The organism is Sporosarcina sp. SAFN-015 (assembly GCF_051966875.1).
Classification (GTDB): domain Bacteria; phylum Bacillota; class Bacilli; order Bacillales_A; family Planococcaceae; genus Sporosarcina.
Genome location: NZ_JBQCKP010000008.1, coordinates 113,729 through 171,399, shown reverse-complemented (window position 1 = coordinate 171,399; position 57,671 = coordinate 113,729). Strand labels below are relative to the sequence as shown.

General features: G+C 41.2%; 51 protein-coding genes and 1 tRNA gene (2 of these 52 running past the window's edge). 12 read left to right on the top strand and 40 right to left on the bottom strand.

Annotated features, from left to right (window positions below; genetic code table 11):
* From ACTHPA_RS14715 to ACTHPA_RS14650, 14 genes are all read right to left on the bottom strand, one after another.
* A protein-coding gene (locus ACTHPA_RS14715; RefSeq protein ID WP_440501223.1) for a VWA domain-containing protein crosses the window boundary here: on the bottom strand, positions 1–18 show its start. It extends 2,580 nt beyond the left edge of the window; only the first 18 of its 2,598 coding nucleotides appear in the window; it begins with the start codon at positions 16–18; its stop codon lies beyond the left edge, outside the window.
* On the bottom strand, positions 2–1,768 hold the full coding sequence (locus ACTHPA_RS14710) for a vWA domain-containing protein (RefSeq protein WP_440501222.1): 1,767 nt from the start codon (positions 1,766–1,768) through the stop codon (positions 2–4). Before ACTHPA_RS14710 ends, ACTHPA_RS14715 begins: the two co-directional genes overlap by 17 nt.
* A 14-nt stretch (positions 1,769–1,782) precedes the next feature.
* A complete protein-coding gene (locus ACTHPA_RS14705) occupies positions 1,783–2,655 on the bottom strand; it encodes a DUF58 domain-containing protein (RefSeq protein WP_440501220.1) in 873 nt (290 codons plus the stop codon).
* Positions 2,655–3,647, bottom strand: coding sequence for an AAA family ATPase (locus tag ACTHPA_RS14700; RefSeq protein ID WP_440501219.1), 993 nt, complete (start codon positions 3,645–3,647; stop codon positions 2,655–2,657). The genes ACTHPA_RS14705 and ACTHPA_RS14700 overlap by 1 nt, the downstream gene beginning before the upstream one ends.
* Before the next feature lie 22 nt (positions 3,648–3,669).
* Complete coding sequence (locus ACTHPA_RS14695) at positions 3,670–5,127, bottom strand: hypothetical protein (RefSeq protein ID WP_440501218.1); 1,458 nt, start codon at positions 5,125–5,127, stop codon at positions 3,670–3,672.
* Between the two features lie 13 nt (positions 5,128–5,140).
* The gene (locus ACTHPA_RS14690; protein WP_440501260.1) at positions 5,141–5,992 is read right to left on the bottom strand and encodes an ABC transporter permease; all 852 of its coding nucleotides are present in this window, start codon (positions 5,990–5,992) and stop codon (positions 5,141–5,143) included.
* Entirely contained in the window at positions 5,989–6,918 is a 930-nt protein-coding gene (locus ACTHPA_RS14685; protein ID WP_440501217.1) for an ATP-binding cassette domain-containing protein, read from the bottom strand. The genes ACTHPA_RS14690 and ACTHPA_RS14685 overlap by 4 nt, the downstream gene beginning before the upstream one ends.
* Complete coding sequence (locus ACTHPA_RS14680; protein ID WP_440501216.1) at positions 6,915–9,329, bottom strand: hypothetical protein; 2,415 nt, start codon at positions 9,327–9,329, stop codon at positions 6,915–6,917. Before ACTHPA_RS14680 ends, ACTHPA_RS14685 begins: the two co-directional genes overlap by 4 nt.
* A 79-nt stretch (positions 9,330–9,408) precedes the next feature.
* A complete protein-coding gene (locus ACTHPA_RS14675) occupies positions 9,409–10,299 on the bottom strand; it encodes a LysR family transcriptional regulator (RefSeq protein ID WP_440501215.1) in 891 nt (296 codons plus the stop codon).
* Positions 10,286–11,773, bottom strand: a complete 1,488-nt coding sequence (locus tag ACTHPA_RS14670) for an MDR family MFS transporter (RefSeq protein ID WP_440501214.1) — start codon at positions 11,771–11,773, stop codon at positions 10,286–10,288. The genes ACTHPA_RS14675 and ACTHPA_RS14670 overlap by 14 nt, the downstream gene beginning before the upstream one ends.
* A gap of 92 nt (positions 11,774–11,865) precedes the next feature.
* Complete coding sequence (gene cbpB / locus ACTHPA_RS14665; RefSeq protein ID WP_440501213.1) at positions 11,866–12,303, bottom strand: cyclic-di-AMP-binding protein CbpB; 438 nt, start codon at positions 12,301–12,303, stop codon at positions 11,866–11,868.
* Between the two features lie 119 nt (positions 12,304–12,422).
* Entirely contained in the window at positions 12,423–12,659 is a 237-nt protein-coding gene (locus tag ACTHPA_RS14660) for a hypothetical protein (protein WP_440501212.1), read from the bottom strand.
* Positions 12,660–12,727: 68 nt separating this feature from the next.
* Positions 12,728–13,486, bottom strand: a complete 759-nt coding sequence (gene fadH, locus ACTHPA_RS14655; protein ID WP_440501211.1) for a 2,4-dienoyl-CoA reductase — start codon at positions 13,484–13,486, stop codon at positions 12,728–12,730.
* A gap of 131 nt (positions 13,487–13,617) precedes the next feature.
* Complete coding sequence (locus ACTHPA_RS14650; RefSeq protein ID WP_440501209.1) at positions 13,618–15,324, bottom strand: putative bifunctional diguanylate cyclase/phosphodiesterase; 1,707 nt, start codon at positions 15,322–15,324, stop codon at positions 13,618–13,620.
* A 221-nt stretch (positions 15,325–15,545) separates the two neighbouring features.
* Between ACTHPA_RS14650 and ACTHPA_RS14645 the strand changes: the two genes are divergently transcribed.
* A complete protein-coding gene (locus ACTHPA_RS14645; protein ID WP_440501207.1) occupies positions 15,546–16,007 on the top strand; it encodes a YkyB family protein in 462 nt (153 codons plus the stop codon).
* 69 nt (positions 16,008–16,076) lie between these two features.
* Here ACTHPA_RS14645 and ACTHPA_RS14640 read toward each other — a convergent pair whose 3' ends face one another.
* The 5 genes from ACTHPA_RS14640 to ACTHPA_RS14620 all read right to left on the bottom strand — a co-directional run bounded on the left by ACTHPA_RS14640 (position 16,077) and on the right by ACTHPA_RS14620 (position 20,621).
* The gene (locus ACTHPA_RS14640; RefSeq protein WP_440501259.1) at positions 16,077–16,982 is read right to left on the bottom strand and encodes an NAD(P)-dependent oxidoreductase; all 906 of its coding nucleotides are present in this window, start codon (positions 16,980–16,982) and stop codon (positions 16,077–16,079) included.
* 115 nt (positions 16,983–17,097) lie between these two features.
* Positions 17,098–18,339 (bottom strand): hypothetical protein, encoded by a 1,242-nt coding sequence (locus ACTHPA_RS14635; RefSeq protein ID WP_440501206.1) that lies wholly within the window; start codon positions 18,337–18,339, stop codon positions 17,098–17,100.
* Positions 18,282–19,490, bottom strand: coding sequence for a DUF58 domain-containing protein (locus ACTHPA_RS14630; protein ID WP_440501204.1), 1,209 nt, complete (start codon positions 19,488–19,490; stop codon positions 18,282–18,284). Before ACTHPA_RS14630 ends, ACTHPA_RS14635 begins: the two co-directional genes overlap by 58 nt.
* The gene (locus ACTHPA_RS14625; RefSeq protein ID WP_440501202.1) at positions 19,490–20,425 is read right to left on the bottom strand and encodes an AAA family ATPase; all 936 of its coding nucleotides are present in this window, start codon (positions 20,423–20,425) and stop codon (positions 19,490–19,492) included. Before ACTHPA_RS14625 ends, ACTHPA_RS14630 begins: the two co-directional genes overlap by 1 nt.
* Positions 20,412–20,621: an aspartyl-phosphate phosphatase Spo0E family protein gene (locus ACTHPA_RS14620; RefSeq protein WP_440501200.1), complete on the bottom strand. Its 210-nt coding sequence runs from the start codon at positions 20,619–20,621 to the stop codon at positions 20,412–20,414. The genes ACTHPA_RS14625 and ACTHPA_RS14620 overlap by 14 nt, the downstream gene beginning before the upstream one ends.
* Before the next feature lie 185 nt (positions 20,622–20,806).
* Between ACTHPA_RS14620 and ACTHPA_RS14615 the strand changes: the two genes are divergently transcribed.
* On the top strand, positions 20,807–20,995 hold the full coding sequence (locus ACTHPA_RS14615) for a YkvS family protein (RefSeq protein ID WP_060210187.1): 189 nt from the start codon (positions 20,807–20,809) through the stop codon (positions 20,993–20,995).
* A 124-nt stretch (positions 20,996–21,119) separates the two neighbouring features.
* The gene (locus ACTHPA_RS14610) at positions 21,120–21,770 is read left to right on the top strand and encodes a hypothetical protein (protein ID WP_440501199.1); all 651 of its coding nucleotides are present in this window, start codon (positions 21,120–21,122) and stop codon (positions 21,768–21,770) included.
* Positions 21,771–21,858: 88 nt separating this feature from the next.
* Here the strand turns inward: ACTHPA_RS14610 and ACTHPA_RS14605 are convergent, their stop codons facing one another.
* Positions 21,859–22,299: a MarR family winged helix-turn-helix transcriptional regulator gene (locus tag ACTHPA_RS14605; RefSeq protein WP_440501198.1), complete on the bottom strand. Its 441-nt coding sequence runs from the start codon at positions 22,297–22,299 to the stop codon at positions 21,859–21,861.
* An 89-nt stretch (positions 22,300–22,388) separates the two neighbouring features.
* The gene (locus tag ACTHPA_RS14600) at positions 22,389–23,810 is read right to left on the bottom strand and encodes an ATP-binding protein (protein ID WP_440501197.1); all 1,422 of its coding nucleotides are present in this window, start codon (positions 23,808–23,810) and stop codon (positions 22,389–22,391) included.
* Between the two features lie 205 nt (positions 23,811–24,015).
* Here ACTHPA_RS14600 and ACTHPA_RS14595 point away from each other — a divergent pair, with 205 nt between their 5' ends.
* Positions 24,016–25,767: a B12-binding domain-containing radical SAM protein gene (locus tag ACTHPA_RS14595; RefSeq protein ID WP_440501196.1), complete on the top strand. Its 1,752-nt coding sequence runs from the start codon at positions 24,016–24,018 to the stop codon at positions 25,765–25,767.
* A 47-nt stretch (positions 25,768–25,814) separates the two neighbouring features.
* Here ACTHPA_RS14595 and ACTHPA_RS14590 read toward each other — a convergent pair whose 3' ends face one another.
* The 7 genes from ACTHPA_RS14590 to ACTHPA_RS14560 all read right to left on the bottom strand — a co-directional run bounded on the left by ACTHPA_RS14590 (position 25,815) and on the right by ACTHPA_RS14560 (position 37,420).
* A complete protein-coding gene (locus ACTHPA_RS14590; RefSeq protein WP_440501195.1) occupies positions 25,815–27,164 on the bottom strand; it encodes a TrkH family potassium uptake protein in 1,350 nt (449 codons plus the stop codon).
* A gap of 125 nt (positions 27,165–27,289) precedes the next feature.
* The gene (locus tag ACTHPA_RS14585) at positions 27,290–28,042 is read right to left on the bottom strand and encodes a TerC family protein (protein ID WP_440501194.1); all 753 of its coding nucleotides are present in this window, start codon (positions 28,040–28,042) and stop codon (positions 27,290–27,292) included.
* A gap of 357 nt (positions 28,043–28,399) precedes the next feature.
* The gene (locus ACTHPA_RS14580) at positions 28,400–29,491 is read right to left on the bottom strand and encodes an SDR family oxidoreductase (protein ID WP_440501193.1); all 1,092 of its coding nucleotides are present in this window, start codon (positions 29,489–29,491) and stop codon (positions 28,400–28,402) included.
* A 124-nt stretch (positions 29,492–29,615) separates the two neighbouring features.
* A complete protein-coding gene (locus tag ACTHPA_RS14575) occupies positions 29,616–32,681 on the bottom strand; it encodes an efflux RND transporter permease subunit (RefSeq protein ID WP_440501192.1) in 3,066 nt (1,021 codons plus the stop codon).
* A gap of 431 nt (positions 32,682–33,112) precedes the next feature.
* A complete protein-coding gene (locus tag ACTHPA_RS14570; protein ID WP_440501191.1) occupies positions 33,113–34,687 on the bottom strand; it encodes a peptide chain release factor 3 in 1,575 nt (524 codons plus the stop codon).
* Between the two features lie 137 nt (positions 34,688–34,824).
* Positions 34,825–36,315, bottom strand: coding sequence for a UDP-N-acetylmuramoyl-L-alanyl-D-glutamate--2,6-diaminopimelate ligase (locus ACTHPA_RS14565; protein ID WP_440501190.1), 1,491 nt, complete (start codon positions 36,313–36,315; stop codon positions 34,825–34,827).
* A 52-nt stretch (positions 36,316–36,367) separates the two neighbouring features.
* Positions 36,368–37,420, bottom strand: coding sequence for a M42 family metallopeptidase (locus tag ACTHPA_RS14560; protein WP_440501189.1), 1,053 nt, complete (start codon positions 37,418–37,420; stop codon positions 36,368–36,370).
* Between the two features lie 95 nt (positions 37,421–37,515).
* Here ACTHPA_RS14560 and ACTHPA_RS14555 point away from each other — a divergent pair, with 95 nt between their 5' ends.
* Complete coding sequence (locus ACTHPA_RS14555) at positions 37,516–39,126, top strand: two-component system sensor histidine kinase NtrB (protein WP_440501187.1); 1,611 nt, start codon at positions 37,516–37,518, stop codon at positions 39,124–39,126.
* Between the two features lie 58 nt (positions 39,127–39,184).
* Here ACTHPA_RS14555 and ACTHPA_RS14550 read toward each other — a convergent pair whose 3' ends face one another.
* Complete coding sequence (locus tag ACTHPA_RS14550) at positions 39,185–40,570, bottom strand: aldehyde dehydrogenase (RefSeq protein WP_440501186.1); 1,386 nt, start codon at positions 40,568–40,570, stop codon at positions 39,185–39,187.
* 319 nt (positions 40,571–40,889) lie between these two features.
* Between ACTHPA_RS14550 and ACTHPA_RS14545 the strand changes: the two genes are divergently transcribed.
* A complete protein-coding gene (locus ACTHPA_RS14545; protein WP_440501184.1) occupies positions 40,890–41,048 on the top strand; it encodes a hypothetical protein in 159 nt (52 codons plus the stop codon).
* 37 nt (positions 41,049–41,085) lie between these two features.
* On the opposite strand, the gene ACTHPA_RS14540 is transcribed toward ACTHPA_RS14545, so the two are convergent.
* Positions 41,086–41,931, bottom strand: a complete 846-nt coding sequence (locus ACTHPA_RS14540; RefSeq protein WP_440501183.1) for a DNA-3-methyladenine glycosylase family protein — start codon at positions 41,929–41,931, stop codon at positions 41,086–41,088.
* Positions 41,932–42,061: 130 nt separating this feature from the next.
* On the opposite strand from ACTHPA_RS14540, the gene ACTHPA_RS14535 reads away from it, so the two are divergent.
* Positions 42,062–42,134 (top strand) — tRNA-Val (locus tag ACTHPA_RS14535).
* 147 nt (positions 42,135–42,281) lie between these two features.
* Here the strand turns inward: ACTHPA_RS14535 and ACTHPA_RS14530 are convergent.
* Positions 42,282–43,664: a VWA domain-containing protein gene (locus ACTHPA_RS14530; RefSeq protein WP_440501181.1), complete on the bottom strand. Its 1,383-nt coding sequence runs from the start codon at positions 43,662–43,664 to the stop codon at positions 42,282–42,284.
* A 35-nt stretch (positions 43,665–43,699) separates the two neighbouring features.
* Entirely contained in the window at positions 43,700–44,854 is a 1,155-nt protein-coding gene (locus tag ACTHPA_RS14525) for an AAA family ATPase (protein WP_440501179.1), read from the bottom strand.
* A gap of 203 nt (positions 44,855–45,057) precedes the next feature.
* On the opposite strand from ACTHPA_RS14525, the gene ACTHPA_RS14520 reads away from it, so the two are divergent.
* Positions 45,058–47,118 (top strand): catalase, encoded by a 2,061-nt coding sequence (locus tag ACTHPA_RS14520; protein ID WP_440501178.1) that lies wholly within the window; start codon positions 45,058–45,060, stop codon positions 47,116–47,118.
* A gap of 217 nt (positions 47,119–47,335) precedes the next feature.
* Positions 47,336–47,569: a hypothetical protein gene (locus ACTHPA_RS14515; RefSeq protein WP_440501177.1), complete on the top strand. Its 234-nt coding sequence runs from the start codon at positions 47,336–47,338 to the stop codon at positions 47,567–47,569.
* 45 nt (positions 47,570–47,614) lie between these two features.
* Here ACTHPA_RS14515 and qoxD read toward each other — a convergent pair whose 3' ends face one another.
* From qoxD to qoxA, 4 genes are all read right to left on the bottom strand, one after another.
* Entirely contained in the window at positions 47,615–47,896 is a 282-nt protein-coding gene (qoxD, locus tag ACTHPA_RS14510) for a cytochrome aa3 quinol oxidase subunit IV (protein WP_252503785.1), read from the bottom strand.
* Between the two features lies 1 nt (position 47,897).
* Positions 47,898–48,494 (bottom strand): cytochrome aa3 quinol oxidase subunit III, encoded by a 597-nt coding sequence (qoxC, locus tag ACTHPA_RS14505; RefSeq protein WP_440501176.1) that lies wholly within the window; start codon positions 48,492–48,494, stop codon positions 47,898–47,900.
* On the bottom strand, positions 48,481–50,439 hold the full coding sequence (qoxB, locus tag ACTHPA_RS14500) for a cytochrome aa3 quinol oxidase subunit I (protein ID WP_440501175.1): 1,959 nt from the start codon (positions 50,437–50,439) through the stop codon (positions 48,481–48,483). Before qoxB ends, qoxC begins: the two co-directional genes overlap by 14 nt.
* A gap of 69 nt (positions 50,440–50,508) precedes the next feature.
* Positions 50,509–51,423: a cytochrome aa3 quinol oxidase subunit II gene (gene qoxA / locus ACTHPA_RS14495; protein ID WP_440501174.1), complete on the bottom strand. Its 915-nt coding sequence runs from the start codon at positions 51,421–51,423 to the stop codon at positions 50,509–50,511.
* A gap of 621 nt (positions 51,424–52,044) precedes the next feature.
* Between qoxA and ACTHPA_RS14490 the strand changes: the two genes are divergently transcribed.
* Together ACTHPA_RS14490 and ACTHPA_RS14485 are read left to right on the top strand one after the other, a co-directional pair.
* Complete coding sequence (locus ACTHPA_RS14490) at positions 52,045–52,161, top strand: YjcZ family sporulation protein (RefSeq protein ID WP_440501173.1); 117 nt, start codon at positions 52,045–52,047, stop codon at positions 52,159–52,161.
* Between the two features lie 331 nt (positions 52,162–52,492).
* The gene (locus tag ACTHPA_RS14485; protein ID WP_440501171.1) at positions 52,493–52,780 is read left to right on the top strand and encodes a phospholipase; all 288 of its coding nucleotides are present in this window, start codon (positions 52,493–52,495) and stop codon (positions 52,778–52,780) included.
* Positions 52,781–52,976: 196 nt separating this feature from the next.
* Here the strand turns inward: ACTHPA_RS14485 and arsC are convergent, their stop codons facing one another.
* From arsC to ACTHPA_RS14470, 3 genes are all read right to left on the bottom strand, one after another.
* The gene (arsC, locus tag ACTHPA_RS14480; protein ID WP_440501170.1) at positions 52,977–53,396 is read right to left on the bottom strand and encodes an arsenate reductase (thioredoxin); all 420 of its coding nucleotides are present in this window, start codon (positions 53,394–53,396) and stop codon (positions 52,977–52,979) included.
* A gap of 25 nt (positions 53,397–53,421) precedes the next feature.
* Positions 53,422–54,717, bottom strand: a complete 1,296-nt coding sequence (locus ACTHPA_RS14475) for an arsenic transporter (RefSeq protein ID WP_440501168.1) — start codon at positions 54,715–54,717, stop codon at positions 53,422–53,424.
* A 114-nt stretch (positions 54,718–54,831) separates the two neighbouring features.
* Positions 54,832–55,305, bottom strand: coding sequence for a GyrI-like domain-containing protein (locus tag ACTHPA_RS14470; RefSeq protein ID WP_440501167.1), 474 nt, complete (start codon positions 55,303–55,305; stop codon positions 54,832–54,834).
* Between the two features lie 91 nt (positions 55,306–55,396).
* Here ACTHPA_RS14470 and ACTHPA_RS14465 point away from each other — a divergent pair, with 91 nt between their 5' ends.
* Positions 55,397–55,852, top strand: coding sequence for a GNAT family N-acetyltransferase (locus tag ACTHPA_RS14465; RefSeq protein ID WP_440501166.1), 456 nt, complete (start codon positions 55,397–55,399; stop codon positions 55,850–55,852).
* Positions 55,853–55,888: 36 nt separating this feature from the next.
* Here ACTHPA_RS14465 and ACTHPA_RS14460 read toward each other — a convergent pair whose 3' ends face one another.
* Positions 55,889–57,671 carry the 3' portion of a S9 family peptidase gene (locus ACTHPA_RS14460; RefSeq protein WP_440501165.1) on the bottom strand. 23 nt of this gene lie beyond the right edge of the window, so 1,783 of the gene's 1,806 nt are visible here — the last part of the coding sequence; its start codon lies off the right edge, out of view — the gene reads right to left on this strand; its stop codon occupies positions 55,889–55,891.

Genomic DNA, 57,671 nt, shown 5'->3' with positions numbered 1-57,671 from the left:
CTCAATTCGGATATCCACGACGTCTTTGCACCTCCCACTCTATTAATAAAAGAAGGAGCACCGGCAAAAGGAAAAGCCATCCAATCATTTGTTTACCTTCTTCTTTTTCAGTTCCTTCAGCAAAGTCCACTCCAAGTTTATAACTGGATCCATAGGAAATTGACTTCTCATCGTGTTCAAGCTCGACGGAAAAATACCTTTCCTTTCCCCCATCCATCAGCTTATAGATCCCTGGTTTAGACGGCGCGACAAAATTTCCGCCTGCTGGATACGTAGCGACATACTCATCATCAATCGTAAAAATTTCAATTCCTTCCGTTCCATTTCCCGTCAATAACGCTTTTCTCTCATTTGGCATGAAAATTCCAGCGATATCACTACTTGATCGCAACATTTCCATCGAACTCCAAAAGAATAACGGAAACGACGGATGCAAAGGCCAATCTGTCAGGCCAATATCCGTCAAGATGATAATATCGCCTCTCGGTGATTTCTGGATGAACGGTTTGCCGTCGATAGAAGCTAAAGTCGAATACCCTTCGAATGGTGGATAGAGAGCGCTCACATAAACATCATCTATTGAAGCAATCGTGAATAATGCATCATTTGATGATTCCACTGGACCCGAAATCGGCTCTGCCGTTGAATCATTTCTGCCGATCAACAGAACTGGCTCTGTTCCATTCTTCAAAAAGGAAGTTTCATTCGTCACGATCATTGCATGGTCTCTTGCTGACGTAATTTCATTCACAGACCCAGAACTAACGGTGAGACCGATCGCTTCAAATGCTTTTTTGACTAGCTCATGCAATTGACTGTCTACGATGACTTCCGATGATTCACTACCAATGACGATAAATGCTTCGTTGTCTGCAGCATAGTCATCTTCCGCCTCGATATGAACATGGAAAGCCGGAAGTAACGGTAAATCCTTGAATGAAAGGAGAGCGTCCGCATCTTCTTCAACTGAAAAATCTTGTTCAGCCAATTTATCTCCCGTCAATCCATTATTGACAATCACCTTCCCCGATTGTTTCAATAATGTTTGATTTGAAAGCTTAACAATCGCCTCTGTACCATCTACAGTATGTATGGCACCAATTTTTTCAATTGCAATATTGTCTAAAGGAACTTCATTGTTATGAACAGTCCAAGTAATCCCATTTTCACTTTCCATAAATATGGACCGATCGAGGAAATCTGTAAATATATGAACATCCGCTCCTGTTTGTGATGTAATTGATTTCACTATATCGAGCGACCTTCCAATATGCTCATGCTCATAATTCAATTCCAGCCCGTCAATCGAAGCTAAAACAAGCCGCTCATCGGTCTCTTGACGAAGCAACAAAGCAGGCTCTTTCCCAGTCGTTATGATAGAGAACGATTCACCAGCACGTTCTTCTGCAATCGATCGCATCTTCGTTTTACTTTTTTCCAATAATGATTGATCGCTATCATTGGCAGACATGCTTGCGGAAACATCTACGATAAAAACTGTATGACCATCCGCAACAATATCTTTCGGCAAAAACGGTTGAAGCAAGATGAATAACAATAGCAACAGTGCCGCCATCTGCAAATAAAATAAAGCGTTCCGCTGCAAATTTTTCAAGTACGGAGAAACTTTTGTCTCCCGCATTGATTGTTCCCAAAACAGTGTGGAAGATATTGTAGTCGTTACAAACTTCTTCCGAAAGAAATAATAAAGAAGGACGGCCAACGGGAAAATTGCCGTCCACACATTACTAATTTGATCAAACCCCACTTAGCCGCCCCCTTTCAGCGCAACCATCCTGCATGCCTCATCTTTTTTGTAAAACAATCCATTGCACCTTCTGATACTTCTGTACGCATTAGCTGGATTCCGTATTTTCTCGCCAATGCTGATAATCCCGCTTCATGTTTCAATTTCTTTTCTTTATATTCTTTGACGATTCGTTGACTCATCGAAACTTCAACGACCGATCCTTTTTCCACATCGACAAGGCGCACATCACCTTCGTATTCTGGAAACTCTTCTATCGGGGAGTGAACTGTCAAAATTCGTACATCCTTACATACACCGGGCAACCTTCTGAACAGCCGCTCCCATTTGTCTATCTGCTCCAAGCCATCTGTAATAATGAATAAGACTGTCATTGCCTTCGGAACATGCTTAATGAGTTGATCTGCAAATTCACCTTCGAAAATCGGTTCTTGTAATTGCGATACGAATTTTGAAAACGATGCCCGATGCAATGCCCCTTTTTTCCGAAAGAAATAATTCTGGTCAGCAGACCATGTCGAAAACGAAACAGTGTCGCCACTTCTTAACGCGATATGTCCTAACCCGATCGCCAGTTGACGTGCAAAATTCCATTTTCCATCCGTCCCCATCGATTTAGTGGAATCAAGCAGTATATGTACCCGCATTTCTTGTTCATCTAAAAACTGCTTGATGAATGGTTTATCGGTGCGCGCAAACACATTCCAGTCAATATGACGCAAATCATCGCCTGGGTGATATTCTCTGAAATCCGAAAAATCTAAAGAAGTTCCCGTTTTACTGGAACGATGCATCCCTTTATGATGTCCTAGCTTTCTCGCTCTCGATATGATGGATAACCCGCCTAAACGTTTGGATAATCGATCAGGGAAAAGTTCTTCTCTCATTACACTTGCGCTCCTTGGCGGATATCCTCCAATAATCGATCGATAAGTTTATCGACATCAATTCCTTCCGCTTCCCCCTCATAATTGATAAGGATACGGTGTCTTAAAGCCGGTTTGGCGACAGTTTTAATATCGGCAATTGATACGTGGAAACGGCCTGCCATTAACGCTCTTGCCTTTGCCAATCGAATGATGGACTGTAATCCACGAGGTCCGCTTCCGTACTGGACATATTGGCTCCAATCGTCTTCGCTGTCAGTTCGGTGATGTGTCGCCGATACTAGATCGACGGCATAATCCATCATCTCGTCTGCAATGACAATTGTCTTCGCCATTTCCTGGGCCAAAATAATCGATTCTGTATCCATCACTTTTCGAATAGATACAGTTTTCGGTCCGGTTGTTCGTAGCATTATTTCCTTTAACTCTTCCTTTACGGGATAAGGAAGTAGAATCTTACATAAGAACCGGTCCATTTGCGCTTCTGGCAATGGATATGTCCCTTCCATTTCAATCGGATTCTGTGTCGCAAGAACAAAGAATGGTCTGGACATTTTCCGGGTTTCACCAAGGACGGTTACGGTTTTCTCACCCATCGCTTCAAGCAAAGCACTTTGAGTTTTCGGAGTGGCACGGTTAATCTCATCGGCCAGCACCATTTGACTAAATATCGGTCCTTCTTTAAATACAAAACGTTGAACTCCGTCTGGATTCCGTTCTAAAATGCTTGTTCCTGTAATGTCTGCAGGCATGAGATCCGGTGTGAATTGAATACGGGAAAATGACAAATCCAACACTTCAGATATTGTGCGGATCAGCATTGTCTTTCCTAAGCCAGGCAACCCCTCCAATAAGGCATGCCCTTCTGCCAATATAGAATATAGCGAAAACTCGACAGCTTCCTGCTGACCTACAATGAACTTACCGATTTCTTCTCTCACTTCTGCAAGCGTACTGCTCATTTCTTCAAATTGTTCAGGTGAAAACGACATTTGTACATCTCCCATCCATTAATCATTCAATTGATGAAAAGTAATCAGAAAGGACTCGTTGTAAGTCCGCAGGAAGATTCATTTTATCTGACCCTTTTAAATAGGCGTCCTTATAACTTCCGACCACTTCTTGATATGGCCGCAATGTTCCACGTTCAACAAGGCCATCACGCTCATTCTCTTCAACGAATTCCCCTTCCCCTAGCTCACCGCCTACAACAGAAGGGTCATTGTAACTTCCTATTCTATCGAAGGGAATGGAAAGTAAGTCGCGTCCACCTTTCCCTGTTCCCGTGCCAGACCCTTGTCCTTGACCTTGTCCTTGGCCCTGTCCTTGACCTTGACCCTGTCCCTGTCCTTGACCCTGTCCTTGACCTTGGCCTTGGCCTTGACCTTGACCTTGGCCTTGACCCTGACCTTGGCCTTGGCCTTGGCCTTGACCTTGGCCTTGACCCTCGCCTTGACCTTCGCCCTGACCCTCACCTTGACCCTGGCCTTCGCCTTGACCTTCGCCCTGACCTTCGCCCTGGCTCCCTCCATTGTTGCCGCCGGATTGAGACTGTCCCTTGCCAGGCTTTGCGTTAGAACCCGTTTGATCAGTGTTTGCCGTGGACGGAGTTCCAGCACTTGCCAAAGCGGGAAGCGATGGGGCTTTACCTATTTTATTCAATGCACTTTGCGCTTTCCCCGCTTGTTGTGCGAGCTGGTCAACAAGCGATTTTAGTTCCTCAAGCTCCAATTCCTCTTTTTCACTTAAGCCTTCTTCAGAGCCTTCCTTTTTTTCAGTCAATCTCTGTTCCTTCAGCTTAAACTCTTTTTGCTTCTTCACTAATTCTCTTAACGTTTCATCTGTCGTTTCAGTCTCTTTCAGTTTCTCCGCCAGCTTTGCCAATTCTTTTTTCTGTTCAGGATTTTTTTCCTTCTTTCCTAAATCGGCCACTTCCTTTTTCAATTCCTCGATGATTACCTTTTCCTTAGCGACAGCTTGTGCTTCCTGCTGTGCTTCTGAAGGAAACATGAGCAGAAGGACGAATGTGGCGAGAAAAATTAGAAAACCTGAAAGCGTTTTTCCGTTAATATATCTTTTTTCTCGTTTCTTGAATTGCGGATAAGCTATGTCCACCGCCTTTTCCGCTCTTCGCACAATCGCCTGACCAAAATCCGAATGTCGAACGCGATCATCCAATGCGGTTACAAGTAAATTGTCAGGTACATAATGATCCAGCTTCCAAACAGCCTCTTCTCGGCTGACATTCTTAATGAACAGCACGATGATCGTTGCAACGATAGCTGTTATAGCAATCCCGAATGTTATCCATTCATAATGAGGTAATATGAACAGTCTGGAAGCAGCTAGGAACAATGAAGACAACAAGGCAGTCATGAAAAGTCCTGCTTGCAGCATACGGACAGATCGCTCGAAGCGCAATGAACTTAGGGCCCTTCCAACATATCGATGTAATGCTGATTTCTCTTCCATCCGTTTCACCTCATCACTTTAATCTTTTCATATTGACACGAAGTTTTTTAACTGCGATGAACAGCGCTACTGCAGTTAGAACCCCATAAAAAATCAAGTATCCAGCCCAGATCGGAAAATCGATATTTGTCATGTCTGAGATCGATCTGTTGAGCTCGGGCGACAAAAAAGTTGCGAATAATACCGCCGGATTGATCGAGGCTAAAAACTGCCCGATATATGACGGCGAAGTTACCGGAGTCCCCATATAGTTAAAAGCTTTCACTTGCATGACAATAATAAACAGAAAACCAGTTACTACCGAAAGGAAAAGCATCATACCGTATGTTGCAATCATTGAGACAACCGTTCTTCGAATTAATGTCGAAAACATGACGCCAATGCTACCGATTGCAAGCAATGTTACAAATAAGAAAAGGAATATTTTAACGAAATCACCAGGCGATATTCCTCCGAATAAAAAGACTAAGCTGTACACAGGAAGCCCCGCTACTATGAGCAGCAAAAGAAAAGCTACTGACGAAAGCATCTTTCCGGAAATGATTTGGAAAGAGCTTTGCGACGTCGTCAATAGAATAGGCAACGTCTGTTTCTCCCTTTCCGAGCTGATCGAACCCGCCGTCAAACCAGGGGCTGTAAACAATACGAGCCCTAGTTGGATATAGGAAAGAAATGCGAATAGGACAAAGCTTTGGCTCGGTCTGAAGTAAGAAGTTCCCGTCATATTCACCGTCAAAAAAATATACCCGAATACGAAAATACACATCGCCAACAGAAAGAAGAGGATGCCATTGAACCCTTTAAATGATCTGAATCTCAACTTCAACTCTTTAAAAAGAACCGGATTATTAAAATTCATCTTCAGTCGGCTCCTTTCGTAATTTCCATAAAGACGTCTTCCAAATTCGTAATATGTTCCATAAAGGAAACAATCGACAAGTCAGACAAGACTGCCCGTTTCAACATTTCAATCTGCTCCGTTTCCTCGCCTCTATAAACGAAGGAAATCCCTTCCCCGTCTTCAAGCTTTTCAATCGAATTGACAAAAGGCTGCTCTTCAAAAAACGCAATAGCCTCCTCAGTTTTACCCGCTAATCGGACTGTTATTGTCTTTTCACCTTGCAGTTTCTTTTGGATATCTGCAACCGAGCCATGCGCGATCAATTTGCCATTGTCAATAACTCCGATTTCATCACACATCTCAGCCAGTTCAGGCAAAATATGCGAAGATATTAATATCGTCTTCCCCATTCCTTTCAACGTCTTTAAAATATCACGCATCTCAATCCGCGCTCTTGGGTCCAGCCCTGATGCCGGTTCGTCCAATATGAGGACTTTCGGATCGTGAATAAGACATCTGGCCAAGCATAATCTTTGTTTCATGCCTCGTGACAATAAGTCGACATACGAATATCTTTTATGAGACAAGTTCACTAACTCCAGCAGCTGCGGAATTAGTTTCTTTCTTTCCTCTTCAGGAATTCCGTAGCTAGCACCATAAAAATCGAGATATTCATCAGCTTTAAGCTGATCGTAAACCCCGAAAAAGTCAGGCATATAACCAATCAGTTTCCGGATTTCTGCTGGCTTTTCCCGCACGCTTACACCATCGATGAGTACGTCACCAGAAGTAGGCTGCAATAATGTCGAAACAATTAGGAACGTCGTGGATTTACCAGCACCGTTTGCACCTACAAACCCAAATACAGTTCCTTCATTCAACGTTAAGTTCAGATCATCGAGTGCTGTGAATTGGCCGTACTTCTTCGTTAAACCTATAATTTCAATCATTTCTTCACCTCGCCATGCAGCTTGATTTCAGGAGGTTGACCTTCATTGCCATGTTGTTTATTGAGAAACTCCAATTTAAAAGTCACTTTTCCATCTTCGGTTATATAGTCATCAATTGAATCCAACGTCAATTTCCTTTCGGATTCAAGTGAATCATAGCTCTGCGTTTTGACATTCCAAATCTGCAAAGTGTATAGCTGCTTTTGAATTTTTGAAATATCCATCGATTTCCATACCGATACTTTTTGTATTAGATCTTCCGGCACTTGCCACCTTTGGACATACGTGTCCTCGTCAAAATAATACATATTCGCCGCATACCCAATTTGGTGCGCCTGTATATTATTTACTTCTGAGATAAGGCTCATCGACATCATTTCCGGATCTACAGTAAAGCTATCGCTAAATTCGACTTTCGGTGCGAACGACTGCGATAGCATCGTTAAGGAATCTATTACAGCTTTTGATTTTTCAAGTTCTATCGGCACGAGTTTTGTATCCGCATACCCAATGAGGGCAGGCATGGAAGTGTTGCTCATAAACTCACCAGAAAACGTTATTAGACTGTCTTTTCTCATTTGTAACAGATCATCCGTATTCGTTGGCATATTCCCCATATACATTGTGTTTGAAGACCTTTTCCTAATTAAAGTCGATGTCTTCAACTTTTCATTTACCTTCAACGTTTCTCCAGGACCTACATCTCCAACTTTGATTCGACTCGTCCCCGACCAAATCGCAAGTTCTTTCACTGGGAATGGAAAGTTATTTGTAATTTCACCTGTCAATTGTTTGTCTTTAACGGTCAATGAAATATCGAAATTTCCGATTGCGTCTAAAGTTGTTTGCCCATAGACAGTCGCAACATCCCAATAGCCGATGTCTCGTAAATGCAAGTTCGAACCTGTTGCACTTCTCTCAAGTACAGCACGTTTATGAGAATTGACGCCCATTGAGGATGGACCGAATAATCCCATGGAGTAAGGGGTGTATGTTGACATTGTCGTTTCTTTTGGTGCTGAAAAGACAAAGTCTCCTGCCTTATTCGTCAAAATCGATTCAACGAAATATCCGTTCAACCTTCCGTCTTGTTCAACTTCAAATACAGATGTTTGCTGAATTTGTGCTTGGCCGATGCGATCACGTGCGCCATAAGCGAATATGAAGATTGATACTGCAACAGAAATGGCAGGAATGATCCACCATGCATGTTCCCGCTTATCTTTTCGTTTTAGGATAATATATAAGACCGGGATGATAATAATGATGTAAAATATGATTACACCAAATAGAAATGGTGCGGATACTTTAAAAGAAGGGAAAAGTTCATTTGAATTTCCGATTGACCACCGTAACGATTCCATAGGATCATTGTAATAAGGCATCATGCCGTTTGCGATCATCGATTGAGTTGCCGTATCGAGTATGTTTTTCCATACCGCTGGTGCTCCATGCATTTTGGAAAATGGTTCATCCCCTACGGAAAAAGCAGTTTGCAAAACGAGCCCTTTGCCAAGCTGTTTAGAAGCAGCAAGGATATCCGCATCTTTCGAAAAAATAACTTTCGAATCAGGATTTAAAGCAGCTTTTGCAATTGTAATTTCTTGATTGAAATCTTCCCTAGACGTCCATTCATTTAATACTTCAGGATTAAGAGCTTTCTTTCCATCCAATGCTAACGGTAAATGTTCTGCAAATGCACCCGACTCTGCCATCAAATGATCGGAGCCACCAAAAACGATAATGCCTCCCGAGCGCACCCAGTTGACTAAAGCTTGCTGCGTAGCTGGCGACATATCGGCAATCGGATATTCGTCAATGATTATTATATCCGTCGGTCCCCACCCTGCTGCTTCCTCCAAATCCAGCGAAGCAATTTTTGAAACATCAATCAATTGAGTACTCGGATAATTCGTCAGGCGAAACCCTTTCAACGCAGACAATCGATCGATGTTGTCTGTGAATGCGGTGATGATTTTTGTATCGTCGTGATACATGGCGACGGTAATTTGCTGAGTCCCCTTATGATCGATTTCCTTGCCTTTTTTCCATCCACCTTCATAAAAGAAGATAGATTTGTTGTTCATGCCATACATATTGTAATCGAACATTTTAGGATTGATGAACGTCACAGTTTTTGATTCGCCCGCACCAATGTCGAGCGGAAAAACTTCCCCGATACCAGACTCATAAGACTGCTGTGTATCAATGACCATGTCGCCGCTAAAAGCGGAAGTTCCGTTATTTTCGATTTCAACTATGATAGGTGCACCTTTTCCAAATTTTGCTTTCCCGTCAAAGCCTGCAGTCACCTTTACTTTCAATTCAGGTGCGGCTGAAGCTTCTATTGTCGGCAGGAATAAGCAAAATACAAACATGGCGATTAGTAACCCCCACTGTTTTTTCCACATAATTGATTCCCCCAATTGGACATCGCCAATATTCTGTACCTTTCTTAATTAGTACGTAGCAAAATTAGGAAAGTTCCCGTCACTTCAATTCTTTTCTTAATTTTTCGGCATGCATGTTAAGTACTTCAGTAAAAGCACTCACTTGCTTGAGTTCAAAAGTAGAGTCATAGCCGATCAGCCATGTATCCCTCGTCAATTCGAATTCTTCTTCACTATTCAGCAAAGGAATTTTATTCACCTTCTCATCTCCTGCCAAAGTGATTGAAGGTAATATCGCATAACCAATTCCATTCAAAGCGAGTTGTTTGCACGTTTCAATCTGGTCAACTGTAATTTGCCTCTTCGGATATTGTGAAAAATGGCGTTGCCACCATCGTTGAATTTCCATGTAGTAATTGGAATCACTTTTAAATTGAATAAACGGTCGCTCAGTTTCCACTAATTCATCAATTGAAGTAATTTCCTGGTCGACTAAATAAAGACGGTCTCTAAATAGATATGATTTCCTGCTTTTCCAATCCACCTGGCCACGAACAATTCCAATATGCGCCTCTCCTTCATAAAGCGCTTTCACAATTTCCGAACTCCAACCTGTCATCAATGAAATTTTCGCATCCGGGTACATGCTTACAAATTCCTTCAATACTTGCGGCAGCCAAGTCTGTCCGACGATGGAAGCGCAAGCGATTTTAAGTGTACCGTGTACTTTATCCGCAAGAGATGCTATCATCTCGGCAGTTTCCTCTTTTTTCAGGATTGTCTCTTTTGCGAAAGCAATGACAAGCTCGCCTGCAGGAGTTGGCTCCAACCCTTTTTGAGAACGGATGAACAACATCGTTCCCCATTCCTTTTCAATCGTTTGAAGGCGTTGTGACAAAGCTGGCTGTGATAAAAAAAGCCGTTCAGCCGCCTTGCGCATATTGCCTTCCTCCGCTAATGCTTTAATGATCTCTAATTCAGTTGTCGTCATGACTAACCACCTTTCCTCTAGGTATCCGCAAGATAAGTAGTAAGCTGATGACTGCAAAAACAAGTACAGCCACATACACCCATTGCAAAGAACCATCGAGCGCGTGTTGTAAGGTATTCACATTCGAAGCAGGTAAAGTAGACCTCGCTTCTTCCGTCAATAAAAGATTTATATCATTCACTTTATAATCAAGATTTCGCTCCCGGAAAGAAGATAGTAATGATCCGTTCAAAACTGCTCCAAAAATTGCCGCCCCTATTGTATTTCCGAAGTTTCTCATGAACATGTTTGCAGCAGTCGCCGAACCCCTTTGTTCGCGGCTGACGGCGCCTTGAATGGTTACGATGAATGATGTGCTCGTCAATCCCATTCCGATTCCGACGAAAAAGCTTGAAAATGCAGCCCATAATGGACCAGAGTCACCTGTCATCCATACGAACATGAGTGAACCAAACACTAAGGAGATGCCTCCAGCAAACGACACAGCAAATGTTCCGAACTTGATCAACAAATGCCCGGCAACAGAAGAAGCGATCGGCCAACCGATTGACATCGCTGTCAATGTAAAACCAGCAATCATTGCAGTCTGTTCCATTACACCTGTTACGTAAGTGGGTAAATATGAGGAAACGCCGATAAGAATGACACCGGTTGTCAATGAAACGAGATTGGCATAAAGAATTACAGGGTTTTTCCAAATGTGGAAAGGCATCATTGGATCTTCTGCTTTCTTTTCCACCCAAATGAATAGCGTAAAGAGCGCTGCGCCTAAAATAAGGAGAAGGAGACTAATCGCTGAAGAACGACTAAAGGATTGTCCACCTTCAACGAGCCAAAATAGGATGATAGATAAAGAAGTCGTCAATAAGACTGCACCTTTAATATCGATTGCCGCTTTTCTGTCAGATGCAGGTTCATGTAGGAAGAAATAAATACCGACCATCGCTAACAAACCTAGTGGTACATTAACCCAAAACACGTATTTCCAATTCCAATATTGAACAATGAGCCCGCCGATTACAGGGCCGGATACTGCTGAAATGCCCCAGACGCTCGATAAATATCCTTGTATTTTAGCCCGCTCTTCTGTGGAGTAAATATCACCAACAATCGTTGTCGCTATTGGCATAACTGCTCCTGCACCCAAACCTTGGATCAAACGAAATACAATAAGCTGTTCCATCGTTGAAGCAAACCCGCAAAGAATGGAACCGAATAGAAAAATGGATAAGCCAATAAAAAATATAGGTTTTCGCCCGTAGAGATCTGCCAACTTGCCATATATCAGAACAGTAACCGTACTCATAAGCAAATATGCAGAGAAAATCCAGCTATATCTTGAAAACCCACCAAGCTCACCAGCAATCGCCGGCATTGCCGTCGACACGATTGTCGCTTCAACTGCTCCGACAAACATCGCTAGCATGACTGATATTAGGACAAGTGGACGATTTGTTTTTTTATGTAGTTTCATTCATATTTCCCCTCCCACAAAAAAAGCCAAGAAATAACAAAAGGCCCCTATTGGAGCCTTCTATTCAAGGTAAAAACCTTGTGATAACATCATCATTTCATGTAAAGATATTTTTTGAATTCTTTTAGTATGACTCTTCTCGTCAGTATACCCGCAAATGTGCCGTCTTCTTCAGTGACACATAGGAAAGTGTGATTAATAAGCAAATCTAATCCTTTTTGAAATCTATCGGTTGTTTTAATAGCAGGGATATCAGTTTGCATAATGTGATCGACTTTCAAATCTGCTAGCTTTTCATACTCGATCCGTTCCAATCCTAAGATGGAATCTGTAATCATACCAATCCCTAGCAGTCCCCTTAAATGGTTCTTTACATCAATGACAGGTATTGCAGAATAACCGGTTTTCGTCAGAACGAGAAGGGCGTGTTCCGCGTTATTGCCGACTTGCACACATGCCACTTTTTCAGCAGGAATAAGATAATCTGCAATCGGCACCTGAAGAAAATCCCTGTTATTTACAGAAATCATTGAAAATCTCTCCTTCTGATCATAAGCTGTCATAACAATTCTACAATCCTATCATACCATAAGAGGCAGTGAACATCCCATTGAAATATGTAAAATGAGCAGTAGTAGAAAACCTCTTCCTAATTGGAAGAGGCCCAGTAAAAGAAAATGACAAACAAGATGAATAGCGACACTACACCGATAACCCAGATGATTGGGTTTAAGGAAAATGGATGGTCTTCGACTGCTTCCGGTATTTTATCATCCATTTCACCGAATGATGTGGCGGCAATTGCATCCCATTTTCTAACTGCTTTCCATCCGATTACACCGCAGATAACAAAAACAATCGCTATCGGAATAATCCATATAGCCATTTGGGATCATACCCTCCCTTTGCACGAATTGAAACTAGGATGTGCAAGTTCGGGAATAAAATACTTAATTAAAACGGATACTGATTTAGCCATTGGCCGCCATCTAGTGTGACGATTTCGCCGTTCATGTAGGAGGCTTTGTCTGACATGATGAATGCGGCAAGTTCTGCGATTTCTTCTGGCTTTCCTACTCGGCCAAGCGGGACAGAATTAATCGTCCGTTTCACGGCTTCTTCGGATTGGAATAAACGTTCTGCCCCACCTGTTCGCTCAATCGGACCTGGTGCTATTCCATTTACCCTGAATCCATATTTGCGTCCCCATTCGACAGCAAGAGTACGCGTCAATGACATGACGCCTGCTTTTGCTGCAGCTGAGTGAACGACACCAGGGCCTGCATCCCAGGCATAAGTTGCTAGCATGTTCAATATAGCGCCTTTTTGTTCTTTTTTAATCCAATAGTTGCCTACTGCACTTGTACAGAAGAAAGTTCCATTTAGAACGATATCAATGACAGCCTTCCAGCCATTTGGAGAGAGTTCTTCTGCATGAACAAGAAAATTTCCTGCAGCATTGTTAACGAGCCCGTCGATTTTGCCGAACTTTTCGTCTGCAAATTCAACCATTCCTTGTACATTCTCGATATTACGCACATCCATCTGATAAGTATGTGCACGTTCCCCAATTTCTTCCCTTGCAACTTCTAAGCGGTCAGCATCACGTCCGGTTATAATGACATGAGCGCCTTCATCGGCAAATTTCTTTGCCATGGACTTCCCCATCCCGCTTGATCCGCCAGTTACGATGATTACTTTGTCTGTATACATGACAATCCCCCATTTCCAAGTGAATGAATATTCACTCATAATTGTATCATATTTATCTTCGCTAAACGACTACTTAAAAGACTTCCTTTACTGAAGCTCATTCGCCTCGGTGAAGGAAGTCTTATCATCTACTATGCAAAATACTTTTCCACGATTTCGGAAGCCGGAATCGCTTTGCTGAATAAAAAGCCTTGCGCCTTATGGCAATCCGCTTCTTTTAAAATCTTCGCTTGTAAATCCTTTTCCACGCCTTCCGCGATTACTTGCATGCCGAGACTGTGGGCAAGATTAATAATTGTCTTGGCGATTGCCTCATTCTTTTCATCAAGTTCAATGTCTTTGATGAACAAGCGGTCTATTTTAATAATATCAATCGGATATTGTTTTAAATAGCTAAGTGAGGAATATCCCGTTCCAAAGTCATCGACGGAAATCGTCACTCCGATTTCCTTTAATTTTTGCAGCGTTGAAAGCGTGTCCTTCATGTTCATCAAAGCAGACTCTGTTATTTCAACTTCAAAAGAGGACGGCTGGATTCCATTATTCTCGATGATTTGTTTCGCTTTCTCTGCAAATTCACCAGTTTGGAATTGCTTTGGAGAGATATTCACCGCAATACGGACAGGCCGGAACTGCTTGTTTTGCCATTCCTTCAGCTGTGCACATACTACTTCCAACACCCAATCCCCAATAGAATGAATGAGCCCTGATTCCTCTGCTATCGGTATGAATTGAGCTGGTGAGACAAAACCAAACTTCCTATTATTCCATCGTAAAAGTGCCTCAAAACTATCGATTTCACCTGTTTTCAAATTTACTTGTGGCTGATAATGTAGTTCGAGTTCATTGAATTCGATTGCCCTGCGCAAGTGGGCTTCCATTAACGCTGTATCAGTGAAGCCTGTATTCATTTCTTCACGATAAAATCGATAATGGGAACGACCGCGTTCTTTTACGAATCGAACCGCTTGCTCTGCTTTTTGAAGTAATTCTTCCAAGTTCTCGCCATCATCCGGATAGACCGAAATACCGATTGAAGAGGAAATGAAATACTCTTGATGCTTGAAGTAGAACGGCTTTGTAAAGTCACTCAAAATTTTCTGTGTAAGTTTCTCAGTTATCTCAATCGATTGGTTTTGCAGTAAGATGATATACTCATCTCCACCATTTCGATATAATTTCCCCTCTTTTGGGCAAACAATCTTTATTCGCTCTGCCACCATTTTCAAGATTTCGTCGGCACCATTTCGACCAACCGAATCATTAATTGTGTTGAACCGGTCCAAATCTAAATGGATTAACGATAGCTTTGCATCACTTCGGGAAGCATACTCAGCGTCAGCTTCAAAGTGTTCCTTCAATGCCCTGCGATTCCATAAACCTGTCAATTGGTCATGATAGGACAGAAATAATAGTTTCTCGTTGTTTTTTAGATGAAATGAAGTATCTCTTAATATTAAATGGATCTCCCGTATTTCTCCTCGGACAGTAACCGGAATCGTTTTGATGTAGGCGGATAAGTATTGCCCTCTCTTATGGAAAAACTTAATCCCTTCCATTTCAATAGATTCCCCGAGATATGCACGGGATAGGAATTTTTGGAATTCAACAGTTTTGTCTTCGCTGATCAAATCAATAACAGCACGACCTGACAATTCTTTCAATCGGTAACCGAAAGCTTTATGGACGGCAATATTCGCATACGAAATTCTACCATTCCGATTGATTGTTATGATTGGGTCCAAATTATGATCTATGACAGACATATACTTATGTTCGTATTCCAATCTTGCTTTCCGCTCCATCATCAATTCATCGTGTAGTCTGTTATTGTCCATGAATGCCTCCATGCATGTCGCTGCTCCTATGTACAATAATTTTGTTTATAGATGCCGAAACAGATTTTTCTACTTTATTTTACAAGTATACCTTTAATTTCGACAAAAAAATAGCCGTTTGCAAATATTTCGATTTTCTTCGAGTGAATTGCTTTGAAAAAGTTTTGAGAACCAGTATGATAAACGTAAGGAAAATCCAATACGAGAAGAGGGGGAATCAATTGAAAAAAGAAGATGAAGTACGACAACTTGCCATTGCCATATATACAGTGAACAGGCATGCGAAGACAGCAACGAATAATCGTGAGCTTTATACATTAAAAAACAAAGCCATCCAGCAGCTTCTACAGTCGGGAGATGCAAAAAAAATCGGCTTGCATTTCGTTGAAAATCCTCAGCTTAGCCAGCAAAGCTCCACTGTACTCGTGAAGTGCAGCGATTTCCTCTTTCATACCTTACCGGAAAAAGGCGACTTCACGTCCCTTCCTCATTTAGGCATACAAGACCAAACTTTCCGCAATCCGCAAGAGCGAATGAATTTGAATACAGCTAAAGATTTGTTGTCTGATTTTGTCGGAGTACAAAAAGTGTCGACAAGTCCAAAGAAAAAAGCATTTGTCCCGAAGCGACGAAAAGTATCCAACACACAATCTTTCCGTTCATCCTATTTGGACGGAAAATAACACGACATAAAAACGGGCTAATTCATCCAATCAACTACTGATTGGATGGATTAGTCCGTTTATCTTCAGTTATGCTCGTTTGTATTGCTTATATAATACTTGCGTTCCTTTGTCTCCATAACCTTCTTCGACAAGCTCATTATACATTTTTTTCGCCAATTGTAATCCAGGTAATGATAAATTCATTTGTTCAGCTTCTGCCAAAGCAATATTCATATCCTTTAAGAAATGTTTAACGTAAAAACCAGGTTCAAAATCCCCTTTGATCATTCTAGGGGCCAGGTTTGATAACGACCAAGATCCTGCGGCGCCAGAGGAAATGGATTCGAGAACGGTGTCAGCATCGAGACCCGCCTCTTTTCCATATGCTAAAGCTTCGCAGACGCCAATCATATTAGTCGCAATAGCAATTTGATTGCACATTTTTGCATGTTGGCCGGCACCAGCATCGCCTTGGTAGACAATTTGTCTTCCGAACACTTGCAATAACGGAAGAACTTCTTGGAAAGTCTGCTCAATCCCGCCGCACATAATCGAAAGTGTTCCGTTTTGCGCTCCAACATCCCCACCTGAAACGGGAGCATCGATTGAGGAAATTCCCTTCTCTTCAGCATCAGCAGCAATCCGGATTGCCAGAGCTGGACTTGATGTCGTCATGTCAATGAAAATCATTCCTTGTCGTGCATTTGCAAAAATCCCATTCTCTGAATAATAGACTTCCTCTACATCGGACGGGTAACCAACCATCGTCAATACGATGTCCGCATGGGCAGTTGCTTGTCCAGCTGTTTCAGCCCAGTTTGCCCCTTGTTCTACGAGAGATGCCGCTTTCTCTTTTGTCCGTGTGAATACAGCCACTTCATAATCTGCTTTCAATAAATGTTTAACGATACTACTGCCCATAACACCTGTTCCAATGAATGCAATTTTCTTTTTACCCATTTTAACCCCTCCAAGTTCACTCTCACTATCCATTATAAATGTTTTGAACAAAAAAAGGAGGACAGATCCTATAATAGGGTCCGTCCTCAAAAGGGGGAAATGAGAATGTTGCTGTGTTCAATTATAATGTCCCCCGTTTGAAAACATCTTAAACCTCTTTTTTTGAAAAAGTTTTTTTAATTTCTTCAAGCTCTTGAATAAACATAGAATGTTCAACTTCTGAAGGAGTTCGCGAACCATATCGTACATCATTATATAATGCTAAAACCAAATCTTTCTGCTTCCAGCCCATCCGTGAGAACCATTCTTTTACAGTTTCCCCGTGCATTCGACTATAATTATACGTTTGTGCTTCCTTCTCGAATTGCTCAAATGACTTCCTTACTTCATCTCGTGCAGACGAATAATCATACAACAACTGACTTTGCTCTTTAAGTTTCTCCTTTTTTCCTTTAAACGCGAAAGAGTAGTTTTCCATTTTATCAACTTCTCGCTTCTTCCCTTTTTTCCTAATAAGGAAAAATGCGATGATGACCAAGATGATAACTGCAACTGCCAAAGTAGTGTATTCGAAAATAGAAGAAGTATTACCATACGTAGTTAACTCATCTTTCATTTCAAAGTCAACATATCCACTTTCTTGTTCTGCAATCTTTTCTTCAAGACGTTCAGCGCCTGTATTGAGAAAATCTATTATGGGCTCCATCGCTTTTCCGAAGATCGTAAAGACACCACCAAATAGAAAGATGAATACACCTATTATTGCTCTCCTAACAGAATCTAGTGCAAAAAATACAACAACAAACATGAGACTACCGAGCCCGACAATATATCCGAAAATCCTTCCTGCTTCTCTCACCTGAAAATTGCCCAACTGCCTACTGTTCACGGTAATTGATACCATGCGGATGAAAAAGTAAAGGAATGAGGTAAGCAAATACAAGTATATCTGTTGTTGCATCAGTGTCTCGGGATTGTTATAAGAGAAAAAGAGACGTGCCAAGAAATACAGGACAACGAACACAATCGTGTTGACGGATAAGAAAGGCCATCCGTGAATACGCGACCCATTGAAATTCGCCTGGATTCTCCATAGGACATAGACGAAGAAAAGGAGAACATTCATGAATGGCGCGTTCATAAGCAGCAAGGGTGCCGTAATGACGATTGCTAATCCTACACCGAATCCTAAGGAATAGTCTCGATTGTAAAATACGAAAAAGGAGATGACTCCTCCGATGATTGAGATGATCAGCCAAATATATGGCATAGCAGTTCCAACTTCCCCTAAAAAGAAAATGAATAAATAGGATAGAAGGAACATTTCGACAATTATACGTTCAGAGAGGTTAAATCGGTTTCGGTCTTGTTCGTATTTTGTTTCTCCCAAATCCTTTCATTCCTTTCATGGGAATTATCCAAAATGACTTCATAACGTTTTACCCATTGTTTTGCGAGAGCCTTAACCCTGTCATTTTCATGAGTGATCAATACAACTGTCTGCGAAAGTTGTCCCGAGATTTCCATATGTTGCAGCATGTCCTCGAAACGTAATTTGGCATGCTTATCCGAAATTTTCGCTAGCATGACCATCAATTTTTGGAATTGTACTTTACCCGATCCGCTCGGCAACAGCAAATAAGGTTGTGCCCCGAAACTTCGAATGTTAATAGCAACGGAGTACGGAATATTATTTTTCATGCAGTAATCCGCATATGAAACAAGTTGTTCCACTTTTTTTTCAAAGTCTAAAAACCCTCTATCTTTTTCAATCGTATTCAGCATTAGAACGACGCTTTGCGAGCTGACCGGAAGAAATTCTTTTGTTTGCAACTTCTGCATCCTCGCACTTGCAGTCCAATGAATTTGGTCGAACCGATCCGTCGGTACATAATCTCTCGTGCCGATGGGTTGGAATGCATCCATGAATAGCGATTGTTTTTGTTCAGTTTCCCCCGGTTTGTAAGGCGAAGATTTTAATTCCCTACCTAGAGGAGTCACTCTTGGATAAACTAAGCTTTGATAATAAATCGGTTCATCCAACTCCATATTGACAAATCCGTCTCCAAAAAGGTGAGGAATTTCAAGCATTACTCTTGTCACTCTCGACAATCCCCGTTTTTTACCTTCAAGAGGAATTCGTATTTCCACTTTTTTATTACTCCCAATTGCAAAAGGTACAGTTAAATCATATATACCACTATAATGTTTTTTGTGATCAGATCTTGGCGCAACCGCATCTTCAAGCGATAGTGTGAGAGTCCCATTCCATATCGGAACAGGGCCATTTTGGAAGTCCATGACAAGTTCTTCGCCTTCCCCAATCAAAATCCTTTTCTGTTTCGCACGGAATTTAATTGAAAGGTCCTTTCCCACTTTTGAAAAGTAGATGTTTTGAAAGGCAAGCATCGCAAAAACCGCAGCAAAACAAGCGGCAAGCCATACTTGTAAGTAAACGAATGCATATATGAAAAAAACTGCGGTGATCGCCATTCCCTGATGTATTGATCGAAAGCCATGTTCATAACGTATCCACTTCATTAGACCGTCGCCTCAAGTGGCGCTGTGATGGAATTCGTGATCTCATCCAGCACTTCGTCGATCGTTTTCGTCAGTACCCCTTCCGTCGAAAGTTCCATTCTGTGCAAAGCTGCTGGAGGAAGAATGTTTTTGACGTCATCCGGAGTGACATAATCTCTTCCTTCAATATAAGCTTTCGTCCGGGAAGCCTGTAATATTGCAAGAGCTGCACGGGAACTTAATCCTAGCTCCAAAAAAGGATGCTCTCTTGTCGCTCTGACAATTTTTAATATATATTTCTCAATATCCGCATGGACTTTCACTTCAGCAGCTTCAGCAGCCCATCTACCGACAGTTTGCGCATCGATAATCGAATCGATAATAATCTGGCCAGGGTTTTTGCCGTATTGCCGTAATATTTCATGCTCTTCTTCAAACGACGGATAATCAATATTCAACTTAAACAAGAAACGGTCCAACTGAGCCGCAGGTAATGGGAATGTCCCTTGCTGCGATTCAATCGGGTTTTGCGTCGCGATAACCATGAACGGTGTCGGCAAGGATATCGTTTCCCCATCAATCGTCACTTGCCTCTCCTCCATCGACTCCAACAAACTTGATTGCGTCCTCGGAGTCGCCCTGTTTATTTCATCTGCCAATAATATGTTTGTCGATACAGGACCGGCCTTCAGGATGAATTCCTGTGATTGCGGGTTGAAATAGCGAATCCCAGTTACATCTGACGGCAACACATCCGGTGTAAATTGCACACGTTTGAACTCACCTTTGAATGCATTCGCAAAGCTTTTAGCCATCATCGTTTTTCCGGACCCAGGAACACTTTCAAGCAATACATGTCCTTGTTGCAATAAGGCGATGAGCATCAAGTCGAATTCTTTCTCTCTACCAATAACCGCTCCATTCAACTCATTTCGAAAGTCATTAATTGTTACCATAGAAACCCCTTCCTCTCTTTTCATCTAGCCATTCCATATATTCAGGCATCCGTTCACGAGAATTATATTCATTGATTAAGCTATCGAGCAGTTGACTAATTTTTAAAGTTTCAGTTGAAGATATGCCTTTTTGCCCAGCTACAATTATCAATTCTTTGCGCGTCGATTCAATCTTGGCTTCCAAATTCTGATTCATGCGCAATACCTCCCGAGAGTAGATATACCTAAATTACAATTATACATGATTCTATACAAAAAAAGTAATTCAATTTACGACATTTTCCGACAAATGAAAACGCTTTTTTTAGACTGAAACACTTTACGTAGAAGACTTTTTCAGGCAAACTATAAAAGATAATCTGTTTAAGGAGCTGTTTGATTATGAAGATCGCAGAAGTTGGCAATATTATAGAGTTTAAAGATGGTTTACAAGGAATTGTAGAGAAAGTGAATGAGAACTCCGTAATCGTCGATTTAACATATATGGAAAACTTCGATGAACTGGAACTCGAGGAAAAGACTGTCGTTAACCATAAACGCTATACGATCATCCATGGCAGTGACGAATGAAACGTTTTTGACCTTCAATCGTCCAATACATTGAACCCGATTTAGTGGAGTATGGGATACCGCTGAATAGTAATTGGACCAATCGGGTATGTAATAGCGTGATTAATGAATAGGAGGGTTTTCAATGAAATTTAATTGGAAAATCGTTTGCACTGGGTTTGCGGCTGCGTTTCTCCTTGCAGCTTGCGGTACCGACAATGCAGATTCTAAAAAAGGAACTACTCCGGATAATGAAGAGCAAGCCGTCGATGAGACAAACGGAAGCTCGACAGATGGCACTTCAACTGATACTGGAACAGAGGCCGGTTCAAATAACGAAGATGCCAATGAAGCCGCAGACAATATGGCAGACGCTGTATTGACGAAAAGTGACGCACAGCAATTTGCGATAGAAGTTTTGCCTGGATATACGTTGACAAGTGAGGAGCCTGGTCGTGATAGCTTGTATGCTGACGATAATCCTAATGCATTCATGCGGATTGAAACGCAACCCGCCGAGGATGGAACATATGATTATTTAGTGGACAACATGCAAGAAGTGCTGAAAGCGGCAAGCAATGGTGAAGAAGAACCTGAAAAATTGACAGATGTTTATACGGACGTTGCGGATAAAGGAATCAAGAATGCCAAGGCGTTCAAGGTAGATACGGAATCAGGCCCTGTGACTGGGATTGTTTTCGAAAAAGATGGCATGATTGTGAGACTTACTCTGTTTGACAATGCAGAAGAAGAATACAATGATGACTTCTTGAATATGGGACAGACAGTACAATAATCGGATGCCAACCGTAGTCAAAACGTGTGGTTTTACAAATAACAACGCCGAACAGGTTATGCCTGTTCGGCGTTCTCTATGCATGAAATTATGATAAGTTCTTTATAGATAGTCCCAATTTCCTCATCAATTCAATTGCTGTTTCCTGTTCCGTCTCCGTAAGGGCTGACATTAATTCATTGATTTTCTTTTCGTGTGAAGGAAAAATTTCTTCGATCAAATCCTTGCCTGCAGTTGTGATGGACATATATGTGATCCTTTTATCTTCCGTGCAATACACGCGTTCAATAAGACCTTTTTTTTCAAGCTTATCTACTACATATGTCATGGAACCGCTGCTAAGCAATATTTTCTGACCAATTTTTTGAATCGGCTGCCTTCCTTTATGATATAAAAGCTCTAAGACAGCAAATTCAGTAGGGTTCAGCTTATAAGATTCTATCAGTTTATTCGCCTCTTCCAGAACAACTTTACTTGCTCTTGAAAGGACGATGAATAATTTCAAAGCACGTTTTGTATCGTTTTCCATTGTTCGGATCCACCTTTTATTTTCCTGTCAGCGACTCGACTCGACACTATTATATATACAAATGGTTGAATGTGTCAAAACGAATTGTTTCAAGAGACGATGGACTGTTGGCTTTTCAAAGGACTTTCTTTAACTTTAGGAAAGTTCAATATGAATTTCGTGCCGACACCGACTTGACTTTCTACCGCTATCGTTCCACCATGATCTTCAACTGTTTTTAGGACGAAAGGAAGTCCTAATCCCGTTCCGCCGGGTTTCGAGCTGAAAAACGGCATGAACACTTGATTCACTTGATGGCGCGTCATCCCTTTTCCTGTATCCGTTATGGCTAGTATTAATTTCCCGTCAGCCTCTGAAAGATGAATGAAAAGTTTGCCACCAATTTGCATTGACTCTAATGCATTTTTAAATAAGTTCAAAAGGACTTGCTTTATTTTATCCGAATCGCCGAAGATAAGTGGATTACTGTTCAACTCCGTCTGCTGAATAACTTCAATTCCTTCCATAACCGCTTTCGGAGATAGTATTGAAACCATGTCTCCAACCAATACTTCTAATGAAAATGCAGATTTCTTTTTTTTCGAAGGCTTTGAAAGGACTAGCATCTCCCCAAGAATAGATTCCATTCTTTCGATTTCATCCTCGATGACAGAAATATATCGAATCGAATCCTCAGTTGCCGACACTTTGAGCAATTGCGTAAAGCCTTTTAACGTTGTAATCGGGTTTCTTATTTCATGCGCTATACTTGCCGCAATTTGTCCGACTGCGGATAATGAGCCTGAATGGGCCAACTGAACTTGAAGGTTTTCTTTTTCGGTAGCATCCGACAATTGAACGATAAACATATTAGTATCACTATCATAGTAGGTTATAATATGATAATATCTTATATCGTCCGGTGATCTTTGATACGTTGTTACAGATTGAATGCAACCTTGGTCCTTAACCTTTTCAAAATAAGTCTGAAGCGGTTCACAGTTGTCCGGATTTACAACGGCCATCACAGTTTCAATGTTTTGACCGATAAGTTCATCTCTCGTTTGATTGATAAACACAGTATGCATCTCATTTACATCAATTATTTCTCCATGCGGATCTACGAGCAGCATGAAATTAGATGATTGTTTGAATGCATTATAATAAGTTTTAAGGGATGGTATCTTGTTCATTCCAGGCACATCGAACATAGCTATAATCTTTTCGATTTCCGGTATATAGATTAAATGCATCTGAACTGAACTATTTACTTTTTCAATGAGATTTATTTTAATGATTTCCATCATCATATGTTCAGATTTTCCTGCTCGCTCAGAAAATCTTGTCCAGTCATGCATGGAAGCCGGATCGATGATTTCATTAATATTCTTTTTCTTTTCACTATCAAAATGCATTTTAAATGGTACATTCTCGGAATAGATGTCTCCATTAACATGCAAAATTATACTTGGTCGAAAGTTGTCATCCATTAGAAACGACACACTTTTCCTTATTTTATCGAAATCACTCAATTTGATACCTCCTGTGCCTATTACCAAACAGTATGTGAAACGACAAGATTTCATGCAAACTTTAATTTTTCAACCTAACTTTAATTGAATAAAGCATCTCCAATTCTGATTATTTCATATTATCAGTCGTAATAAAATAGTATCAAAAGACTAAAATACAAAATAGAATACTTAGTAAATAGTATTATAACAGAGGAGACTACATATGAGTATAGTCCTAACAACATTAAACGCTAAATATATTCACACGAATCTCGCTATTCGGTACTTGAAATCATATGCAATGCCCGAATATGAGCCGATTTTAGCAGAATATACGATTAAAGACCCAGTACTAAATATTGTATCAGATATTTATCAAAAAAGACCAAGTATTGTCGGATTTAGTTTGTACATATGGAATATTGAGGAGTCCATTAAAGTAATACGCATCTTAAAGAAAACAAACCCGGAATTGGTAATCGTCGCCGGTGGGCCTGAAGTGACCTACGACTTTGATAAATGGCTGGAAAAAGTTCCGGAGATTGATTTCATTGTCATTGGCGAAGGAGAGCGGACATTTAAACAACTTCTCGATTATCATTCAGGAAAGATCGGTTTACATGAAGTGCAAGGGGTCGCCTATTTGGAGGATGGAAAATTGAAGTCGACAGCTCCCGGAACTAAGCTTGATCTGCGTGAGCTACCATCGCCTTTCAGATTTCCTGAGGATGTCCCCCATCTCGGCAATCGGGTAACTTATATAGAAACGAGCAGAGGCTGTCCGTTCTCCTGTCAATTCTGTCTGTCTTCCATCGAAGTCGGCGTTCGTTATTTCAATCGCGAAACTGTTAAGGACGACATTCGATACTTAATGAAAAACGGAGCGAAGACGATAAAATTCGTCGACCGGACATTTAATATTAGTCGGAGCTACGCTATGGAAATGTTCCAATTCCTTATTGATGAGCACTTGCCCGGCACCGTCTTCCAATTTGAGATAACAGGTGATATTATGCGTCCAGAAGTCATCAACTTCCTGAACGAGAATGCACCTGTCGGCCTTTTCCGTTTTGAAATCGGAGTACAATCGACGAACGATTTGACGAATGAACTTGTAAAACGAAGACAGAACTTCGAAAAACTGTCCAGGACTGTCAATATGGTGAAAGAAGGCGGGAAGATTGCGCAGCATCTTGATTTGATTGCAGGGCTTCCTGAAGAGGATTACAATTCATTTAGAGATACATTCAATGATGTGTTTGCAATGCGCCCTGAAGAGTTGCAATTAGGATTCCTCAAGCTGCTGAGAGGGACAGGTTTACGAATTCAAGCTGAACAATACGGATATACGTATATCGATCAAGCTCCATATGAAATCTTATCCAATAATGTACTTACATTTGATGATATATTAAGAATCAAACAAACTGAGGATGTGCTTGAAAAGTACTGGAATGACAATCGTATGCCGCGGACAGTCGAGTATTTAGTTTCAAAAGTGTTTGATACTCCGTTCGACTTCTTCCAACAGTTTGGAACGTTTTGGGAAACGAGAGGTTGGTCAAGGATCGGCCATCAGCTTCAAGACTTGTATACAAGGCTTGAAGAGTTCTTGCTCGAATATGGAAAAGTGGATATGAATATCGTTAGAAGCTTAATGAAAGTCGACTATTTGGCTCATCATACATTCCAGCCACGACATATTTGGTGGAAGGATGAGATTGAGCCGGAGACATTGCTAGATATTGAGCGGTTGATTTTGGACGATAAAGAGTTGCTTGGCAAAATGACAACGCCAACACGACTCACCGAAAGAAATATTCGGAAACATACATTCATCACCCCAATCGGAGTACGACCAACGGAAGAATATGAACATGAGTTTACAGAAGAAAATGGCTACCTCGTCACTTTCTTCTGTAAAGGGCAAGCGCCACAATTCCATTTTCTACAAACCGAAAAAAGTATGGCATGATAAACAAGAAAGCATCCTCCCTATTTGAATAAAGGGAGGATGCTTTTTCATCCGATAATAACACGTTCTTTAGGATATGCGTAAGGTTTTTTATTCGTTTTTCCTCCTAACGTATAAAGGAACGAAATGAGACCGACACGCCCTATGAACATGAGAACCATAATAATTAATTTACCAATCACCGATAAATCCGATGTAATTCCAAGCGACATGCCGCACGTACCGAACGCGGAGGTGATTTCAAACAGAAGTGCAACAACAGGAACATCTTTTTCAGTAATAAGTAAAATAAGCAATGCAGTCATGACCATTACAGCTGCAAGCAAGATGACTGCGTACGAACGGTATACGTCAATAAGCTTAATTTCACGCCTGAAGATATTGATGACATTGTTACCACGTGCAAAGTTGATAAGGAAGAGGAGCGCGATGGCAAAAGTCGTCGTCCGTATCCCCCCTCCTACCGAACTCGGCGAAGCACCGATGAACATTAAGGAGGAAATGAAAATATCCGTGGCATCGCTAAATTGTGTAATATCGTAAGTTGTCAATCCAGCGGATCGCGAAGACACTGAATGGAAAAGAGATGCGAAGATCTTTTCATGCCATGCGAGTCCTTTGAAGGAGTTGAATGATTCCAGTATGAAAATGAGCAAAGCTCCCCAAAGAAGCAATAGCCCAAATGTGACAGTAGTAATTTTCGTAAACAGGGAAAATCGGAAATTCGGCACTTTTTTTGAGAAGAAGCTCTTCACTTCAATAAGCACCGGGAAACCGATTGCGCCAAGAACAATAAGGATCATGATGACGGTTTGCACAAAGTAATCATTGAAATACGGGTGCATGGATGATCCGGTAATATCAAAACCGGCATTCGTCGTCGCGGAAACTGACATGAACATACCGTTTAACAATGCTTCACTAAATGAATCATAATAATTCATGATATACATTGTTAAGATGATTCCACCTGTAATCTCTATTAAAAAGATGATCCGGACAATTTGCTTAATGAGTCCGACGACTCCAGCTAGTGAATATTGGTTATGATCAACCATGATCAGTTGACGTTCGCGCAAGCCGATCCGCTTTTTAACTAATAACCAGAAGAATGTTCCGATCGACATGATGCCAATCCCGCCCAATTGCAGAACGAGCATGAGCATACATAACCCGAAAACTGAATAGGTGCCACCAATACTAATAGGTGTTAAACCAGTGACACTGACAGCACTTACTGCGGTGAATAGGCTATCTATAAAGCTGACTTCGACGCCAGGTAAATAGACGCCAGGTAAATTCAACAAAAGAAAGGAAAATCCGATCGCCAAAAAATAATAAAAGACGATAACTTGCGCAGGTGTAAAACGATGTAGATTTTCCCTAGTGAATTTCATATGATCAGAACCTTTCTACAAAGAGGGAATCATCTTTTCATTTTAGTGAATTTCTAAAGAAAAAGAAAGAAAACAACCCAAAAAAATTTCGACCGGTACAATTATCATGTACCGGTCGATTCTTATTACGCTTGTTTTCGATTTTTAGCAACAGCTGTCAAATAACCGCCGACAGCAATGACTAATAGAACGACCCAGAAGATTGACTTCCAAAGCGTCGAATGAGGAAATGCCTCATCGATGATTTGCAATTTTGGATGTGACAACGTAAGCACTACCAATTTAACCCCTACCCAGCCAACGATTAAGAATGCAGCTGTTTCAAGGGATGGGAATTTTTCAAGCAATACGACGAACTGTCTTGCAGCAAATCGAATAATGACGAGACCAATGATCCCACCTAGTAGCATTACGACGAATTGGCCGCCATTAATACCGCCAATATGGAAATCTCCCAATTCCGGCAAAGTTACCGCCAATGCGACTGCAGCTAACATTGAATCAAGGGCAAAAGCGATATCTGCCAGCTCGACTTTTAAAACTGTCATCCAAAAGCCGGATTGCTTGCGCTGTTTCTTCACATCATCATGCCCATCTTTCCCTCTATCCAATAAGGCTTTGATCGATATGAATAATAGATACGCCGCTCCTAGCGCTTGTATTTGCCATATATTCACCAAGAACGTAATCATAAACAGTGCAGCAAAACGGAAGACAAATGCTCCGAGCAACCCATAAAACAATGCCTTTTTCTGTTGCACTTTCGGTAGATGTTTTACCATGACCGCCATGACTACGGCATTATCTGCTGCCAATAATCCTTCAAGTGCAATCAATACAACAAGTACCCATGCGTATTCCAACAATATTGCTTCCAACTTATTTCCTCCTTATTTCTCCAAATAAAAAAACCCTCACCTAATAAAAGGCAAAGGTCTCGCTAAGTCAGAAATTTATCCCGCATTAACTGGCTGTAAGATTCCCACTAGTGGGATTCAACAGACAGTAAATGCCCGATTGGTTCAACTAACAATCAGTGGGAAAAGCATCCACTGGTTGAAGTTTCACTTTATGTAATAAAAATCCTGCTATCATAACCGATGGCGCTTGCCATGTATTGACGACTATGAAATAGGTTGCCCTATAGCTACTCCCCTTTGACAACTGTCAAAAGAATTATTAAGTTGTTGAGTGCTTCTTTAATGATTATACCATCATATAATTCCGCACACAATTTATTCACCGATATTAATTTGGAAAGCTTCGTTGTCTTTATGTTCCTTAAAGAATTTTGCCATGACCGGGATTGATTCAATGAAATCCGCACATTCGATTGTACTGTTTTCAAGAAGCTTTTCGGCAACCGATGTATCGAAATGGGAATTCCAATTCAAATAATCCAATGTTTCAATCTCAACACCCATCCTTCGCTGGACATATAACGGTCTCATTGCTAACTCAACAATCTTTTTAGGTACTCTCCCTTTCGGTTTTTTTCCTGTTAAAGCAATTGTCATTGCCCTGAACACCTCTTCTACCGGATGGGGCGAAGGATCAGTCAAATGGACGGTTTTTCTGATGGCTTCTTCCTTGCTGGAAAGGTAAACAGAAGCATCGAGAATATAATCGATCGGAACAACATTGATGTGTGATTGTGTCCTTCCTACGTACGGTATGAAAGGCATCCACTTTAAACGGTCAATCATATTCATAAAAAAATACGGCCCATCAAACTTTATTGTTTCTCCTGTTATTGAGTGACCACGGACAATCCCCGGCCGTATGATTGTAACCGGCTTCTCATTTTTAAGTTCTTCAACTAGAAGTTCTGCTTCGAATTTCGTCTCTTCATAATGGTTTTTAAACGCGACAGGTCGAATAAGTTCAGTTTCAAGAAGTAACCCTTCTCTCAACCCCGCCACATATGCTGTACTGAAATACATATATCTATCAATCAACGGATGATTCTTAACAAATTCATTCATTTGACGTGTACCCTCGACATTCACCTTCCACGCAATCTCGGGCTTCACAGCAAGATCATAAATCGCAGCTAAATGCCATACAGTCATCTTAATCCCTCGTAATTCGGAAAGCATGCCCTCTGACAATCCAAGATTCATTCGTGTAATATCCCCGATTATTATTTCTACCGGGATCTCTTTGTTAACCACATTCATGATGTTATGAACTTTTTCTTTTGCACGCTCCACTTCATGTGCCATTACGAGTACATATACCTTTTTTGCTTCATCCCGACGGATTAATTCCTTAATAAGTTCAGTTGCAATAAAACCCGGAAATCCTGTAAAAAAATGCGTCCTCATAAATCCCCCTCGTTTCCAATTAAGTATAGCACTATAGTAAACTAGTTTACAGATATTATAAAGATAATTCTAATTATTTAAATAGATAAAATGCCTGGAGACCGAAGATTCTCCAGGCACTTTGTTATTTTGTTTCAACTGCGCGTTTTCTCGTTTCACGGTCAAACAAGCTATAAATGATTGGTACGATATACAGTGTGAGGAAAGTGGAACTGATCAATCCGCCAATTACAGCGATCCCCATCGGTTGGTTCATTTCCGTTCCTTCTCCGATGCCGAGCGCAAGCGGCAATAGCCCTAAAATCGTCGTTAATGCCGTCATTAATATTGGACGTACACGATCCTTCACCGAAGCGATAATGGCATCATATGAAGACATGCCCACTTCTTTTCGTTGGTTGATGTAATCAACGAGGACGATTCCGTTATTGACGACTATACCGACAAGCACAAGGACACCGATGACAGCCGTCACACCGATTGGCGTATTTGTCGCGAATAATCCTAATGCAACCCCAATAGCCATTAGCGGTACAGAGAACATAATGACAAATGGATACTTGAATGATTCGAACTGAGCTGCCATGACAATATAGACGAGGACGACAGCCAGAACGATGGCCATCAACATATCATTGATCGCATTTTCGAATAGTTCCCGATCTCCACCAAAGGACATTTCCGTCTCCGATGGCAAATCAATACGCTCCACTATTTCATTTACTTCGGCAGTCATATCACCTAATGAGAAAGATGATTTGTACTTCACATCAAAAGTGACAGAATGGGCTTGGTCAACCCGCTGGATGGAAACAGGTCCTTCCTCTATGGAAATTGCCGCAACGTCCTTCAATGCAACGAAGTTGCCTGTCTGTGTCCTCAACTTGATTTGTTTTAATTTCTCAATGCTATTTCTGTACTTTTCATCATATTGAACAATGATCGAAACGACATTTTCTTTTTTATCAACAAATTGAGAAGCGAATTGCCCCCGCGTAATCGAATTGACTGTTTGTGCGATTTGATAAGGAGCTAGTCCGAGATTGGATGCCTTTTCGCGATTTACCTCAATATGAATCTCTTCGATTGTATCTTGAAGATTATTTGAAACTTCAAGTGCAGAGTCCAATTTCCGCAGTTCATCATCTAGTTTAGCTACTGATTCGTTCAACCTTTCCTCATTTGTATCTTTCAATGAGAAAGTTAACGTATTCGGGCTTGACCCGGCTGCAGTTTGCATTTCAAAACCGATGCTAGCATCACTACCTACAAGATCGAGCACATCAGGCTGAACATCGTCGACAAGCTCAAATACCGAACGATCTCTCTCCGTAAGAGGCACAAGCTTAACGTACATTTCGGCACGGTCTGATTCTGACCCTCCTTGCGCCATACTTTGCTGTGTCCCTCCGATTAGACTGACGTAAACTTCGATTTCTTTCTCTTCTTTCAGCCTGGATTCTATCCTTTTCACGACGTCATTAGTGGATGATAAGGATGATCCATTCGGCATCTTTATAGAAATACTGAAGAAACCTTCGTCTGTAGCTGGCAGAAATTCAGTTCCAACCTTGAATAAACCGAAACCGCTGCCCGCAAGAAGAACAATCGTTAATAGCAAAATGACCGCACGGTTCTTAAGCGACCATTTCACAGACCGTTCAAATCTGTTTAATGTCTTCGAACGGCGTCTTCTCGCTTCGATATTCTTTCTCGGTTTAGTAAGCATTTTGCTAGCCAACATCGGCACGACAGTCAATGCAACGACTAATGACGCAAATAGACTGAAAGAAATCGTCAAAGCGAATTCAGTGAATATCTGCCCGATTAACCCGCTAATGAAAAACACAGGTACAAATACAGCGAGCGTCGTTAACGTCGAAGCGGTAATTGCACCGCTGATCTCTTTTGCTCCATCCCTCGCTGCTTCTGTCGGGCTCTTCCCCATCGCCAAATGCCGTTCAATGTTCTCGATAACGATAATCGCATTATCAACAAGCATACCGATTCCTAATGCCAACGCGCCAAGCGTCATAATGTTGAGCGAGAAATCAGCGAAAAACATAAGCACGAACGTGACAATTACAGAATATGGGATGGCAATACCGATAATAATCGGACTTTTAATTCCACGAAGGAATAAAAATAAGACGATCATCGCAAATAATCCGCCAAGCAATAGCGATTGCCCGATATTTCCAACGGCGAGCTTCACATAATCACCTTGGTCGAACAAAATATCCGCTTCGACACCTTTGTATTCCTCTTGGGCAAGAAGGTGATCCAACGCATCCTTAAATGCAGTAGAAACAGTCGCAGTATTGGCCCCTGATTCTTGGAGCACCGACATAAGTACCGCCTGTTGATCATTAGCTCTCGTTTCGGAAGTAGCTTTCGCCTCAAGCATTGCAACATCTGCCACATCTGCCACTCGCACTTTGCCGCCAGTTATCGGATTGAGGCCGACAACGACATTTCTAATATCAGTTATCGTTGTCAATGTACTAATGATTCTCGTCGTCAGTTGTTTTCCGTCATCCGTTTCGATCGGTTCCCCTGGCATTGATACATTGCTCGCTTGGATTCCCTGTACGATATCCGATTGGACGAGTCCAAATTCCTCAAGCTTCTTCTGATCTAAAATGACTTGGACTTCTTCCACCAATTTACCTGTAACGGTGACACTCGCAACCCCCTTCGTCCGACGCAGCTCTGTTTCCAGCTGCTCCGCAATGTTACGTATATCCGCTTCTTCCGAAGTCGTTCGAAGCGACAGCTGGATGACTGGGAATTGAGCCGGGTCAAATTTCATGAAACGAGGAGCATTAGCACCTTCTGGTATCTGCACTTGGTCGATTCGTTGCATAATATCCAGTTGCACGTCATCAATATTTGTTGACCAATCAAACATGAGCAATATGAAATTTGCGCCTTCTTCTGAAGACGATTGCATTGATTTTAAGCCAGGTGCTGTTGACAGACTTGCCTCAAGCGGTTTTGTCAGCTTCTCACTCACTTCAGTGGATGAGGCGCCCGGATAGTTAGTAACTACGACCGCCACCGGTGGATTCAACTCAGGAATGAGTGTCACTGGTATTTTGAAAAAGGAAACTGCCCCTAGAATGATGACTAAAAACATTGTCACAATTGTAAAGACAGGTCGTTTAATAGAAAAATTACTGATTGTCATTTGCACATCCCTTTCGTGAGATAAAGTGAAACTTCAATCAGTAGGGGTCTCCTTACCCTGCTGATTGTTAGTTGATCCAATCGGGCATCTACTGGCTGTCGACCCCGATTAATAATTATTAATTCCCCACCAATTTTTGAAGGCGGAGTGTTACAGCCAGTTATGCGGAACAAACGAATACTTCTATCATATTGAAAGAAGCTAATAACATCAATTGCGAGCCTAAAATTTCACGATATAAGTTATCGGTCATTGTCACAAGTTTATCGATCAATCTAGAGAAGTTATCGGTCATTTCCCGGAAGTTATCGATCATTTCCTAAGAGTTATTGTCATTTCGTTACCTTTCACCTATAACGTAAAAACGTTTTAACATTTGCTATGCAACTAAAAAAACCGGAAAGACTGAGTCTTCCGGTTAGGCAGATTAATTATAGTAAGCTGTACAATCGGATATCAGGATATTTATCGCCGAACCAACGTAGTGCAAAGTCGTTTTCGAAAAGGAAAACTAAATTGTCATAGCGGTCTTTTACGAGCATTGATCGTTGCCCTGCCATAGACTCTTTTACATCGCTTTCGTTTTCAATCCAGCGTGCAACTTTATTGCCGATATGCTCCATATGAACATCTACGTTATATTCGTTTTTCATCCGATGCTCGAAAACTTCGAATTGAAGTTGACCAACGGCACCCAATAGAACCTCTTCGGTATGCAATGTTTTGTAATATTGGATTGCACCCTCCTGGACGAGTTGAAGAATACCTTTATGGAAGTGCTTTGATTTCATGACGTTTTTCGCTGTAACCCTAACGAATAGTTCGGGCGTGAACTGCGGCAAAGACTCAAATTGGAAATTAGACTTCCCTCCGACAACAGTGTCGCCAATTTGATAGTTCCCCGTATCGTACAAGCCTATTATATCGCCTGCAACTGCTTCGTTTACCGTTTCGCGGTCATCCGCCAAAAATTGTGTCGTCTGCGATAACTTAATTGTTTTGGAAATCCGCGGTACAGTGACCGACATTCCTCTTTCAAATCCGCCCGACACGATCCTGACAAAAGCAATCCGGTCACGGTGGGCAGGATTCATATTTGCTTGGATTTTAAAAATAAAACCTGAAAACTCGTCTGAATTCGGATCGATAAGCTGATCGTCTTTCGTCTTTCTCGGTTGGGGCGATGGCGCAAACTGTAGGAATGTCTCTAAAAATGTTTGCACACCGAAATTTGTCAAGGCGCTGCCGAAAAATACCGGTGTCAATTCTCCTTTGGCTACTCTTTCCACGTCAAATTCATTGCCAGCTTCATTTAAAAGCATGACGTCTTCAAGCGCTTGCTGATAATACGAAGTATCCGTCATCGGATGTTCAACTGCCAGCTCTCCTTCTTCATTCAACGGAAGGAAATGGCTGTCCCCTTCGACACGCGCTTGTTCGATTCGGTTGTTGTATCGGTCATAGACACCAATGAATTCTTTACCCATACCGATCGGGTAATTCATTGCATACGATTCGATTTCTAGTACTTCTTCCAATTCTTCCATCAATTCAAGCGGCTCTTTCCCCTGACGGTCCATTTTGTTCATGAACGTAAAAATCGGGATGCCTCTCATCCGGCATACTTTGAAAAGTTTAATCGTTTGAGGTTCGATACCTTTTGCTGAATCGACCATCATGACCGCGGCATCAACTGCCATGAGCGTACGGTATGTGTCTTCACTGAAGTCTTCATGGCCTGGTGTGTCCAAAATATTGACGCGCTTGCCGTCATAGTCGAATTGCAACACTGAGGAAGTTACTGAGATTCCACGTTGTTTTTCGATTTCCATCCAGTCGGATGTTGCGTATTTGCCTGTCTTTTTCCCTTTTACTGTCCCTGCATCACGGATAGCGCCGCCAAAGTATAGCAGTTTTTCCGTCATTGTCGTTTTTCCGGCGTCAGGGTGAGAAATGATCGCAAACGTGCGACGTGATGCGATCTCTTCATGTATTGGTTTTTGCATTTTGTCAGAGCTCCTTCTTTTCCACTTTTTTAAGCATAGACAGATTGCAAATCATTTTCAACATTTTTTTCTCCATTACGGTAAGTCTTTTACGAAAAGGAAAAGAGCTGTCCAAATTGACAGCTCTTCATCCTCTATTATTTTTCAATATAACCTCTTCCAAACTTCTTCTCCGCTTCGTCCAGCGCGATGTCGGCGTCGGAGTGGGGTAGTTTTTCTCTACCGATAATTTGATAATCTTCGTGGCCTTTTCCGGCAAAGATGATAATATCCCCTGCATCCGCAACAGATACAGCGTGGCGGACGGCTTCCTCGCGATCACCGATGCACGCGTACTTGTCATGTTGCATGCCCGCAGCTAGCTCCGACAAAATCGTCTCATACGGTTCATCACGTGGATCGTCCGTCGTCAAAACGACATAATCGGCGACTGACGCCTTCTCCGCCATGATCGGACGTTTAATACGATCCCTATTGCCCCCTGTCCCAATGACAAAGATCAATTTGCTCTCGGCATCTTTATAAGGCAGAACCGCTTGGATCGCCTTCTCAATCGCGTCAGGTGAATGAGCGTAATCGACATAGATTGTCAATGGCAACTCCGTTTCAACTTTCTCCATTCTGCCTTTTGCAGCAGGGATGACTGCAAGTCCCTCTAGAATTATTTCCATATCTAGTCCCTTTGCGTATAGCGCCGCAATGACTGCGAGCGCATTATATACATTGAATTCGCCTATGAGCGCCATTTTGACTTCGAAGCTTCCAGCGGGTGAATCTAGGTAAAATGAAGTGCTATTCACTGTTAGCTTCACGTCCGTCGCGCGGAAATCCGCGTGGTTGTGAACTCCGTACGTAAATACCGGGAATGAAGTCATCTCCTTCATCCGCTCTCCCCACGAGTCGTCGGCATTGACAATGCCAAATTTCGACTGTTCCAGATCTTGTCCAAGCTGGGCGAATAAAAGTCCTTTTGCATGACCGTAATTCTCCATCGTTCCGTGGAAGTCCAAATGGTCATGTGATAAGTTCGTAAAAATCGCGATATTAAATTCAGTCCCAGCTAATCTTCCTTCGACCAGCCCGTGTGATGACACTTCCATTGTCATTGTCGAGCATCCGGCATCGGCCGCTTGCTTGATCATTTGCTGGGTCGTCAGAACATCAGCGGTCGTGTTTTCAGTTTCAAATAAAACACCGTCTAAATTGAAGCCAATCGTCCCTGTCACTGCAGATTTTTCGCCTGCATGACGTAAAACCGAATGGAGCATATTGCTGACGCTCGTTTTTCCGTTTGTCCCTGTCACACCAATCATTGTCATCCTTTTTGAAGGGTAGTTCAGAAAACGTGGTGCTAGCAAAGAGACCGCTCTTGACGTATCTTCCACATAGACGACCGACACCTTGTCCAAATCGACTTCGACAGAACTTGAAGCTACAATCACCCTCGCTCCGTTGTCAATCGCTTTAGAAACGTAAGCATGTCCGTCTACGGTAAATCCTTTTATACAGACAAACACTCCTCCGGCATTGACAGAGCGTGAATCGACTGCTATGTCCGTGACTGTGTCAGGTAAAATCCCGTCCACCTTCTTAATTGGCAATCTTGAAAATAAATAACAGGTCTCCATTAATAAATCTCCTTCTTTGTCTAACTTTGGGCGCTAGCGCCTTCTGCTTTTCTTAGTCCATCATTTCTGATGTTACATAAGCATGCAATAATTGTGCGGTCGCTTTCAAGGAATCGACATGAGTCCTTTCCAATGCATGGGACGATTCAATCCCAGGACCAAACAGCGCATGTCGTACATCGAAGCCCGCACGAATTGCTGCGGATGCATCCGATCCATAATAAGGATAGATGTCTAGCTTGAACGGGATGCTTCCCTTTTCACAAAGGGCAGTCAAATGCCTCGTCAAAGCATAGTGGTAAGGTCCACTTGAATCCTTCGCACAAATAGACACGGTATATTCATCTGAAGATTGTCCATCACCGATTGCACCCATATCGACAGCAATATACTCAACTGTTTCGTTCGGAATGTTAGAATTCCCTCCATAACCGATCTCTTCATTATTAGAGATGTAGAAATGAGTTGTATGCGGCAGTTCAGTTCCGTTTTCCTTCAATGAACGAATTAATTCCAATAGAAGTGCAGTGCTCGCTTTGTCATCGAGATGTCTTGATTTGATAAAACCGGTCGATGTCAATTCGAACCGCGGATCAAATGAAACAAAATCACCGACTTCAATGCCAAGCGCTCTTGTTTCCGCTGCATTCGTCACCTTTTCATCGATTCGCACTTCGATATTATCAGCATTCCGCTCTGCACTTCCCGAATTGCGGTAAACATGGACAGTTGTCTGGTGCATCAAAATCGTTCCGCGAACTTCTTTCCCAGAAGCCGTATGTATATGGCAATACTCACCTTCCACCGCATTCCAGTTAAATCCGCCAATCATCGCCAGTTTCAGTCTTCCGTTACTTTTAATCTCTTTTACCATCGCTCCGAGCGTATCCGTATGTGCGGTCAACAGACGATGTCGCGAATCATCTTTCCCAGTTAGAGTAGCTATAACTGCCCCTTTATTCGACTGTTTAAAAGGAACCCCAATCTCCCCCAGTTCTTCCATAATGACTTGCATTACTTTTGTAGTGAAACCTGATGGACTCGGTGTTTCCACTAACCTTTTCAACAATTCAGTTGTCCTCGTCTCGTTAAATTGTTGCATCATAAATTCCCCCTGTTTGTTTATCTGAAATTTCTGTTTCCGAAATAAAACAAATGATGTATGATACTTATATTACTACTACTTTCCGAGGTGTATCAATGGAAAACGGTCAACCCATTCAAATGAAAAATAAATATCTCATTATTTCATTCAGTTTTATCGTTTTCGTTCAACTTATTGCTTCTCCCTTTTTCGAAGAGTCGACATATATATTGCCAATCACAGCCGGTGTTATTTACAATTTCAGTCTTTTTGGCCTAATTTACTTCGATAAACTCAATCAAAAGATCATAAGCTGGCTAATTATATTGGGAAGCAATATATATATTCTCGCCTTACTGTTCGTCAATGCAGACTTTCCTTATCTTTTCTTTTTATTTTTCCCTATCATCATGTCACTCATCTTCAGCGACAAATACTTGCATGTAACAATGCTATTGCTAACGACTGTCGAATTGACCGTCTTATTGCAAGTGTTAGGTCCATACTTCCACCCAATGAGTAGTGCAAAAATGGTTATCCATTTCAGCTTCTTATTTTCAATTGTCTTATTGCTCCTATTTTTTTTCGTAGTAAAAATCGGCCCACAGTTGAAAAAGCTTCACTTTGAAAAAGAAGTGATGAGTGCAACTCTATCATCAAAAGATGGCTATTTAGACTCGTTTTTTGAGCATGCTCAGGATGCGATAGCGGTGTTTAGTCTCGATCAAAAATTGCTTGCTGTCAATCCTGCGTTCGAAGAAATGTACGGATGGAAAAAGGAGGAGTGTATCGGAAAACACATAAAATTGACACCTCCCTCCGAATGTAAAGGTATTGCCGAACGAAAAAAACTTTTATTGCAAGGAAGAAGCTTTAAAAACATCCGTACAAAAGAGATGCGTAAAAATGGAACTATATTTGATGCAGAAACGACCATTGCGCCGATTTTTGATAAAGAGAAGAATATTATTGCACTTTCCGTCATCGTCCGTGACATAACAGAAAAGCTCCAAGCAGAGCGGTTAAAAATTGAAGCGGTTAGACTGAATGCTATCGGGGAAATCGCCGCGACTGTCGCACATGAAGTGAGAAACCCGATGACATCGGTGAACGGATTTGTGCAATTAATGAATGAAGACCCAGAAAATCCGTACCGCGCCTACACAGAAATTATGGAAAGTGAAATCGAGCGGATCAATTTAATTGCGAGTGAATTTTTAATTTTGTCGAAGCCGAATATTAAACAGCGGAAAGAAATAGACGTTGAAAATAAAATTATTGAAGTCATCGACCTTTTTGAAGAGGAACTGAAAATGCGACAAATTAATTGTTCGCTCTATTTAGCAGAGTATCCGACCACTGTTTTCGGGAACGAAGAAAGCTTGAAACAAGTATTCATCAACCTAATGAAAAATGCTATAGATGCTGTGAATGATGGAGGAAACATCACATTTTACAATTCGATTATTAATAATATGATTTCCATTACATTGGTTGACAACGGTCAAGGGATGAATGAGGAGACGTTCAAACAGTTGTTCATACCATTCTTCTCCACAAAGGATGGAGCTACTGGACTGGGGCTCGTCATCACGAAAAAAATCATTCTAGATCATGGCGGCAATATCGAATTTAACGGCTTTCGAAAAAACGGCACTGAATTAACCGTCACTTTTCCGATTCATTCATTGAATAAAAGTACAAATCTTCTAACTGCAGCTGAATAATATTTTACATTAAGAGGCGAAGGAATATGCAGTCTGCATCCTTCGCCTCTTAATCTTTTTATTTCATTAGGGATTTCACAAGTTTGAGTTTATTGCCGTATGGTGGATATCCGAGGCGGATTGGCAACTTTGTGCTCTTTTTCAAAATTGATTTTGAATGGGTGAACAAATCAAAGCTTGCCTTTCCATGATAAGCATTCATGCCGGATGCACCAACTCCGCCAAAAGGCAAGTGAATATTCCCGACGTGTGAAACTGTATCATTAATGCATCCACCGCCGAATGATAGATGTTCCAAGAAATAATCCTGCGCTTGATTGTTTTCGGAGAATAGATACGCAGCAAGCGGTTTCGGCATTTGTCTAATACGTTGGATTGCATCTCCTAAATTCTGATACTTCAATATTGGAAGAACCGGACCAAAAATTTCTTCCTCCATCGCAGGTCCGTCCCATGAAACACCATGTAATATCGTCGGACTAATATATAGATCATCTCGGTCCGATTTTCCGCCGAAAACGATATGCTTTTTTTCTTTATCAATCATTTTAGCGAGTCGATCAAAGTGCTTCATATTCACGATCCTGCCGTAATCAACACTTTTAGCACTGTTCTTACCGTAAAAATTATGGATGCAGTCGATAATTTCCGTAAGAAGTTTTTTCATTACTGATTCATGAACGAGTACAAAGTCAGGAGCAACGCAAGTTTGTCCATTATTCACGAATTTGCCCCACACAATTCGTTCCGCGGCTCTTTTAAGATTCGCAGTCTGATCAACTATGACAGGACTTTTCCCACCAAGTTCCAATGTGACCGGCGTCAGTCGTTCTGCAGCTGCCTTCATAACAATCTTACCGACAGCTGCACTTCCTGTGAAAAATATATAATCGAATGGTGCATGGATCAGCGCAGTTGTTTCTTCGATTCCACCTTCAACGACTTGTATATAATCTTGCGGGAAAATTTCTGTGATGATGTCTTTTATGATTTTCGCGGTATGTACAGTCGCTTCAGACGGTTTGACAATTGCACAGTTTCCCGCCGCAATAGCGCCGACTAAAGGGTCCATAATTAACTGAAATGGATAATTGAAAGGTCCTATGATCAGTACAGAACCATATGGCTCTCGAATGATAAAGCTTTTTGCAGGTTGCAGATGTGCAGGCGTTTTTACTTGTTCCGGCTCCATCCACTCTTCTAAATGCTTCATCATGAATGAAATGCTCGATAATACAAAGCCCACTTCTGTCACGTAAGATTCAAATTGACTTTTTCCTAAATCCTTCTGTAACGCTTCATATATTTCTTCTTCTTTGTGACTGATTGCCTTCTTTAAGCGTTCTAGCATGTCCATACGGAATTCAACATTTTTCGTCGCTCCGGTATTATAAAAATTCCGCTGAAAAGTGATCATTGAATCGATTTTTCGAGTTATCTCCATTGGAATCCTACTCCTTCATCAAACTTAATTGTCAATATAGCAAAAGGACCGATTTTCATTTCCGACAAATTCCGACCAATTACGCAGTTTGGGGAAACATGCGCCAACATATACTATGTTTACATGATACATGATTTTATTACTGGTATATGATCGTTTCTGCTAATAATAACAATGCAAAACGGCTTATGAAACAGGTCAGCAAGCAATAGGTCTAACGATTCTTTTTCAATAGTGTGCGTTTTAGTCTCTCTCATTCACGGGTAAAGACATATCACATAACCACAAACTAATTATGAATGAAATGGAGGAAATGAACATGACAACGACAGAAACTTGGTGGGAAACAATTTTTGAAGGGAATCTTTCATTAGGTCTCAACAAGGAGCGCATCACGGACCTGGACAATGAAACTTTCCTCTACTTTGACAGCGAACATGAAATGGAACAAGGTCCCCACCAAACTCATACACATTAATTGACCAAGCTTCCCTTATGACAGGGAAGCTTTTTTGTTATTCTATGCTCCGCCATAAATACAACGCGGCATAACTTAAATTGGGAGACCAGATCGGAAAATTCGCTCGCATTTCGTCAACAGTCGGTTTGCGATCAAGATTCCATAGTCGCTTTAAGGCATTCTGAAGCCCAATATCCGCCAATGGAAATAAATTTGGCCGTCCAAGACCGAACATGAGGAAGTTTTGTGCAGTCCATGGACCGACTCCACGATGGACCACCATTTGCCGCGTCACTTCTTCATCGTCCAACTTTGAAAACTTTTCGAGATCCAACTTGCCATCTACAATCGCCTTCGACAATCCGATAACATACTCCGCTTTCCTTCCGCTAAATTGAAGCTTCCGTAAATCGTCCACTTCAAGTGCGGCAATCGATTCCGGATCCGGATATCTCCATACACCGTCTTGCTGTGAGCCGAAAGATTGCACAAAGCGCATAGTCAGCACGTGAGAGAACGCCAAGTTCAGCTGTTGGTGGATAATGATTTTCATTAGCGTACCATATAGTGAAAAGCTTTGGATGAGCGGAGTACCAGCATGATCTTTAAAAAGTTGTTCCAAATCGGTTCCCTCAAAATGGTTAGCGATCGCATCCAACGGGCGGTCAAAATGAAAAATGGTTTTTATCTTATTGACTTGTTTTTCGTCAACTGCATTCTTCAGTGTAAAGTTAGGAGCAGCTGTTGTTCCGATGCCACTGAGAGTGACGATATTCCCTTCTTCCATCGGAATGCGGATTTCTCGTTTTTCCAAATCGACTGCATTCACTGGATCCCCCGCTAATCGTTCTAGTGCCCTTTCAAAGTCATATATGAACGGAACTGTAAATTGTCTATCCATGATTATCACCTCTTCACTTTCCATCTTACCTTTTTCCATGGATAGAAAAAACTTTTAGAAATAGTGTTGACTTCTATGAAAAACTAGCTATAATAATAAATGTGCAGTAAGCAAGCAACACATATCTCCCGATTCCGTAGCTCAGCTGGGAGAGCGCTACCTTGACAGGGTAGAGGTCGCTGGTTCGAGCCCAGTCGGAATCATTGGGTGCCAAACCCTTGGAAGTATCGTCGGAACAACGATATTTCTCCGAAACAGATCTATTAGGCCGGATGCCTAGGGTCTGTTTTTTTGTTTTTAAAATTATGGCCATTTTTCACGTTTTTAGGGATGTAGACTTATTTGCATTCTTACACTTCATATACGGTAAAACTACCTTCATCATCAAACCCTGTAATTTCGATAACCCGATCGGTGAACTGTTCCACAGTATTTCTATTGCATCCTATTACGAGGGAGAGGACATTGAAAGCTTTCTCACGTTTTTTCTCATTGAAAGACTTTAAGAATGAATTCGTTAGACAGTCTTCTCCATCTGTTACAAAGACCACATCTGCCTGTTTAAAGCGACTTTCGGATATGACGTGTAACGCTTCCTCAAGCGCTAGTGAAAAATTCGTACCTCCACCTAGAAAGGTCCGTGCAAGCCTAGTTATTTCAGGAACCCTAATTTTCCCTTTTATATACTTGTGAGTTTGAACACGCGAAGAGAATAACACTAAGCAGAGATCCCTTCTCTGCTTCCTGGCAATCGACATAAGAGCTAATGTAAATCCTTTCGATTGGGTGTCAAGGCTGCTCATACTGTCCGACTGATCGAGACAAAGTACAATCGGACCCTTCTTCAATACTTCAAGCCCTCTCTGTTCAAATTGCATAGTGTAGTTTTCTGCAAAACGGCGAAGAAAATCCAGTTTCGTTAACGGATGGGTATAAAAGCTATATTCCACCGGAAGCAAGTTTTCAATGTCGCTTCCAACTGAAATACCTTTTCTTTCTATAGATTTGCTCTGTTTTGACTTTTGTTTGAATCGAGCAATCCGTTTGAATCGACCCGCCCAATCTGCAATTTCTATCATTTTCTTGTCGGATGCAAGTTTCTCCGCCAGTGAAATCTTATCGCGCAATGATACTTTTCTTAAATCCGCTTCCACATTTCCAGCAGTTATACCACCCAACAAAGATTTTAAGTTTTCATTCACCTGCTTAGACTCTTGTCGCGCTTGTGCCATCGCTTGTAAAAGATTTTCTCTATTACTTTGTACCGTTTGCTTTAATACTGCACTTAATTCATTAATTGTTTCCGTTTGCCTTTTTCGATCATTTTCTTGGAATAGAGACTTAGGAACTTGCCTTATTTGCAATTGAAAATGCCACAGCTGTTCTTGGAGTTCCACATCCCCCTCTACTTTCCGAACTAACCATTGGTTTATTTTCTCACCAAATACAATTGTGCTAATGGCGGATGACAAATCATGCAATCGGGTAAAGTTCCTAAAGTATAAGTAATATTCATCAGCCATAATAACTTCCATAATCAACTTATTAACTGAAAGAAAACCTTCAACATCCTTTGCTTTTATCAATGGTTTCATTTTAAATAAGGAAGCCCAAATATCACCTAGCAAAGGTTCAAACGTAGGCAATATAGATACATCTCTAAGCTTTTGGAGGCTTTGTGAGATTTCAAGAATCTCTATAAAACGCCTTCTATCGAAAGTATCCGTATTCAATACTGAACTGTTCTCATCGTAGGCCTTAATCCCCCTCACCAAAACACCCCCTTCACATTTTCCCCATTAAAATACATCGGCTCTAAAATTGAGTTCAGAATTTCTTGCTGCATCGATTTTACTTTGGAATGCAATACATTGATTTCCGATTCCCTTTCTCTATGACTCTTTTTCAACTCATTCAATTCGAGATCTAAAGCGTTTATTTTTTGATTTGCCTCCATTTTTGCCTCCACCGAATTATCCTGCAATATCATGTTAATAATTTCTATCGCTTCAGTTTGTATAGAATCGAGTTTCTGAATAACAGTGTCCTGTGCATGTCTACGAACAATGAATGATACTGTGTCTCTTTGTTCAACCCTCTCCCAAAGGACATGTTCAAGTATTATAATGTCGTCCACCAACACGACTTCTCTTTTTCGAATCAACGCTCTCGCCTGGAGTAAGCTCAGTGACTGCTGAAATCGCCGATCTGACGGTTGAATCCCTTCATCTCTCAACTCTTTGCGTATTTTTAAAATAGCCGTGTATACTTCATCTTGAATAACCACTCTTTCTGTTAGAAACTGAAGTCGTGTCAATTCCTCCATAGTCACGGTTGGCAATTGCATATGTCGTCCTGCATTTTTCATCATGAAAATAAAATTCGTATCTTCAACTATATACTCAATTTCAAACCTAAGTAAAAAACGATCGAATAATGCATCGAGCCCCTCTCCTTCTTCCGGGAATTCATTTGAAGCTCCGATTACTGACATTAAAGGGACTTGAATAGGCATTCCGTCATTATAAAAAACCCTTTCATTAATAATCGTTAATAAACTGTTTAAAATGGCGCTGTTCGCTTTAAAAATTTCATCTAGAAACGCTATATCGGCTTCCGGCATTTTTGTTTCTGTGTTCCGCTTGTATACACCTCGTTCCAAATCCTTCAACGATAAAGGGCCGAATAACTCCTCTGGCGTACTAAACCTCGTGAGCAGCCACTGAAAATATTTTGTACCTTGTATAATTTTCGCAAGCGCTGTCACTAATGCAGATTTCGCCGTACCCGAAGGACCAATGATGAGTATATGCTGTCGAGCTAATACCGCTATTAGAATTGCTTCAATCTCAGCTTCCCTCTCATAGAACCTGTTATTTAATGCATTTATGATTTCATCTAATTTTGATAGGTCATTCTCCATTCATCTCGACTCCATTCACATACTAGTAGGCTTTCAACAAGCTTTTCCATCTCTCCCCTGTGCTATTCTGGAATTTTTATTTAGAATCCTGCAATCATAACTCTCTCTTGCTCCTCTCAACTTCGATCCTAGCTAGTGGTCAATTTAAAATCGTTCGCATAGGCTAGTATGTATGTTAAAAAAACTTGTGTAAGGATGGATGAATGGATAGCAAGTCATCAAGAAACCGACAGCCAATAGGTCAAAATCCAAAGCAAGATCAATTGGATCAATTCCGTGTGCAAAACACCGGAAAACAAATGACGACAAACGAAGGCAGAGTGATTCCGAACGACGAACAGACCTTGAAAGCAGGTGTGCGCGGTCCTTCCCTTCATGAGGATTATTGGTTTTTAGAGAAAATGTCCCACTTCAACCACGAAGAGATCCCTGAGAGAGTCGTCCATGCAAGAGGTTATGGAGCATACGGGGAGTTTGAATGCTACCAATCTATGTCCAATTTCACGAGAGCGGGATTCTTACAGGAACCCGGCAAAAAGACTCCTTTGATATGCCGTTTTTCCACCGTACAAGGGCCGAAAGGATCTTATGATACGGCAAGGGATTTGCGTTGCTTGGGAGTCAAACTCTATACCGAAGAGGGCAACTACGATCTAACGACAATCGCCATGCCTGTTCTCATCATTCAAGATCCGATGAAGTTTCCGGATTCGATGCACGCCTACCAAAACAAGCAGGATGACGGAATACCGACTGCCAGCGGAGCACACGATAGATTCTGGGATTTTGTTGCAAACAACCCGGAATCCATTCATATGGTGACGTGGATCATGTCTGATCGAGGCATTATAAGAAGTTATCGGATGATGGAATCGTGGTCAATCAACACCTATTTATTCATTAATGATGAAGGGGTTGCAACCTTTGTCCGGTTTGTTTGGAAACCCGTCCTTGGAGTACACTCCCTGCTTCAGGAAGAGGCGTTCAAAATAGGCGGACTCGACCCAGACTTCCATCGGAGAGATTTACGGGAAGCAATTGACCGTGGAGCGTTTCCCGAATATGAGCTAGGTGTCCAACTCATTCCAATGGAAGATGAATTCAAATACGATTTTGATGTTCTGGATCCTGCTAAGTTCTGGCCGGAAGAGCTTATCCCTGTCCAGTTTATCGGCAAGATGACATTGAACCGAAACATAGATAATTACTTTGCTGAATTGGAGCAAGTGGCATTCAACCCCGCGAATGTTGTTCCAGGGATTGGTTTCTCGAATGATCCTGTCTTGCAAGGAAGATTACTTGCTTATAGAGATACACAGCAATACAGACTTGGCAGCGCCAATTATGATCAATTGCCGGTCAACCGTCCACTCTGCCCGTTCCACAACAATACACGAAGAGGCGTAATGAGGATGCGGATTGATGTGGACCAAGTGAACTATCATAATAATTCACTCGCCAATAATGCCCCCTTTACGGCGCCACCTGAGCAAGAGATCTTTATTCATTACCCCCAAAAAGTTGATGGGCACATCATTCGCGGACGAAGCCCTTCATTCAATGATTTCTTCTCGCAGCCAAGAATCTTTTGGAATAGCTTGACGCCTATAGAGAAACAACATACCATTGACGGATTCAGTTATCAGCTCGGGAAAGTCAAAAGTGAATCGGTACGCCAGCAAAACGTCGATCTATTAGTCAATGTGGATAAGGAACTTGCCAATATTATTGCAGACAATATAGGTGTTAATCGCCCAAGTGGCACAAATGTGCCCGTGTCAACAAGTTACCCATCTCTTAGCCAAGCAAGCACACCTAAGTATGCATATACTCAAAAAGTTGGTGTCTTAATAGGAAATGACTTTAATAGCAATGAAGTAATTAATGCACTTAAAGTATTGGAAGATGCAGGGGTATTTGTCGTCATCGTAAGTGAAACATTAGGTTCAGTCACAGGCAACGATGGCACGAAGTTAAAAGTTGACCAAACATTTCTCACCTCTAGCCCTTACCTACTTGACTCTCTCTACATTGTCGGCGGAAGTCACAAGAACCAGGCAAAATTCAATTATGAAATATCTGAGTTTATACAAGTAGCGTATAAGTTCTATAAACCGATTGGTGTGGCCACCAGCGGACAATCATTGCTGAATGTCTCAGATGATAATAATTTAGCAGGTGTAGTTTTCGCCGCTAACAATCCAAATTTCGGAAATGATTTTGTTACAGCTATTGCCCAGCAGCGTTTTTGGGATAGAACATAGTATAGATGTATGTATGATTCTTACCAGAAAAATCACCTCTCACAAGAAAGAGAGGTGTTTTTTTGTTTGGTCATTCAGAAAATCGCATTTTTTATCGATGATTACTATCTTCAAGCTTTAAATAAATTCGCGAATTCTATCTTTTAAAAATAATCTACGAAAAAAAGTTTGACAACTTTGTGAACAAGGTAAATAATATAGAAAAGGGGTGTTGGTAATGGAAACCAAATTAAAAATTTTGAATGCAGTTAAAGTTGTCGGCATCACAGTACTCGCCATTGGAATCTCTATTTTCTTATATGGATTTTTTGTAAGCGATTACAGTGCAATTACAGGTATCGGGATTGGAACTGTGATGGGAGCCATCTTCATCTTCCTAATGGGTGTCTTTTTTGTTGCAACAGAAGAGATGCATGAGAAAGCGGATAAAGGAATACGTGTTATTCAATAACATAGAAAAGGAGCACCCAAAGGGGCGCTCCTTTTTTTCATTTCATCACATATCCCAAACCAAAATCAATAATGTACCGAAAATCGTGACGAGGGCAATTGCAATTCCGTAATAGATATTTGCGTAGATTGCCACTTTGTCTTCCGACTCACCAGCATGCATAAAGCCGACAAGCTGAACAGCCGCTTGTATGAATGCTGTTGCCAAAAGAATCGTCATCCCTACCGCAAATGACAAATCCAAGAAATAGACAGTCAATGCAGCTGCAGTCAGAACTAATGAAAAGACAAATCCCATCACTTGTTTACGCGGGAATAATTCACTCATTTTACATCATTCCTTTCAAATAGATGAAGCTGAAGATGAAGATCCAGACTACATCTAAGAAATGCCAGTAAAGCGAGAAGATGAATGATTTATTAGCCGTTCCAGGCGTTATACCACGTTTTTTCACTTGCATAATAATGAACAGTCCCCAGAAGAAACCGACTGTCACGTGGGCACCGTGCGTACCTAACGTCGTCAATAGAATGCCAGTGAAGGCACTCACCTGAAGGCCGGCTCCAACGTGGACATAATGAGTAAACTCATAAATTTCCACTCCCAAGAATGCTAGACCGAGAAGCAATGTGATGGCAAAGAATGTCATCATTGCATTTTTTCTACCGATTCGCATTGCATGAACGCCAAGACCAATTGTAAAGCTACTTGTCAATAGCAAAATCGTTTCAATGAGCACCGGCGTGAGTTCGAAAATCTCTGCCCCTGCAGGTCCGCTCCCCGTCCGATTTTCCAATGTGAAATAAGTTGCAAAAAGCGTTGCAAATAGCATCACTTCGGCCCCGAGGAAAATCCAGAAGCCTAGTATGTTCAACTTATTCTGTTCTGTGCCATATTCGAGTGGAAGCGAGTTATCGATTTTCATTTGCTAACACCTCGCTATTATTTTCTGTTGCTTCAATTTCTTTAACGGAAATGTAATGGCCGTCGTCTTTTTCAAATGATCGATGGGCCATGAATGCAAAGATGGCAATCGTCGTAATGATCGCAGGGATCCACATGCTAAATATGAATGAGAAGCCCCAGACGAAGAAAATACAACTCATGATAAACGGCATTCCGCTGTTATTCGGCATATGAATCTTTTCGATTTCACCTTTAAATATCGATTTCCCTTGTTTCTTATGATCCCAAAACGCTTCAATGGAATCGACATGCGGTACACGCGCAAAGTTATAAGATTGAACTGGAGTCTGTGTCGCCCATTCAAGCGTACGTGCATTCCATGGATCAGAACCAATATTGCGGGATGAATGGCGTGTGCTGTAATAAACGTTATAGACGATTAACGCAAAGCCGATCGCAAGGCCAACTGCCCCAACGAATGACAGCATGTTCAACGGACCAAAACCAGTCGCTTCTGAGTAAGAGTACATCCGACGCGCTTGCCCATCCAAACCTGTGAAGAACATAGGGAAGAATGTGACGTTGAAGCTGATTGCGATAAACCAAAAAGCCCATTTACCGATTTTTTCATTCAACATGAAACCGAACATTTTTGGCCACCAATACGTAAGACCGGCAAGCATTGCAAATACAACACCTGGAATGATCGTGTAATGGAAGTGAGCGACTAAGAACATCGTATTATGATATTGATAATCGGCACTCGCCATACCGAGCATAACCCCGGTTACCCCACCGATAGTGAAGATCGGGATGAATCCTACTGAATACAGCATTGGAACTGTAAATCTAATTTTCCCTTTCCGCATCGTCAATAGCCAGTTGAAGATTTTAATTCCAGTTGGGATTGCAATCGCCATTGTCGTAATAGAGAAGATACTATTCGTTAAAGGTCCTTGCCCCATCGTGAAGAAATGGTGCGTCCAAACTAAGAAAGAGAAGAATGAAATGATCACAATTGAAGCGACCATCGATTTATAACCGTATAAGTTTCGTTGTGAAAACGTTGAAATGATTTCACTGTAAATACCGAATGCCGGTAGGATCAAGATATACACTTCCGGATGACCCCAAACCCAGAACAGGTTGGCCCAAAGCATATCCATACCGCCATTAGTCATCGAGAAAATATGAGCGCCGAATAGACGGTCCATTGTTCCTAACAATAATGTAACTGTGAGGACTGGGAATGCGAATACTACAATCGCATTTGTAATGAGCGCTGTCCAAGTGAACATTGGCATTTTCATCAATTTCATACCAGGCGCTCTCATTTTAAAGATTGTTGTAATGAAGTTAATCCCTGAAATCAATGTACCAATACCGGCAATTTGAATCGACATCAAGTAATAATTCGTACCGACAGATTGGCTGAAATCATTTCCTGCGAGCGGGAAGTATGAAGTCCAACCTGCGTCAGGCGAACCGCCGATAACGAATGAAATATTAAATAACATTGCACCCATAAAGAACAACCAGAAGCTGAGCGCATTCAGGCGAGGAAACGCTACATCGCGCGCCCCGATTTGTAGTGGTACAACAAAGTTCATTAATGCATAAATAAACGGCATAGCCATGAAGATAATCATTACAACCCCATGGGTCGTAAACACTTCATTATAATGTTGGGCATCCAACAATTTATTATCAGGTACAGCAGTTTGTGCCCGCATCATTAAAGCATCAACCCCGCCGCGGAATAGCATGAGCAAAGCGGCGATGAGATACATAATACCGATACGTTTATGGTCGACAGTCGTCAACCATTCGCGCCATAAGTAACCCCATTTTTTAAAATATGTTAAGCCTACGAGAATCGCAATTACGGTAAGACCAATGGCAACCATAGATGCGTAAATTGCAGGACTTGGGTGAGGTATGGCAAATCGATCAAAGTAATCCATACTTGTTGTACTCCTTTCGGAAATTTATTTCGAGACATTTGTAGTTTTAATAGAAAATCTCAAGCGCTATTAATGTTGATCCGAATGATCCATTTCCATGTTGGCATGGTCGTCTTCGGAATGATGTTCATGCTCCTCTGTGTCGCTAGATCCATGATTGTGGCCTTCAGGCGGCGGCAAGAATTTCAAGTGCGTTCCACTGAATGTCATTTGCCCAAGATGACCTGGTTCCAACAACTCCGTAAATTTCTCTTCTGTTAAAGGCTCGGCAGTCGATTTCACTTCTTCCACCCATTTATCAAATTCCTCTGCGGGCATCGCCTCTACATGGAAGATGTTTTCTGCAAAGCCTTTTCCGCTGAAGTTCGCATTTCTTCCCATATATTCACCAGGTACTTCAGCTGCCAAATGTAAAGTAGTGATCATATCCGACATCGCATATTTTTGTCCTCCGAGCTGCGGAATCCAGAAACTTGTAATTGGGCCATATGAATAAAGTCTAAATTCCAATGCCCGGTCTGTCGGGATATACAAGTAGTTCACTGTTTCAATATTTTCTTCCGGATAACTGAAATGCCATTTCCAGTCAGAGGAAGAAGCGTACACGACCAATGGTTTTTGGTCTTCATATCCTTTCGGCGTCGCCTCTACTTCATAATTCGATTTGACAGTTACGATAGAGAGGAAAATGATAATGATAACCGGAATTCCGACAATGATGGATTCAACAATCGGGTTCCCCTCGATATGCGGTGGTTCATAATCCTCGCTTTGTTTTGAAGCTCGGTATTTAAATACGACATATATCATTAAAGCAAAGACAGCAATTACAACGATTGCCATCGTTGCAATCGAAATCCAAATGACATTGGCAGTCGTTTCAGCTTGGGGCCCTTTCGGATCCAGCACCATTACTGGTTCACAGCCAGCCAACACTGCTAGAATACCGAAAACCAAACTTAATAACGTCCATTTCCTTTTCATGAAAGTACCCCTTTCCTTTGTTCTATTAGTAATAGAAACAGCAAGTGAAATTATTATATTTAGCAGTTCCTCGAACTAGAGATTTATCTTAATATAATATAATGCCAAAAACAATTATCAGATGCACAGTTCACAAAAACTTCATCCAAAATGGAATGAGTTCGTCACAAATCGTTCATTAAACGGCGATATATCTGACACATTTTATCCGCTCATTTAACAATTTTTAATTTAAAAATAAAGAAACTTATATTTATTTTCCAGAACACATTTTAGGTTATGAAACGAAGAAGTTATTCATTTTATATTAATCTGAATACTACTTTTCAACTTTTTATAAGACTAGTTTTTAAAGGGGTTGAACGTTATTCAACATTCTTTACCAACCTAAAATATTTCACAAAAAAAGGAAGAATACGTACCTAGTTCAGGTACACATTCTTCCTTTGTTTATACAATTTTTGTTGTCAGTTTGAAATGTGATCAATAAACACTTCATAATTATCTTCACGACAAGGCGATAGTCAACCTAATCATGATCATTGACTACCTGATGTTTGTCCAATGCATTTCAATCCTGCTTCATATAATGTACTAATATTGACAAGGGAGGTGTGAATTATGAGTGCAGGTGGATATGGTGGAAGTTCAAGCTTCGCGTTAATCGTCGTTCTGTTCATTCTATTAATCATCGTAGGTGCATCTGTCTTTTATGGCGGAGGTTTCGGTGGTTACTAAGTTAATGACGACCCTAAATATACGTCCTCTTTAGGTAACTTTAATTGTTATTCTAAGGAGCTGCGTTGCATTCAAGTCTATTCTCACCTCAAACCCTTCAAGCAACATATAGGATATGCAAACACCTTAACAAGTTTCTTCCTTCAATTAATAGAACACTTACAGACCATTGGCAGAATGCCTTGGTCTGCTTTTTCATTTTCTCAGCGATAAAAAAGCGAGATAGAGTTACCCATCGCATAGGTTCTCGCTTATGAACTATCGCATAGAGAAGAATAAAATATAATGATATACATTTATTGGACAGAACAAATAGAGAAGGAGATTTAGTATGATGTCATTTAGAAATAATAGAGGGCTTCGTTTTTGTCTATTTCCCGGATATAACTGGTGTGGCCCTGGCTGCAACGGGCCAGGTGGTCCAGTGAATGCAGTCGATGCTGCATGCAAAGCACATGATATTTGTTATCGCCAGTTTGGCAATCGCTGTTATTGCGACCGTGAATTCCTTCAACGTCTACTACCTTATATAAATGAAGACTCCCCAATGGGTAGACACGCGAGGATTTTCTACAACTATATACGATTTCAAACAACCTTCACTTGTGGCAGGTTCTAATTGTGACTTGCACATTGTCCCGGTGCCTGTGCAAGAAACAGTTATGACAATTCAATTGAATGTATAAAGTTTTTCACTATATTAGAATCAAAATACTATTGAAAGTAACTATCCAAGAACCCTTTATACAAACGTAGACAATCGTAGTAAATTAACTGAATCGTTCGTTGCACAGGCACCTACAATATTCTAAAATTCATCTCCCGGTGTTGTTAAATTGCTCAATTCTCCGACCGATTTCATCTCGTACCCGTTGAAAGAAAGCCCATTTCTCCTCGTCTGTCCCTGTTGCTTTTGCAGGATCATCGAAGCCCCAGTGATCACGTTTTATATGAGATGGTGTTACTGGGCATTTATCCGCAGCATCTCCGCATAGTGTAACAATAAAATCAGCTTTATTTATAATACGCATATCAATAAGTTCTGATTTTTGATTGGAGATATCAATTCCCACTTCGTTCATTGCTTTTATTGCGTTGGGGTTTACTCCATGTGCTTCAATTCCAGCACTTTTGACTTGCCACTCTATACCGAGTATCTTTTTCCCCCATCCTTCAGCCATCTGGCTACGGCATGAGTTACCGGTACAGAGGAAATAAATTATTTTTTTCTCCAAGTTACTCACTCCACTTTTTCTCTAATTAGATAATCAATAACCATACGTACAATCCAACTAGTGTGATGAAAAGCGTTGGGACTGTCAAAATGATTCCGACTTTAAAGTACGTTCCCCAACCAATTTTTACACCTTTTTGCGAAAGGACATGCAACCATAGAAGTGTTGCGAGTGAACCGATCGGTGTAATTTTAGGGCCAAGATCGGACCCGATGACGTTTGCATAGATGAGTGCCTCACGGATCGGTCCCGTTGTGTTCGTTTCCGCTATCGCAAGTGCGTCAATCATAACAGTCGGCAAATTGTTCATCACTGATGACAATATTGCGGCAATGAACCCCATTGAAACTGTTGCAGCAAAAAGACCATGGTCAGCTGCCAATTGAATAATACTTGCCAAGACACTCGTCAATCCGGCGTTTTTCAATCCATAGACGACGACGTACATTCCAATTGAAAAGAAGACGATCGCCCAAGGTGCACCTTTCAACACCTGTTTCGTTTGAACAGCCGGGCTCTTTTTTGCCATGACTAAAAAGAAGATGGCTACGATTCCAGCGATAAAAGATACTGGGAGCCCGATGAATTCGCTTGAGAAATACCCAATAAGCAATATGCCCAGCACTCCCCAAGAAAGCCGGAACATCCTGCCATCTTTGATTGCTTCTTTCGGTCGTTTTAATTCTGACACTTCATAATGTCCAGGAATGCTCTTTCGGAAAAATAAAAATAAGACTAGAATGCTCGCGATTAATGAAAATAAGTTCGGAACAATCATCCGTGAGGCGTATTCCGCGAAACCAATTCCAAAATAGTCGGCGGAAACAATATTGACTAAGTTGCTTACAACTAATGGCAACGATGTCGTATCTGCGATAAAACCACTTGCGATGATAAATGGAAAAATCATTTTCTCGCTGAACTTCAAATTTCGAACCATTGCCAATACAATCGGAGTCAGTATCAATGCAGCACCATCATTTGCAAATAAAGCCGACACAATCGCACCAAGAAGGCTGACATAAACGAACATTCGAAGCCCGCTCCCTTTAGCCAAACGGGCCATATGTAATGCAGACCATTCGAAAAATCCAATTTCATCCAGAATTAAAGAGATGATAATAATTGCTACAAATGCCAGTGTCGCATTCCAAACAATGCCCGTGACATCGAGCACATCCGTTAAATCAACGACACCGAATAACAAAGCAATGACTGCACCTGCACATGCCGACCACCCGATTGATAGGTTTCTAGGCTGCCAAATAACAAAAATAAGTGTAATGATAAATATTATTGACGCGGTTATGGCTGAATACAAATTTTAAGTCCTCCCTATTCGTAGTACATCCGACATCATATTATTTAATAGCCATCTGTACAATAGCAAATAAAATGAACCGGCCAACTCCTCTTCGGATAGCCGGTTCTCTCATCATTGGATTGGTACTAAAATTTCAACGACTTCTTCTTCAGCTCCCTCTTCAAGATAGAAAACCTCCATTGGAAATGATTTATCATACCATTTTTGTTTATAACCGTTCTCACCCATCCACGCAAATAATTTGGAATACCCTTGATCGATCGTCTTATTGGAGCAGCTGATTTTTGCATAATCCATCAGCGGAAGTGTAAATCCAATCATCCCTTCAGGTATTTCTGTAAGCTCCTCGACTTCCACACACGCGAAATAAGTAGCGACGATATCATTGCACATATACGGACTGATTAAGACTTGTTTATTTTTACAATTTACGACTTCGTCGATCCGCTTTTCAAAATCCATTTGAACTTTCATGGCAGCATTCGGGAACGACTGTGGAAAATTTGCTGTTATGCTTTGTCCAATCAATGCATATTCCCTTTTTACTACTTCACATACAAACGTAGCAACCGTTTTTACTTCCATCCCACTCTCTCCTTTGTAACTATTTCCTTATATAATTCTCTATTTGTTTTTGAAACTCCTTCCTTTATAGTAATATACAGGAGGTGTTATTGTGGAAATTTATTCGATACATGATAGAGAAGAGTTGTTCGAAGAGGCGGTACAAGCATTTTGGAAACAATGGGGCAACGAATCGAACTATCGGTTTTACAAGGATTGTATGAAACATTCATCTGTGACTGGCGATGAGGTTCCTTCTTTTTATATTGCCGTTGCAGATTCTAATATTATTGGTACATATGCGATTTTACGAAATGACCTCGTAAGCAGGCAGGACCTTTCCCCATGGCTTGCTTGTCTATACGTAGATCCTAAATATCGCGGACAAGCAATTGGATCACAGTTACTTGATCATGCAGTTGCCGAGGCGAAACGGAAAGGATTTAAGAAGCTATATTTGACGACAGACCATGTCGGATATTATGAGAAATATGGCTGGTCAAAGATCGATACGTGCTTTGATATTTTCGGGAATCCGTCCTCGGTCTATGAAAAATCATCCATATAAAAACTCCAGTGCTAGTCGCACTGGAGCATTTTTCATTTACAAATACGTGTCCAAAAATTCTCGAATCGCTCGATATCCTTTAATTTGGTTTTCACGTTTCGTGAAGCCATGACCTTCGTCGTCAAAAATGATGTACTCAACCGGAACACCATTCTCTTTCACTTTTTCAACAATATCATCCGACTCAACTTGCAACACTCGCGGATCATTGGCACCTTGCAAGACGATGAGCGGCTTATTAATTTTTTCCGCATGAAAAAGCGGTGAAATGCTACGGATATAATCAGTCTGTGTATACGGGTCACCGATTTTCTTGTACAACAATTCACGCATAGCTTCCCACCATGGTGGTATGCTTTTCAACGTTCGCTCCCAGTTGGATACTCCGAATATATTCACCCCAACTTCAAACGAACCAGGTTGGAATGCAAGAGCAGCAAGCGCCATATAACCGCCATAACTTCCACCAATAATTCCGATACGATTTTCGTCAATCAACCCTGTCTCAGTTAAAAACTTTTTGCCTTCAATACAATCAGCCAAGTCAATTTCACCGTGCTTCAAATCGGCTGCCTTGAAAAATGTTTTCCCGTATCCAGAGCTTCCGCGGTTATTCACTGCGAGCACTGCGTAACCATGATTCACTAAATACTGGATCATCGGATTGAAATCGACCGTCGACTGGCCTCCCGGACCACCGTGTACCCAAATAAGTGCAGGTGCTTTTTCACCTTTTTCTAAGTGTGGCTCGTAATAAATTGCCGGAATCTCAAGACCATCAAACGACGGATAATGAATAACCCTTGCATCCACTAAGTCATTCTCATCAATCTCGGGATTAAGTGTGTCAGTTAAGCAGCTTAATTCATTAGACTCAAAGTCATATACATACGAATTCGCAGGAGCTGTTGACCGGTTTACTAAAAACGCAATATACCGCTCACTCTTGGAAATGGATAATCCACTAATTTGTCCTTCTGGAAAATCTGCTATTTCAACATACTCTCCTGTTTCCGAATCAATTACTTTCACTTCGATTTTCCCGTCATTATTCACATAATAGTAAAGGTATTTATGATTTGGAGAAAACCGGGCAGTTAAAACATCCCAGTTTTCTTTCGCAACGATCTCTTTGTTTCCTGTTGATAAACAAAGCCGCTTCACATATAAAAACTCATGATCTTCATCTGTTAAATAATATAAATGAGTAGAATCCAAATCAAATGCTACTGGTTGATATTGAACATCTCCAACATGGTTAGATATATGTTTGACACCATCTTCTTTCGTGTATATAAACATATCCGAATCATTCGATGTCCGTGGCTTGTGGAGTGCAATGTATTTTTTATCATCGGAAATCGCCGAGACATAATAACCATCTTCATTTTTAAATAATATAGTCGGCTCCAATGTGTTGATATTCATTTCATACAAATCCATGAAACGCGGATCCCGATTGTTAGATTCATAGAAAAAGTATTTCTCATCCCGGCTCCAACGGTGAAATTCCGCTTTTTCTTCTTTACCAGGAGTAAGATCGATGCTCTTTCCATCTTCCGTTTGCATATACAAATGTGTTATCTCGTTCCCTCCTTGATCACTTCTGTACAGAAACTTGCGACCATCCGGGAAATAGCCTACAGGAATCTTCCAATTGTCAGCAGAGTCTGTCAGTTGCTCGATATTGCTTCCTTTCAGAGCAACCGCATACGTATTATAGACACCGGAACGATCGCTGCCAATTAAAATTTTTTCATCGTCAGGCGATATCGATACCCCAATTAGACTCTCGCAATTGATAAATTGTTCGATGGAG

What these genes read in the sequence shown, in the direction of transcription:
- ACTHPA_RS14705 (WP_440501220.1), bottom strand. Translation starts at nt 2,655, where the DNA reads ATGAGAGAAGAACTTTTCCCTGATCGATTATCCAAACGTTTAGGCGGG.
- ACTHPA_RS14700 (WP_440501219.1), bottom strand. Translation starts at nt 3,647, where the DNA reads ATGTCGTTTTCACCTGAACAATTTGAAGAAATGAGCAGTACGCTTGCA.
- ACTHPA_RS14695 (WP_440501218.1), bottom strand. Translation starts at nt 5,127, where the DNA reads ATGGAAGAGAAATCAGCATTACATCGATATGTTGGAAGGGCCCTAAGT.
- ACTHPA_RS14685 (WP_440501217.1), bottom strand. Translation starts at nt 6,918, where the DNA reads ATGATTGAAATTATAGGTTTAACGAAGAAGTACGGCCAATTCACAGCA.
- ACTHPA_RS14680 (WP_440501216.1), bottom strand. Translation starts at nt 9,329, where the DNA reads ATGTGGAAAAAACAGTGGGGGTTACTAATCGCCATGTTTGTATTTTGC.
- ACTHPA_RS14675 (WP_440501215.1), bottom strand. Translation starts at nt 10,299, where the DNA reads ATGACGACAACTGAATTAGAGATCATTAAAGCATTAGCGGAGGAAGGC.
- ACTHPA_RS14670 (WP_440501214.1), bottom strand. Translation starts at nt 11,773, where the DNA reads ATGAAACTACATAAAAAAACAAATCGTCCACTTGTCCTAATATCAGTC.
- cbpB (WP_440501213.1), bottom strand. Translation starts at nt 12,303, where the DNA reads ATGATTTCTGTAAATAACAGGGATTTTCTTCAGGTGCCGATTGCAGAT.
- ACTHPA_RS14660 (WP_440501212.1), bottom strand. Translation starts at nt 12,659, where the DNA reads ATGGCTATATGGATTATTCCGATAGCGATTGTTTTTGTTATCTGCGGT.
- fadH (WP_440501211.1), bottom strand. Translation starts at nt 13,486, where the DNA reads ATGTATACAGACAAAGTAATCATCGTAACTGGCGGATCAAGCGGGATG.
- ACTHPA_RS14650 (WP_440501209.1), bottom strand. Translation starts at nt 15,324, where the DNA reads ATGGACAATAACAGACTACACGATGAATTGATGATGGAGCGGAAAGCA.
- ACTHPA_RS14640 (WP_440501259.1), bottom strand. Translation starts at nt 16,982, where the DNA reads ATGGATAGTGAGAGTGAACTTGGAGGGGTTAAAATGGGTAAAAAGAAA.
- ACTHPA_RS14630 (WP_440501204.1), bottom strand. Translation starts at nt 19,490, where the DNA reads ATGAAGTGGATACGTTATGAACATGGCTTTCGATCAATACATCAGGGA.
- ACTHPA_RS14625 (WP_440501202.1), bottom strand. Translation starts at nt 20,425, where the DNA reads ATGGTAACAATTAATGACTTTCGAAATGAGTTGAATGGAGCGGTTATT.
- ACTHPA_RS14620 (WP_440501200.1), bottom strand. Translation starts at nt 20,621, where the DNA reads ATGAATCAGAATTTGGAAGCCAAGATTGAATCGACGCGCAAAGAATTG.
- ACTHPA_RS14615 (WP_060210187.1), top strand. Translation starts at nt 20,807, where the DNA reads ATGAAGATCGCAGAAGTTGGCAATATTATAGAGTTTAAAGATGGTTTA.
- ACTHPA_RS14610 (WP_440501199.1), top strand. Translation starts at nt 21,120, where the DNA reads ATGAAATTTAATTGGAAAATCGTTTGCACTGGGTTTGCGGCTGCGTTT.
- ACTHPA_RS14605 (WP_440501198.1), bottom strand. Translation starts at nt 22,299, where the DNA reads ATGGAAAACGATACAAAACGTGCTTTGAAATTATTCATCGTCCTTTCA.
- ACTHPA_RS14595 (WP_440501196.1), top strand. Translation starts at nt 24,016, where the DNA reads ATGAGTATAGTCCTAACAACATTAAACGCTAAATATATTCACACGAAT.
- ACTHPA_RS14590 (WP_440501195.1), bottom strand. Translation starts at nt 27,164, where the DNA reads ATGAAATTCACTAGGGAAAATCTACATCGTTTTACACCTGCGCAAGTT.
- ACTHPA_RS14580 (WP_440501193.1), bottom strand. Translation starts at nt 29,491, where the DNA reads ATGAGGACGCATTTTTTTACAGGATTTCCGGGTTTTATTGCAACTGAA.
- ACTHPA_RS14575 (WP_440501192.1), bottom strand. Translation starts at nt 32,681, where the DNA reads ATGACAATCAGTAATTTTTCTATTAAACGACCTGTCTTTACAATTGTG.
- ACTHPA_RS14570 (WP_440501191.1), bottom strand. Translation starts at nt 34,687, where the DNA reads ATGCAAAAACCAATACATGAAGAGATCGCATCACGTCGCACGTTTGCG.
- ACTHPA_RS14565 (WP_440501190.1), bottom strand. Translation starts at nt 36,315, where the DNA reads ATGGAGACCTGTTATTTATTTTCAAGATTGCCAATTAAGAAGGTGGAC.
- ACTHPA_RS14560 (WP_440501189.1), bottom strand. Translation starts at nt 37,420, where the DNA reads ATGATGCAACAATTTAACGAGACGAGGACAACTGAATTGTTGAAAAGG.
- ACTHPA_RS14555 (WP_440501187.1), top strand. Translation starts at nt 37,516, where the DNA reads ATGGAAAACGGTCAACCCATTCAAATGAAAAATAAATATCTCATTATT.
- ACTHPA_RS14550 (WP_440501186.1), bottom strand. Translation starts at nt 40,570, where the DNA reads ATGGAGATAACTCGAAAAATCGATTCAATGATCACTTTTCAGCGGAAT.
- ACTHPA_RS14545 (WP_440501184.1), top strand. Translation starts at nt 40,890, where the DNA reads ATGACAACGACAGAAACTTGGTGGGAAACAATTTTTGAAGGGAATCTT.
- ACTHPA_RS14540 (WP_440501183.1), bottom strand. Translation starts at nt 41,931, where the DNA reads ATGGATAGACAATTTACAGTTCCGTTCATATATGACTTTGAAAGGGCA.
- ACTHPA_RS14525 (WP_440501179.1), bottom strand. Translation starts at nt 44,854, where the DNA reads ATGGAGAATGACCTATCAAAATTAGATGAAATCATAAATGCATTAAAT.
- ACTHPA_RS14520 (WP_440501178.1), top strand. Translation starts at nt 45,058, where the DNA reads ATGGATAGCAAGTCATCAAGAAACCGACAGCCAATAGGTCAAAATCCA.
- ACTHPA_RS14515 (WP_440501177.1), top strand. Translation starts at nt 47,336, where the DNA reads ATGGAAACCAAATTAAAAATTTTGAATGCAGTTAAAGTTGTCGGCATC.
- qoxD (WP_252503785.1), bottom strand. Translation starts at nt 47,896, where the DNA reads ATGAGTGAATTATTCCCGCGTAAACAAGTGATGGGATTTGTCTTTTCA.
- qoxC (WP_440501176.1), bottom strand. Translation starts at nt 48,494, where the DNA reads ATGAAAATCGATAACTCGCTTCCACTCGAATATGGCACAGAACAGAAT.
- qoxB (WP_440501175.1), bottom strand. Translation starts at nt 50,439, where the DNA reads ATGGATTACTTTGATCGATTTGCCATACCTCACCCAAGTCCTGCAATT.
- qoxA (WP_440501174.1), bottom strand. Translation starts at nt 51,423, where the DNA reads ATGAAAAGGAAATGGACGTTATTAAGTTTGGTTTTCGGTATTCTAGCA.
- ACTHPA_RS14490 (WP_440501173.1), top strand. Translation starts at nt 52,045, where the DNA reads ATGAGTGCAGGTGGATATGGTGGAAGTTCAAGCTTCGCGTTAATCGTC.
- ACTHPA_RS14485 (WP_440501171.1), top strand. Translation starts at nt 52,493, where the DNA reads ATGATGTCATTTAGAAATAATAGAGGGCTTCGTTTTTGTCTATTTCCC.
- ACTHPA_RS14470 (WP_440501167.1), bottom strand. Translation starts at nt 55,305, where the DNA reads ATGGAAGTAAAAACGGTTGCTACGTTTGTATGTGAAGTAGTAAAAAGG.